This is a genomic window from Paenibacillus camerounensis (genome assembly GCF_000723885.1).
GTDB lineage: Bacteria > Bacillota > Bacilli > Paenibacillales > Paenibacillaceae > Paenibacillus_AQ > Paenibacillus_AQ camerounensis.
Map to the genome: position 1 here is coordinate 1 of NZ_CCDG010000001.1, position 45996 is coordinate 45996.

General features: G+C 44.9%; 35 protein-coding genes. 30 read left to right on the forward strand and 5 right to left on the reverse strand.

Annotation, left to right across the window (positions count from 1 at the left end):
* Positions 1-18: 18 nt before the first annotated feature.
* The gene (locus BN3772_RS00005; protein WP_042195341.1) at positions 19-1131 is read right to left on the reverse strand and encodes an acyltransferase family protein; all 1113 of its coding nucleotides are present in this window, start codon (positions 1129-1131) and stop codon (positions 19-21) included.
* 222 nt (positions 1132-1353) lie between these two features.
* Here BN3772_RS00005 and BN3772_RS00010 point away from each other — a divergent pair, with 222 nt between their 5' ends.
* From BN3772_RS00010 to galU, 9 genes are all read left to right on the forward strand, one after another.
* Entirely contained in the window at positions 1354-1800 is a 447-nt protein-coding gene (locus tag BN3772_RS00010; protein ID WP_042195342.1) for a GtrA family protein, read from the forward strand.
* Between the two features lie 15 nt (positions 1801-1815).
* Entirely contained in the window at positions 1816-2634 is an 819-nt protein-coding gene (locus tag BN3772_RS00015; protein WP_042195345.1) for a glycosyltransferase family 2 protein, read from the forward strand.
* Positions 2631-3623 carry a lysylphosphatidylglycerol synthase domain-containing protein gene (locus BN3772_RS00020; protein WP_042195348.1) on the forward strand — a complete coding sequence of 331 codons (993 nt, stop codon included), beginning with the start codon at positions 2631-2633 and terminating at the stop codon, positions 3621-3623. Before BN3772_RS00015 ends, BN3772_RS00020 begins: the two co-directional genes overlap by 4 nt.
* Positions 3624-3649: 26 nt before the next feature.
* Entirely contained in the window at positions 3650-5107 is a 1458-nt protein-coding gene (locus BN3772_RS00025) for a hypothetical protein (RefSeq protein WP_052380301.1), read from the forward strand.
* On the forward strand, positions 5100-5522 hold the full coding sequence (locus BN3772_RS00030; RefSeq protein ID WP_042195350.1) for an HAD family hydrolase: 423 nt from the start codon (positions 5100-5102) through the stop codon (positions 5520-5522). The genes BN3772_RS00025 and BN3772_RS00030 overlap by 8 nt, the downstream gene beginning before the upstream one ends.
* A complete protein-coding gene (locus BN3772_RS00035; protein ID WP_042195353.1) occupies positions 5519-6250 on the forward strand; it encodes a glycosyltransferase family 2 protein in 732 nt (243 codons plus the stop codon). Before BN3772_RS00030 ends, BN3772_RS00035 begins: the two co-directional genes overlap by 4 nt.
* Before the next feature lie 53 nt (positions 6251-6303).
* Complete coding sequence (locus BN3772_RS00040; RefSeq protein ID WP_042195356.1) at positions 6304-7983, forward strand: hypothetical protein; 1680 nt, start codon at positions 6304-6306, stop codon at positions 7981-7983.
* Between the two features lie 193 nt (positions 7984-8176).
* Entirely contained in the window at positions 8177-10696 is a 2520-nt protein-coding gene (locus BN3772_RS00045; RefSeq protein WP_042195359.1) for a U32 family peptidase, read from the forward strand.
* A gap of 213 nt (positions 10697-10909) precedes the next feature.
* Positions 10910-11800, forward strand: a complete 891-nt coding sequence (gene galU, locus BN3772_RS00050) for a UTP--glucose-1-phosphate uridylyltransferase GalU (RefSeq protein ID WP_042195360.1) — start codon at positions 10910-10912, stop codon at positions 11798-11800.
* Positions 11801-11907: 107 nt separating this feature from the next.
* Here the strand turns inward: galU and BN3772_RS00055 are convergent, their stop codons facing one another.
* The gene (locus tag BN3772_RS00055) at positions 11908-13176 is read right to left on the reverse strand and encodes an LTA synthase family protein (RefSeq protein ID WP_042195362.1); all 1269 of its coding nucleotides are present in this window, start codon (positions 13174-13176) and stop codon (positions 11908-11910) included.
* Between the two features lie 667 nt (positions 13177-13843).
* Positions 13844-16300, reverse strand: coding sequence for an O-antigen ligase family protein (locus BN3772_RS00060; RefSeq protein ID WP_042195364.1), 2457 nt, complete (start codon positions 16298-16300; stop codon positions 13844-13846).
* 135 nt (positions 16301-16435) lie between these two features.
* Here BN3772_RS00060 and BN3772_RS00065 point away from each other — a divergent pair, with 135 nt between their 5' ends.
* The 21 genes from BN3772_RS00065 (at position 16436) to BN3772_RS00165 (ending at position 42695) form a co-directional block, all read left to right on the forward strand.
* Positions 16436-17224 carry an ABC transporter permease gene (locus BN3772_RS00065; RefSeq protein ID WP_042195366.1) on the forward strand — a complete coding sequence of 263 codons (789 nt, stop codon included), beginning with the start codon at positions 16436-16438 and terminating at the stop codon, positions 17222-17224.
* An 8-nt stretch (positions 17225-17232) separates the two neighbouring features.
* A complete protein-coding gene (locus BN3772_RS30445; RefSeq protein ID WP_042195368.1) occupies positions 17233-18534 on the forward strand; it encodes an ABC transporter ATP-binding protein in 1302 nt (433 codons plus the stop codon).
* 1 nt (position 18535) lies between these two features.
* A complete protein-coding gene (locus tag BN3772_RS00075; protein WP_042195370.1) occupies positions 18536-19519 on the forward strand; it encodes a class I SAM-dependent methyltransferase in 984 nt (327 codons plus the stop codon).
* Positions 19520-19536: 17 nt separating this feature from the next.
* A complete protein-coding gene (locus tag BN3772_RS00080) occupies positions 19537-22263 on the forward strand; it encodes a glycosyltransferase (RefSeq protein ID WP_052380302.1) in 2727 nt (908 codons plus the stop codon).
* The gene (locus tag BN3772_RS00085) at positions 22260-23492 is read left to right on the forward strand and encodes a glycosyltransferase family protein (protein WP_042195372.1); all 1233 of its coding nucleotides are present in this window, start codon (positions 22260-22262) and stop codon (positions 23490-23492) included. The genes BN3772_RS00080 and BN3772_RS00085 overlap by 4 nt, the downstream gene beginning before the upstream one ends.
* Positions 23493-23496: 4 nt before the next feature.
* On the forward strand, positions 23497-24615 hold the full coding sequence (locus tag BN3772_RS00090; protein WP_157643514.1) for a glycosyltransferase: 1119 nt from the start codon (positions 23497-23499) through the stop codon (positions 24613-24615).
* Between the two features lie 9 nt (positions 24616-24624).
* Positions 24625-25368 (forward strand): sugar phosphate nucleotidyltransferase, encoded by a 744-nt coding sequence (locus BN3772_RS00095; RefSeq protein ID WP_042195376.1) that lies wholly within the window; start codon positions 24625-24627, stop codon positions 25366-25368.
* A gap of 18 nt (positions 25369-25386) precedes the next feature.
* Positions 25387-25935: a dTDP-4-dehydrorhamnose 3,5-epimerase gene (rfbC, locus tag BN3772_RS00100; RefSeq protein WP_042195378.1), complete on the forward strand. Its 549-nt coding sequence runs from the start codon at positions 25387-25389 to the stop codon at positions 25933-25935.
* 32 nt (positions 25936-25967) lie between these two features.
* A complete protein-coding gene (rfbB, locus tag BN3772_RS00105) occupies positions 25968-26990 on the forward strand; it encodes a dTDP-glucose 4,6-dehydratase (protein ID WP_042195380.1) in 1023 nt (340 codons plus the stop codon).
* 8 nt (positions 26991-26998) lie between these two features.
* The gene (gene rfbD / locus BN3772_RS00110) at positions 26999-27862 is read left to right on the forward strand and encodes a dTDP-4-dehydrorhamnose reductase (RefSeq protein WP_042195405.1); all 864 of its coding nucleotides are present in this window, start codon (positions 26999-27001) and stop codon (positions 27860-27862) included.
* Positions 27863-27985: 123 nt separating this feature from the next.
* On the forward strand, positions 27986-29002 hold the full coding sequence (locus tag BN3772_RS00115) for a glycosyltransferase family 2 protein (RefSeq protein ID WP_042195383.1): 1017 nt from the start codon (positions 27986-27988) through the stop codon (positions 29000-29002).
* 153 nt (positions 29003-29155) lie between these two features.
* Complete coding sequence (locus BN3772_RS00120) at positions 29156-30109, forward strand: glycosyltransferase family 2 protein (protein WP_086074316.1); 954 nt, start codon at positions 29156-29158, stop codon at positions 30107-30109.
* The gene (locus BN3772_RS00125) at positions 30106-31506 is read left to right on the forward strand and encodes an undecaprenyl-phosphate glucose phosphotransferase (protein WP_042195385.1); all 1401 of its coding nucleotides are present in this window, start codon (positions 30106-30108) and stop codon (positions 31504-31506) included. Before BN3772_RS00120 ends, BN3772_RS00125 begins: the two co-directional genes overlap by 4 nt.
* 99 nt (positions 31507-31605) lie before the next feature.
* Positions 31606-32472, forward strand: coding sequence for a phosphatidylinositol-specific phospholipase C/glycerophosphodiester phosphodiesterase family protein (locus BN3772_RS00130; protein ID WP_042195387.1), 867 nt, complete (start codon positions 31606-31608; stop codon positions 32470-32472).
* A 142-nt stretch (positions 32473-32614) separates the two neighbouring features.
* Positions 32615-33322: a heptaprenylglyceryl phosphate synthase gene (gene pcrB, locus BN3772_RS00135; protein ID WP_042195409.1), complete on the forward strand. Its 708-nt coding sequence runs from the start codon at positions 32615-32617 to the stop codon at positions 33320-33322.
* A 16-nt stretch (positions 33323-33338) separates the two neighbouring features.
* A complete protein-coding gene (gene pcrA, locus BN3772_RS00140) occupies positions 33339-35705 on the forward strand; it encodes a DNA helicase PcrA (protein ID WP_042195389.1) in 2367 nt (788 codons plus the stop codon).
* Between the two features lie 97 nt (positions 35706-35802).
* Positions 35803-37815, forward strand: a complete 2013-nt coding sequence (gene ligA / locus BN3772_RS00145; protein WP_042195392.1) for an NAD-dependent DNA ligase LigA — start codon at positions 35803-35805, stop codon at positions 37813-37815.
* A gap of 228 nt (positions 37816-38043) precedes the next feature.
* Positions 38044-39765: an alkaline phosphatase gene (locus tag BN3772_RS00150; protein ID WP_042195394.1), complete on the forward strand. Its 1722-nt coding sequence runs from the start codon at positions 38044-38046 to the stop codon at positions 39763-39765.
* A gap of 11 nt (positions 39766-39776) precedes the next feature.
* Positions 39777-40496: an ABC transporter ATP-binding protein gene (locus BN3772_RS00155; protein WP_042195396.1), complete on the forward strand. Its 720-nt coding sequence runs from the start codon at positions 39777-39779 to the stop codon at positions 40494-40496.
* Positions 40493-41734, forward strand: a complete 1242-nt coding sequence (locus BN3772_RS00160; protein WP_042195397.1) for an ABC transporter permease — start codon at positions 40493-40495, stop codon at positions 41732-41734. The genes BN3772_RS00155 and BN3772_RS00160 overlap by 4 nt, the downstream gene beginning before the upstream one ends.
* A gap of 13 nt (positions 41735-41747) precedes the next feature.
* Positions 41748-42695, forward strand: coding sequence for a hypothetical protein (locus BN3772_RS00165; protein WP_052380304.1), 948 nt, complete (start codon positions 41748-41750; stop codon positions 42693-42695).
* 83 nt (positions 42696-42778) lie between these two features.
* On the opposite strand, the gene BN3772_RS00170 is transcribed toward BN3772_RS00165, so the two are convergent.
* Both BN3772_RS00170 and BN3772_RS00175 read right to left on the reverse strand, forming a co-directional pair.
* Positions 42779-44053, reverse strand: coding sequence for a molybdopterin-dependent oxidoreductase (locus BN3772_RS00170; RefSeq protein WP_042195400.1), 1275 nt, complete (start codon positions 44051-44053; stop codon positions 42779-42781).
* A gap of 203 nt (positions 44054-44256) precedes the next feature.
* The gene (locus tag BN3772_RS00175) at positions 44257-45513 is read right to left on the reverse strand and encodes an MFS transporter (protein ID WP_086074317.1); all 1257 of its coding nucleotides are present in this window, start codon (positions 45511-45513) and stop codon (positions 44257-44259) included.
* Positions 45514-45996 lie beyond the last annotated feature (483 nt).

Here is a 45996-nt window from a genome sequence, read left to right on the forward strand (position 1 = left end):
AAGTGTCTCTTTAATGTTTTAAGATTCAATAACAGAATGTTTTGTACTCGGGTTTTCGGGTTCGTTCGAATCAATTCTTTGTTTTAAACGTATAGTCAACTTGCGGGCTAAATTAATAGAAGGTTTTTCTACAAGAAACCAGGATGCCGTTGCAAATATAGCAGCCAATATGCAGGAAAGAATAGCGTTTAACTCAGTGCCTGCTTTCGGAAATGCCTGATATGTTAGTTGTAAACTTGGCCAGCCATAGAGATATATCCCATATGAGATATCAGCAGGTAGGCGTAATTTTAAACTAAGGGAAGTAGTTCCTAAAAAATAAGCGGCTGCAATTGAAAAAATCATAATTATACTTTTAAAAAGTATTGTATCCTTGGCTAAAAAAAGGAAAATTCCTAGCAAAATAACCACTGAAATTCCAATCCTGAACTTATCACTATTATAATATACAAAGCCACCTAATAAAAAAGTGACTGTATATTGAGGAAAAACATCAAGACCCAGTAATTCACGGTTAGAACCTATTAAAGGGATTAGAGTAGGGAACACCATGACACTTATAAGCAATGTCATTATAATTACATTTGAACTTAATCGTTCACGCAATAAACCAAACATCCCTATTATACCAACTACAATATATAACCTAGCTTCCAATGTAATAGACCATAAAGAACCATTTATAGCCGAAGTAGGGTGGTCGTTATAAACACCAGGAAGGAAGTGCTCGTTCCATATTAATCCTAAATTCCCTTTTATGTATTTATATACTTGAGGGTCGATAAAATAATTACGTACACTTAAGTCAGTAAAGAACATTCCGATAAGAACAGTAAATAAAACACAGGCTACTAATGCTGGATATATACGAAAAAAACGCTTTGCCATAAAAGACAAGATCGTGTCAGACTGCTCCATACTTTTAAAGATTAATGCACCACTGAAGAAAAAGAATACAAACACAGCAATTTCTCCAGAATGTGTTATACCTGTAAGGCGGGTTACAATTTCTACTTTTCCAACTTGCGGTGCAACTGCGTAAGCATGAGCCCAAATTACCAATAAAGCAGCAACTAATCTTATTAAGTCAAAATTGTTGTTGTTTCTAGAAAATGCGTTATTGTTTTTCACAATTAAACCTCTTTCTAATAATCTAAAGATTTATTATGGAATACAGTATTACCTAAGTGATGTTTTTATCAACTTTTTTATTATAAAACATAATTTGTGAATAAAAAACCAAGAAATAACTACTATTATGGAGTACAACAATTTTTTGCTGTTTTATAGTATAATGGTTCAGGATATTACGTTACCGTTTGTTTCTAACGGTGTCAGGAGAATTATGATAATATGCAAAATGAATGGAGAAAAATATGGAGCTTTATTGCTGTATCCGGTATAGGATGGATAGTGGACTTTGGAATATATAGCTGTTTAATTGGATTAATGAAATTTTCGCCTATAGAGTCCAATCTAATAAGTGCTGCAGTAGCTGTAATTTTTGTTTTCTTTATATCTGTTTATAAAATATTTCTTAATGAACGCAAATTTATTGTTGGCGGCTTAATATTGTATTTAATATATCAGGCAGGATCCATTTACGGCTTTTCTTTTTTAATAAATTTAAGTTCTAATTACATTACTAGCCTGAAGATTTTACCAGATAATATTGTCCCTATCCTTATGAAATGTTTTTATACACCATTCACACTTGTAACAAACTATTTGTTTATGCGATTTTTAACTGTGAAGGTGCTTGGAACTAAAAAGGCAATAAATACTAATACAGTACTATAAATAAGGAGAATATGAATGTCTTCAAAAATAATAGTTTTTATCCCCATGTATAATTGCCAGGATCAGATTATACGTGTACTAACTCAGTTTGATTCTAATGTGAAACAATATATTGAAGAAATTTTAATTGTGAACAATAGAAGTACAGATAACGGTGAAGCGGTTGCTATTGAGAAAATGCAAAAAATAGAAGATGTCAAAGTTACTTTACTGCGTAATGTAGATAATTATGGACTAGGAGGATCACATAAAGTTGCTTTTGATTATGGCCTGAAAAATAACTATGATTACCTAATAGTTCTTCATGGCGATGATCAAGGGGATATTCGGGAGATTGTTCCTTATCTGCAAAAAGAAGAGTATAAAAATTATGATTGCTTATTAGGAGCGCGTTTTCATCGGGATTCAAAGCTTGAAGGGTATTCATGGTTTAGAACCTTTGGGAATCGTGTATACAATTTTTTATTCTCGTTGGTGGCCGGTCGTAAAATATTTGATCTGGGTTCAGGATTGAATATGTATAAACTTGAAATATTTAAAAACGGGTATCATACTAAATTCCCCGATGATCTAACCTTTAATTACTGTATGATTCTTGGAAGCATTTATCGGAAGCAAAAATTACGTTTTTTTCCGCTTACATGGCGTGAGGATGACCAGGTCTCAAATGTTAAGCTTACCCGTCAAGCTGTCAGAGTGTTAAATTTACTTAGAATGTATGGAAGTAATAGAAAAAAATTTATGTTGACAGATCATCGTGTTAAAGTAGTTGCCGGTTATCATAGTGAATTAATCTATAGTAATTTGGCAACAAAGGGGTTAAAAAACGAATGAAACCAGTGAAAGCCTCGAAATTTACGCAATTAGTGTATTTTATTTTCTTTGTATATATTTTTACAGGTATTTTTTACGCCTTGTTTACAAAGAATCCGGAACTAAATATATTTAGGAATTACAAAGGTGAATTTTCATTTAAATACATTACTTGGTTCTTGTGTGTATATCTTTTCTCTCATGTTTTGAGAATTATAAGGTTGTACACTCTTTTGTTGGAAGAAAAAGTGAGAGTGGGTTCTCTATTAAGAGTATATTTCACTACTTCATGGATTAACTTTTTGCTGCCTTATAAGTTAGGTGAAATATTTCGAATTACGGAAATAGGAAATCTATGTAAGAGTTTTAGAAGAGGAATTGTGACTATCTGGATTGAACGGTTTTTTGATGCTGTCATTTTGTCGAGTTTCATCTTCGGATATTTCATCTTTTATGATTCTACATTTGGGAAATTCATTCCTATTGCTATTGTACTTATCATTTTTGTAGCCTTTTCTTTGTTGTATTTTCTTGAGTTTACGTACACATTCAAGTATCTGACTTCCTTTTTGATAACTAAAAGTAATACACGCAGAGGGATACACTTGCTGAAGTTGGCTAACAGTCTTGATAAAATTCATGCAGATATTAAACAACTCATACGGGGACGGACGTCGCTGCTATTATTCTTGTCAATCGCTATTTGGACTATGGAGTTAACCTCAGTGTTTATATTATCTAAGTTATTTAATATTAATTCTCTGGCCCAAAGTTTTATTGTTCTTTTAAATGATTCTTTGGTTTCAACTATTAGCTCTAATATCCAACTTATTTCTTTATATCAAAGTATTGCTTTAAGCGCTCTAATAGTACTAGCTATTCCCTTTATTGCGGTGGCAGTTAAATTAAATATTTTATCATGGAAAGCAGAACGAGCAAATCTTAAACAAAAAAATTATCGTCATAAAGAGAGTTTAGTGGACTTAAATGAATGGGAGCATGTAATTTAGCGTTGTTTTGAAAGGGGCAGGGGTTGGTGAAACAACAGATTTATTTTATATATGATGATAGTGAGCGACCGCCATTTTCAATCGAAACTATTGTTGGTGATAGATCCTTTGGACATATAATCCATAAGAGGACTAAATTACGGGATAAGTTGCGGCTGCAATTAAAAAAAGAAGGAATAGAAGAAATTTTTGAAATTACCCATCCTCAACAAAGAACTGAAATGATTAACCAGTTTAAAGAGGAAAGTAATACTCCGATTTTTATACATTACTTTTCTAAAGCAGTCATCGTTGATCCAGAAAAGTTTTCTATTCTATTGAATAAAATAATATATTCTCATTCTACCAGCATTAATCAAGAGAATGATCCTTTTATGTTGGTTTTTACAAATATTTCAAAATATGAAGAGTATATTAAGCTACTAAACAAAAATCATATAATTACCAGAGCAGACTTGGGAAGTGAAACGTTAATGTTTGCTCCTAATAATTTTGCTATGGATATTTCTAATATCGCTGCTTTTTTGAACTTCTTCTCAGGAGGATTTGAAGCCCGTTATTTTAATGAACTTGTCGGAGATGAACTTATACTAGTAAAAAAATCTTCTGATAAGCAGAAGATGGAGAAGGAATATACCTATTATCACCTTCTTCCTGACGTTATGAAAAAATGGTATGTAATGCCGTATGATTTTAAAGCGGAAAAAGACTATGCGAGTTATACGATGGAACGTTTGAACGTTCCTGATATGGCACTGCAATGGATACACAATTCAGTGTCAATTCGTGACATGGAAACTTTCTTGAATAAGATTTTTTCGTTTATTGCATCACGTCCTGTACGAAAGATTGAAAGAACGGAATATATGCAGAGATTTAATGATTTGTATTACCAAAAGGTATTAGACCGCATGAATAATCTGAAAGAGTTGGCTCCATTTTCGGCTTTAAACTCATACGTTGTAAACGGTACAACGTATAGTTTGGAGCAAATTATCAGTGATTATCATGAAATTTTTCTACAATTTGAGGGTGAATTAAGTGTTTATACTGAAGTTATAGGACACGGTGATCTTTGTTTTTCAAACATTCTTTACGATAAAAATTCATATATGATGAAGTTTATTGATACAAAAGGTGCATTAAAAGAAAAGGATTTATGGACTGACCCCTATTACGATTTAGCTAAATTATCTCATTCTATTCTTGGGAATTATGATTTTATTAATAATGAACTATTCATCATTTCACTTAATAATTCACTTTCTTTACAGTTAAGCTTAAAATCTAGGTTACTTACTCCGTTTCAACAACTTTTCATTAAAAAGGTTGAAGAGGCGGGATATGACATTAAATTAATAAGATTATGTGAGGCCTCACTCTTTCTTTCAATGCTGCCGCTTCACATTGATAATCCACGTAAGGTATTAGCCTTTTTACTCAATGCTATTCAGATCAAAGAGGAGTTGGAGCAGAATGTCTAATGGAAAAGGAACTTTAGTTGTAGATCTTGATGGTACCCTATGTCCAATTAAAGCAAGTGGAGAAAAGTATGATGATTTGATTCCTTATTTTAACATGGTACAAAAAGTTAAGGAGTGGAAAGAAGAAGGTTTTACAATATTAATTCATACTGCTCGTAATATGAGAACACACAGCGGGAATTTAGGTTTAATAAACGCTCATACGGCAAGAAAAGTGATGGACTGGTTGGATAAATGGGAAATTCCTTATGATGAGATTTTATTTGGAAAGCCATGGCCGGGAGAACGAGGGTTTTATATAGATGATAGGGCTATCAGACCAGACGAGTTTTTAAAATATAATGAAGACGAATTAAATGCAATTGTAGAGAAAAGCAGAGAGCCTTTGAAAGCTAATTCGGAGGTTGAAAAATGAATATAGTAATTACTATGGCCGGCATGGGAAGCCGGTTTCAAAAGGCAGGTTACAATGTACCAAAGTATATGATACCAGCTAAAGGGAGATCATTATTCTACTGGTCATTAATAAGTCTGCAAAATTTCATTAGAGAAGATGCTACATTTATTTTTATTGTTAGGCATGAGGACGGCGCAGACGAATTCATAAAGACTGAGTGCGACAAGTTGAAAATTTCAAATTATGAAGTGGTTGGTTTGGATAGTCTCACAGATGGACAGGCTACCAGCGTACTTTTTGCTGAACCCTTTTGGAAGCCGGATGAACCGCTTTTAATTTACAACATTGATACTCACGTAAATCCAGCTGAACTTGAGTTTACGAATAACAATCAAATGGATGGATGGATTCCCTGCTTTGAAGCATTAGGAGACCACTGGAGTTTCGTGAAAGTCAATGGACATGGAATCGCTACAGAAGTTAGAGAAAAGAAGAGGATTTCGGAAAATGCGACAATAGGATTGTACTGGTTCTCATCTCCAGCGGTGTATAAAAAAGCATATGCTGATTATTATTCTATTAGCGGACATGAAGAAAAAGGAGAAAAATACATCGCACCTCTATATAACCAACTGATCAGTGATGGCAGAATTGTAACAATAAGTCTTATTCCTGCAGGAAGTGTTCACATTTTAGGAACGCCAGAAGAATTGAATATATTTCAAACGAATTCGTATAGTCTATAGAGAAAAGCTGAATTGTTTGATTTCTAAAATGACTGGATATGGAGTTCTTCTATATGAATAATGCTAATGCAGAACGTCTTCAAAAAACTACTAGGCTAGTAGGTAATCCATTATTTTCACTTGTATTATTTTTTGTTCTATCAATTAATAGAATATTATTGCCGGGCTTATATATGGATTCAGTGAATCCTGACTACTTTGCTGCCTATATATCCAACCCCGAAAATGTGCCAATGTGGGGTTATCCGGATAATTTTTTATTTCCCTTATATAAGTATCCGTTGCTTAATTCATTATATGGGGGAGCAACACCAGCATATTTAGGTTTGTTTTTATGGAAAATAATAGGGTTTAATGTTTTCTCTATTAGGTTAATGCATCTTTTATTTGGTTTGCTTATAATTTTTTTAAGCTATAAGGCGATTTATGGGCTTACAAAGAATAGGATGCTAGCAACAACTGTATCTACAGTTATCGGTTTTGACCCGACATTCTTGTTTGCTTGGAGAACGCAGTATTATCTGCAGTTATTTCCTTTATTAACGTTTATTCCATCTCTGGTTTTATTAGCTAAAGAAATAACTACGCTTAGACACACGGGGACTTTTAATAAGAAAAGAATTTTTCTGATTGCCATTTTATTGGGGTTTAGTGCATGGGGATACTTTATATTTGTGATTTACAGCTTTGCATTGTTTTGTGTTCTTGTTTATTATGCCTGGAAGAATAATAAGTTATGGAAAAGCGTTAGTATGGTAATTCCAGGGTTCCTGTTGGGGTACAGTCCATTTATTTATGCTCACTTCTCGATCATTGTTAATCAAGGATTTAAAGGTTACCTCGGCTCATTAAGCGCTATGAATAGTGCCTACGGAATCAGTGATCAGATTAGTGTCAGTATATTAGACCGGATCCAGCATGTGTGGAACTTGGTTGTGCATCTTTTTGATGGAGAATTTATTGGAGTGACGATGCTAGGCCAGACGCCGTATAAAACAGCTATAGGTGCTATAATTTTTGTAGTATGGGTTTCCCTTTCAGTACTGACGTTTATAATTAAAATCACTAAAAAAATAGATGCTAATTCTGTAATCCAACAAAAATTGTTTTTGTTTAATATGTTAACCACAATCGGAATCTATACACATTTACTTTTCGGTGTAATTATTGGGCAATCACTTAATTATCAACATTATATTATGGTTTTGCCATTAATTTATGTGAGTATTGCAGGAATGCTCTACGGAATCTTCCTTTCGCAGGCAGCATCAGAAAGTGCGGCTTATTTAAGAAAAGCGATAAGAGGGACTTCTCTCATTTTAAGTCTTGTTCTGATTCTCTTTTATGGATTCCATAATTTAAAAATGTTTAGCGATTTAGAAAAGACAGGCGGAGTAGGCTATTATAGTGACTCCATCAACCGCCTGGCCGATTATACCTATAATGTTCCGACTGATGCGGTGGTAGCCTTTCCACAATGGGGATACTGGATGGGAGTAGCAGCGGCCACTGGAGGTAACAGAGAGCTCTGGTCTGAGACTGATGTAGAACAGCTGATCTCTGATATAAATAACCGTCCGGTTAGAAAGGATTACTTTGTAGTGCTAGAAACAGATCAAGCAGTAGAGGGTATACAAAATATATCTAATAACACTAAGCTATCGGTAGTTAATACTGTAGAGTTTCAAACTCGGAATGGTATTCCAACCTTTATCGTAGCCCATTTTCAATAAAGACTGTTTAGAGCTTAATTATAATTATTAAGCTGCCATTTAGAGTTGCTTATCCATGTGATAATCTGCTTGAGTGGCAGCTTTTTCTTGCTTTAGCATACAGAGTATATGGCTATAAGGTGTGATATTTGATACAATTAATAAGTTAAAGGTTTGGAAATGACCCGCGAAACAGCGGTTTGGGAGGATATAAATGAACGAGCAAGGAATACGCAGAGAAGACGTGGAGCTGCTGGCTCCGGCCGGTGACTGGGAATGTATGCGTGCAGCAGTGGCGAACGGTGCGGATGCGGTCTTTTTTGGCGTAGAGAAGTTTAATGCACGGGCGAGAGCCAACAACTTCCGTATGGACGAGCTGCCGGAGATTATGGCGTTTCTTCATAGCTATGGAGTGAAGGGCTTTTTGACGTTTAATATACTGGTGTTTGAGAATGAGCTGGCCGATGCCAAGGAACTGATCGATGCTTGTATTGATGCAGGTGTGGACGCGGTGATTGTACAGGATTTAGGGCTGGTGCGGATGATCCGCGAAATCTCCCCCGACTTCCCTATTCACGGTTCAACGCAAATGACGATTACTTCACCGGAAGCGGTGGAATTCACCAAGCCGTGGGGTATGGAGCGCGTCGTACTCGGACGTGAAAATAACCTGAAGCAGATCAAGATAATCGGGGATCAGGCCCGGCTGCCTATGGAAGTATTCGTGCATGGTGCCTTATGTGTCTCCTATTCTGGCCAATGCTTGACCTCGGAAATGTGGGGCGGCCGGTCCGCGAACCGTGGTGAATGTGCGCAGGCCTGCCGTTTGCCGTATGATCTAATGGTGGATGGTAAAATTCAACCGATGGGTGATGTGACCTATCTGCTGTCTCCCAAGGATTTGGCGGCGATCGATCTGATGCCTGAGCTGATTGAGGCTGGCGTAACCTCCTTCAAAATCGAAGGCCGGCTCAAGACCCCGGAATACGTGGCGAACGTGGTCAGTAAATACCGCAAAGCGATTGACCGTTATTTTGACGGGAACTGGTCGCCGACTTCGAAGGAGGATATGCGTGAGCTGCAGCAGAGCTTTTCGCGCGGCTTTACGCACGGCTTCCTGGAGGGGACGAATAACAAACAGCTGGTGGACGGGACTTTTCCAAAAAGCCGTGGCGTGTACATGGGCACAGTCGAGCAGATTCTGCGCGATGGTGTAGTCTGCCGCATCCATGCTCCGCTTAAGCGCGGGGACGGGATTGTATTTGACGCCGGTGATCCGACCAAAAAGGAAGAAGGCGGGCGCGTCTACGATCTGCGCCGTAAAGGCGTAAAGCTTGAGGGCGAAGCCGGAGAAGGCTGGATCGTTGACATCGTGCCTGGCCGCAATGACGTGGATCTGCGCAGACTGCATGTTGGCGACCGCATCTGGAAGACCAATGACCCTGCGCTCGATAAGTCGCTGCGTCAGTCCTACGAAACCGAGAAGCCGTACCGGGTGTTCCCGGTGCATGTTAAGGTCCAAGGCCGCGTTGGCGAGCCGCTGGCCACGTGGTGGACCGACGTTCAGAAGAACGTCACGGTCCAAGTGAATTCGGAGCTGCTGCTGGAAGCCGCGCAGAAGCGCCCGATGGATGCCGCCCTGCTGGGAGAACAATTCGGCCGCCTTGGCGGGACCGTGTTCCAGCTTGAGGCGCTGGAGTCGCAGCTGGAAGGCGACGTGATCGTGCCTATGCGCGAGCTCAACAGCATCCGCCGCCAGGCGGTGGAGCTGCTTGCCGGCGAGCGCCCGAAGCCGCCCATCTACGTGAAACGGGCGGTAGAGGTCTACGGCGACGCTGACCGCAGGTGCGGCGCCGGGCTGCGCGGTGAAGCGGAGCTTACCGCGCTGTGCCGCAGCCTGCCGCAGGTGCAGGCTGCGCTCGAAGCCGGCGTAACGAACATCTACGCCGACTTCGAGTTCATCAAGCAGTTCCCGGCAGCGGTGGACGCTGTACGGGCTGCGGGAGCCAGCATTGCGCTGGCCACGCCGCGCATCCATATGCCGGGCGAGAACGGCTACCACGCCAACATTCTGCGCCTGCAGCCGGATGCCGTGCTGGTGCGCAATACAGGCGCGCTGTACTACTATCTCAAGCACCGGATGGAGCACCCGGATGCACAGCATCCGCGCCTGTTCGGTGACTTCTCGCTGAACATTGCCAACCACAAAGCGGTTGACCTGTTCCTGGAATCCGGTCTGGATGCAGTAACGCCGTCCTATGACCTGAACATTCAGCAGATGGTCGACCTTCTCGGACGCAGTGACACCTCACGTATGGAGGTTGTCATTCATCAGCATCTGCCGATGTTCCATACGGAACATTGTGTATACTGTACCTTCATGAGTGAAGGTACCAACTATACGAACTGCGGGCGCCCTTGCGAAGAGCAGCGTGCTTCTCTGCAGGACCGGATCGGCATGTCCCATCCTGTCCGTGTAGACGAAGGCTGCCGCAACACTGTATATAATGCAGTAGAGCAGTCCGGAGCGGAATACCTGAACAATTTCCGTGACTTAGGTGTCTCCTCTTTCCGGGTAGAGTTCCTGGAAGAAACGCCAGAGCAGGTGGCAGAGGTTATCAGCCTCTACACAAGCGCGCTGCGCGGTGAAATCTCCGGTACTCAGGTCTGGAAGAGCCTTAAGGCGACCAATCAGCTTGGTGTTACACGCGGACAGCTGGTTAACGCTAAGTAATTACAAATTTTTATATAGAGCCAGGACCACTCAAGTGCTATTAGACCAGACTCGAGCGCTTCCTGGCTCTTTTTTGTATAAATCATTTAAGTTCCTAACATATAACAATATAACTGCCAAAAAACTTCCTGAACTGCTATAATTGAATTTATTATGCCACGTTCGTTGAGAGCTATACCGGCGCAAAAGTACTGAAACAGAAGGAGCTATATCATGAAAATCCGTAAAGCGATTATTCCCGCGGCTGGTCTTGGTACCCGCTTTCTGCCTGCCACCAAAGCGATGCCCAAAGAAATGCTGCCGATTGTAGACAAGCCGACGATTCAATATATTGTCGAAGAAGCCGTTGCCTCCGGGATTGAAGATATCATTATCGTCACAGGTAAGGGCAAGCGGGCGATTGAAGACCATTTTGACAATTCATTTGAGCTAGAGTTTAACCTGGCAGAGAAGCAGAAATGGGAGCTGCTCGAATCTGTTCGCAAATCCTCCGAAATGGCTGACATCCATTACATCCGCCAAAAGGAGCCCCGCGGTCTCGGACACGCCATCTGGTGCGCCCGTAAGTTCATCGGCAATGAGCCTTTTGCTGTACTGCTCGGTGACGATATTGTCGAGGCGGACAAGCCGTGCCTGAAGCAGATGATTGAAATTTATGAAGAATACAAGTCCTCCATTGTCGGGGTGCAGCCTGTACCTTGGGAAGAAGTATCCCGCTACGGTCTCGTAGACGGCACTCAGCTGGCAGACCGTGTCTATAAAGCCAACAGACTGGTGGAGAAGCCGAAGCGTGAGGACGCACCATCCAACCTGGCTATATTGGGACGTTATATCCTGACTCCGCGTATTTTCGATATGCTGGGTGAACAGCAGGTAGGGGTAGGCGGTGAAATCCAGCTTACAGATGCAATTGCACGTTTAAGCGACGTAGAGCGGATTATTGCCTATGACTTCGAGGGCAGACGGCATGACGTCGGCGAGAAGATGGGGTTTATCCAGACGACCATTCATTATGCGCTGCAGCATGAGGAACTGAAGGAAGGTTTGCTGGATTATCTTAAAGAGATTATTGACATTGAAGCTGGGAAGGCTGCTAAGCTGTAAATAGAACATCTGAATAAAAATATACATCTTGTATAAAAAAGCAGGACAGAATTCTTCCGCGATGGAGAATTACTGCCCTGCTTTTTTAGTCCATAGAATAAAGATGATTAAAATAATAAATCCTGCGAATAATTTGCCCCTTCAAGAATATCATACTCCACTAGGAGGTAATCGTTCAGAAGTTCCTGTTGAGCAGCACTCAGACTGGTATCATTCCCGGTCGAATCTAACAATACCCCTTTGCTTAATCCTGGAAGGGTGGATTGTATTTCGTTAAGCATTTTATAGTATGGGGGAAGAGTCTGACCGGCTAGCTGAAAAACTGTTGGGCCAATAAAGGCAGGACTTAACGTGCCTAATGCCTCGTTACCAATATCATAGTTAGCCATTATTAATAATGTAGTTTCATGCTCAAGTCTAAAATTATATTCCCAGCCGGAATTTGAATATATCGCCGAAGCTAAGCCTGGGAGATGATCACCCCAAAAAACAACAATAGTTGGACGCTCAATGGCCATTATTTCATCATGGAGATAGGCCAGAGCTTCGTCACTCACTAGAATATCTTGTGTATATGCCTCCAATTGCTCGTCTTCTGTAGCATCAGGACCTGTGACGGTAATACTACTGATTCCGTTTCTTTCATTAATAACAGGAAGATGGTTCTGCATAGTGACTAGATGTAAGAACGTTGGGGCAGCAGAAGCATGGAGTTCGCTTATCGATTCTTTTATGGCAGAAAGATCCGAAATATATGCGCTCGGAGTGATCCTTTCAGTGTTTTTCATATCGTCATCACTGATGAACTGATCAAATCCCAGAATGGGATAGACTCTGCTGCGACTGTAGAAGGTTTCATCAAACGGATGAATCGCCAGGGTCTGGTAACCCCTCTCCCTTAGTATACTGGCGATAGAAGGCACCGAACTCATCTTAACCAGTTTTTGCTGATAGGGGACAGCTCCGTCTTTAAGGAAATACATTGACATTCCAGTAAGGGCTTCAAACTCGACATTAGCTGTATTTCCGCCAAACTCAGGAGTCAGTACGTAACCGGAAGGCGTGGAATCGATTTCTTCATGTATAAATTTTAGAGGATCAGAACTGAAGGAGTAGTTAGATAACCGGGTAGGGTCAAAAAAAGATTCACTCATAATATACATAATGTTAGGCTGTTCAATCGGGATATACAAAGCGGTATCCTCTGGAGAGGTGCTGTATTTTGCAGCGATTTTCTCAATAGCCTCCAGACTATAACCGGCGGGTTTATCCAGCATGTCTTGTTTCAGGTTAGCTGTAAATGCAAAAACAAAGCCATTTTGAGTGTAATTATATTTTTGATTCCAGTATATGTTCTGATATTTAATCGATGCCAATAATGGTTCACCCCCGACAACAACAATGATAAATCCGGTAATATTGATCCTGGAATAAAGATGAATATGAGTCGGACAGTCAGTGAAGTTTTAATTTTGGGAAGCTTGAGGGCCCCCCATATTAACCCCGAAACTATAACTGCAGCAATTACTAGTTCAATCGGAGAAATAAACCCTTTACTGATTTGCAGCATTTCATTTGCATTCTTAACTAACATTAAATCCCATGGGTATAAGGGTTCTCCGACTATACCTAACTTTTTATAATTTATAAAACCGCAAGCTATGCAAATTATTGAAATTATTGCTGGACCGAAGTATGTATTTGGCATGAGCGCTGATGAGATCAGTAATAATAAAAAGAAAAAAACACTTCCGATTAAAAAAATAAAAGGAAAATGAATAACCCAGCTAATACTCTGTATTAGATTTAAATTAACTGTGGTTAGCTGCATGGAAAAATTCAATATAAATCCACCAGTCAATAAGATGAGAACTGTTAATAACAACTGTTTTGAAGAGAAGAAAAGCCGCAAGTAAACCCACCCCTATCGTAAATTGAAAACTCAGCATACGACAGGTATCTGAAAATAGCCTTAAAGCTCTTATAAATAAAAAATCCCCTTCGACTCTTTGCAGAGGCGAAGGGGCGGTTATATCGTAAATATTAGAACTGCTGTGCAACAATCGCATCAATTTGCGCTGCTTCAGCAGCATCAGCTGCAATCAGCAGATCATACACAGCCTGATCCTGTCCGCCGCTGCGTTTAAGTGCAGCCAGATACCAGCGGGCAATCTCGCGGTTAGTGGTATCCGCATAGTCCTCACTAAGGCCGGCTTTCAGGGTCGCCGCTGCAGTCTCATTATCTCCTGACATCAGCTGCAGCTTGCCTGTACTCAGTGCAATGCTAGGTGTAACGGAGAAAGGACGTCCCTGCAGCTGTTCAGGCGGCAACGTTTTGAGATGCTCGACTCCATCAACCACGTGCTTATATGCTTCAATTCCGTCAGTAATGTATTCTTGCTTCTTAGTATCATCCTTTTGCTCATAAGCGGCGTAGCCTAGAGTGAAGGAACGGCTAATAATAGCATCGTACCAGTCAATATCCCAGTAGAACTTATCAGCATTGTCATGATATACGGTAAAGGCAAGGTCCCCTTGTCCTCTCAAATCGTAAATTCCGACAAGCTGCTTTAAAAGATCCTTATTATAAGGTTCATCTCCCAGAGATCGCGTTACGATATTATAGGCCTCATCAAGATACTGGGTGTCCTGTGTTTGAGTGAAGACCTGTTGATCCATGGAAGAGAGGTATATTGCCGATTCCGGGTGGAACGGCCGTTTATCCAGAGCTTCAATAAGCGGTGCTTTGATCTCTTCATAAGACTGGCTGACACCGATCAGATTCTTGGCTTTCATTGCTGAAGTGCTGGAGCTCAAATAATTAATGGACAGGAACAGCAGAAAGACTGTACCGACTGTAAGTGCAGCCATGTAACCAATCCGCAGACCGGCTTTGTTCCAATTACGGCGTAGTGGTTTGCTGTCCATTGAGGCACCCATACCGGCAAGGCTGAGGAAGACGAGAATGCCCATGAACGCATAGCTCAGGTTGAAGTCAAGCAAGCTGTGGACGAGAATAGACAGAGCAATGATATAAAAGAAGTACCCATTGGCAAAGTCGTCTTTGTCACGCTTCAGATAGCTGCGGATAAATTTGTAGAACACGTATCCGATAAAACCAATAAACACGATGAAACCAACAATCCCAACCTCAATCAAATACTGCAAAAAGAAATTGTGCGCCTGACGGCTGGTATAAGGGTTATTTTGATATTGCTCATAAAGTGACGCCCAACCGCCTCCGCCTGCGCCGAGAATCGGATAATCTTTAACAACCTTCAAAGCGTCTTTATAAAAGGTGAACCGTTCCAGAACACTGTGCTGCTTAAAGTTTATGTTCTCAAGGCGTGTCTCCATGTTGGCCGGCAGAATGCTGCGTACGCTTGTCCCGATCAACAAAAAGGCTACAATCCCAACGAGAATAAGTGAGCCCAGCGGAAGCCAAAGTCCAGTTCCTTTGCGTGATCCCCAGCGACTGAGTTTTTGCTCCAACCAGGGTGCTACATAACGTTGTACAACCCATCCAAGTCCTGCTACTACAAGTGATGCGATTATTAGGTACGCCCAGCCTTTAAGTGCTGCTCCGGAAGTGAAGGCTGTATTCAGTTCTGTTCCCAGAGTAGTCAGCGGGTTAGTTACCGCCAGAGCAGCAACACCGGCAAGAGCCAGATGAATGATCCAGAGGAGCTGCTGAGCAGGTTTGAGAAGAATCAGCAGAAGAATAAACACGACCGGCAGCATAACAAGTCCGCCGCGGGACAAGGTCAGCAGCAGCGATACGATAATCGGTACCAGCATAAAACCGTGGGTCAGTGTCCCGTACCACTTCTTGGAGCGGATGAGAGCAAAGACGGCAACAAACAGAAACGCCATCAGAAAGGCTGCATACGTATTCGCATATTGGAAGATAGAGGTTAGACGCAGACCGTTGGAGTCAGTCATTACAGCATCTAAGTACTTACCTCCGCGCACAGTATTGGAGAACCAGCCGACAAGACTTCCGGCAAATTTCGATCCTCCAAGCCAATTCAACAAGCCGAATGCCACAATAAAATAAGAAATCGCAAGAATAGCGTTTTGAATGACAACATTTAGTTGCTTTTGCTTGAGCAGATATAGGGCTATAATAAATATTGCAAGGTACATGCTCTGAATGAGCAGCAGATTCATCGCCATATAATGCGAAGCCGCTCCGGAAAGCGACAAGGCATATGTGACAGGCAGCAGTAATGAGACCACTAATAGCAAGTCGCGCTGCTCCTCCAGCTTAAACTTTGTGAAGTACAATCCCATCCATACCAGCAACATCAGACTGCTTAGAAGTGAGGATATGTAGATCGGTTTTTCAAAATCTAACTGCTGCCCATTGAACAAACCAACTTGGAACGGAGTCCAGATTAAAAACAAGATAAAAGCAACAGCCAATGCCCAGATGGGACTGGATATCTTTTCAACATTTCTCGACTGAGCTGCATTTTTACCGTATACTGGTTTCGACACGTTTTAATCTCCTTTTATTATAGTTACGTCAATATTTTAGCATACAGAATTTTTAATACCAACATAAAGAGATGTTAAGCGAAAATACAATTTTTTCAAGATAATATTTTAAAGTAAAGGAGTAAATCAAGTTAAATGTTACAGCAAAAAAAACTACGCGCAGAAATCGCCCTATTATTTCAATTATCTAAAAATGATTTTCAAAAAAAATATTTAGGTTCGTATTTAGGGGTTGTATGGGCTTTTGTTCAACCGGCTATTACTATTTTGATTTTTTGGTTTGTTTTTCAGGTGGGCTTCAAAAATACACCAGTAGATGACGTTCCTTATATATTGTGGTTAACGACAGGCCTTGTTCCATGGTTCTTCTTTGCTGAAAGCCTTAATTCGACAACAGGTTCTATTCTTGAAAATGACTTTTTAGTGAAAAAAGTTGTGTTTAAAGTGGAGCTTTTGCCTTTAGTGAAAATTGCATCTTCGCTTTACGTTCATCTCTTCTTTGTACTGATAACTTTTTCATTATTCTTCCTATATGGCTACCAATTTTCGGTATTTAATCTTCAGGTGGTTTATTACTTGTTCGCTATGGGAGTGATTATTGCCGGTATTGGCTGGCTTTTTTCTGCTCTGGCGGTTTTTTTCAAGGATATGGCTCCGCTGATATCTATGATAGTTCAATTTGGATTTTGGCTGACTCCTATTTTTTGGGGGATGCAGCAAATTCCTAATCAATATAAGACCTTATTGAGTCTTAATCCTATGTATTACATTGTTGAAGGATATAGAGATGCATTTATCAATCACATTTGGTTTTGGGAAAAACCATGGCTGACAATTTGGTTTTGGTTTGTAGCTGTTGCATTGATACTAGTTGGGCGTAAAGTCTTCAAAAAGCTTAAGCCACATTTTGCCGACGTATTATAGGAGGAGTCATGTCAGAAAAAATTATATCACTAAATAATCTTTCCAAAACGTACAAACTATATAATGCCCCCATAGACAGATTAAAGGAATCCTTAAATCCATTTGGTAAGAAATATTCACATCAATTTTATGCTTTGAAAAATGTGACCATTGATATTTATAAAGGTGAGACAATTGGTATCGTAGGGAAAAATGGATCAGGGAAATCGACATTGTTAAAAATAATTACTGGTGTATTACTTCAGTCGTCTGGAGATATGGAAATAAAAAGTGATAAAATATCTTCTATATTAGAGCTGGGAGCAGGTTTTAATATGGAGTACACAGGTATTGAGAACATCTATTTAAATGGTACTTTACTTGGGTATAAAAAAAGCGAGATAGATGCCAGAATGGATGCTATCTTGCGGTTTGCTGATATTGGAGATTTTGTCCATCAACCTGTAAAAATGTACTCTAGCGGTATGTTTGCGAGACTGGCGTTTGCAGTTGCTGTTAATGTTGAGCCTGAAATACTCATTGTTGATGAAGCGTTAGCAGTAGGGGATATTAAGTTTCAAACCAAATGTTTTAATAAATTTAGGGAATTGAGGGATAAAGGGGTCACTATTCTTTTCGTGAGTCATGATGTTTATTCTATTCGTCAATTTTGTGATCGAGCAGTATGGATTAATGAAGGGGATCTAAAAATGATTGGCGATACCGTGGAGGTTACTTCGCGGTATGTGGAGTTTATGAACACCATGGAGAATCATGCAGATGATGAGAGTGATAATTTTAATATTGACCAAGAATCAGGGATGGTTACTTCTCCAGAATTTGAAATTAGTTCATTCTCGAATGTAGTTAGTCGATGGGGCTCTGATCAAGGAGCTATTGTTTATGCTGCTATTCTTAGCAGAATGGGACATCCATCAGATCTAATTACTCTTGGCGAAGAAATGAGCGTAAAAGTTATATTTAAAATCCCATACAACGCTGATATTAATCACTTCAGTTGCGCATTCTCAATTAAATCTATTCAAGGAATGGATCTTGTTGTTTCAACTACCCGTGATGGAGAAAGCGTATTTTTTAATGAGGCCATGAAAGGTAAATATGTTGAGGTAACCTTTGTATTTCAAAATTGGCTCAATAGTGCAGATTATATTTTGAATGTTGCCCTTGAAAATCGTGAAGAACAAGTACCGGCTTATATTGACTATATTGAAGGAGCTGCATATTTCAAAAGTATAAATGATCGTAAACAGTTTGGAATTTTGAACCTGCCAGTCCAACAAAAATTACAACTTTTGAAAGTAGGAGAGTAGCTTGGAGATAAATAGTGAAAAATACTGGGATAAGAGATTCGAGGAAGATTGGGAAGCAAAGGGCGGGCGAAGCCAAACGGATTATTTTACTAATATGGCGATTGAATTTCTGCCTGAAGGTATTAAAGAGATTTTGCGAAATAACAATGTCTCCTTTCTAGACTGGGGTTGTGCTGAGGGAGATGGTGTGAATATTTTTGGGCAACGTTTTCCTAACTTAAAGGTTGCAGGTCTTGATTTTGCTAAGTCTGCAATACGTAAAGCACAAAAAAATTATCCTGAATATACATTTTACGAAGGAACTTTGCAAGAGTATAACAAAAAATTCGATATTATTTTTACGTCAAACTGTCTCGAACATTATAACAATCCTCTAGATTGGGCAAAAGAGCTAAGTAAGTATACTAATGATATGCTAATAATAATGGTGCCTTTTCAAGAACGTGAGCGGATTAAAGAGCACTTTTTTACATTTGATTACGACACATTTCCATTAAAATTAGAGTTTTTCTTTTTAACGTTCTTTAAAGTTTTCAATACTGACCCCTATTTCTGGCCAGGTAAACAACTGTTGTTAGTGTACAGCCGGCAGGATTCCGCTAATTTAAACAGGCTTAATTTAGGAATGTATGATCCTATTACCGATGGACATCATAAGCAGTTGGATTATGTGGAGAAATTAAAAGAAGACATTAAAGACCGGGACGAAGCTGCTAAAGCAATTAATGAGGAAAATAAAAACCTTTCAGAATGGATCAATATTTTGAAAGCAGAAGTAAGCAAAAGAGACGAAAGTGTAGCAGTCATTAAAGAAGAATTAAAAGAGAAGGATAAATGGATTACTACTATGGAAGCAGAGGTCTCAAAAAGAGAAGAAAGTATATCGATTATAAAAAATGAGTTAGCAGAGAAGGATAAATGGATCAAAATATTGCAAGATGAAGTTAGGAAAAGAGATGAAGCGAACGCTGAGCGTTCTGAATAAAGGGGGACTATACTTTTATGAATACTGTTTCGCAGGATTTTGAACTTATAGAGCATGAGTTGCAAAAAAATAAAGTTTCCAATGAAATAAATATAAATACAATTAAAACCTTTAAAAATAAGTTGTTTCTCCTGGAAAACACTAAAGCTTGGAAAATGATGTGCCTCTTAAGGAGAGTCAATGAGCAGTTTATAAAAGGAGATGCTACAGAAAGGAAGAAATTTGTATCATGGGTACAAAAAAAAATTTTGAAAAAACCAATTCCTTCAGAAAATGCTTTGATACGTTACTCCCCAATACAATCTGAAAAAATCGAACCATATGAATTAAAGGAAACAAAGAGTGTATCTGAAAGACCACTATATACTCCCCGAATGGAAAAACAAGGTGATTATATAACTTTTAATAAACCTAAATCCTACGATATATTCCGATTTCCCGTTATAAACTGGAACTTTCGTTGGCAACGTCCGCAACAAATATCTAAACAGTTTGCTGAATCAGGACACAGGGTCTTCTATTTTTCTGTAGATGTAACTCCTTTAGGTAAAGATAATCTCTCTTACGCAGAGGTTGCTGATAATGTTTCAATAATTGAAGTGGAAAATAACGTTTGGGTTATTAGGCTATGTACTAAAAATAATATGAGTGTATATAAAGACCGTATTGAAGATCAGCAGGATCATCTTTATTTGAAATGGTCATTAAAATATGTTCAGGAAAAATTTAATGTTGGTTTTTCTATTTCTATAATTGATTTACCTTTTTGGCAGCCGCTTATGAAAGATATTAGTTTTAACCTTGTTGTTTATGATTGCATGGATGATCACGAAGGGTTTTCCACAAATTCAAAGACAATGCTTATTGATGAGAAAAACTTAATGAGCTCTGCCGATCTGGTTATTGCCTCCTCCCAAAGACTTTTTGAAAAAATTAATACATCCAATGAGAATACGGTCTTAATTAGAAACGCCGGTGAATACAATCACTTTTCCAGTGTTACTGAAGAACTTTTAGAACCGCTTGCAAGCGGTCCGGTTATAGGGTACTATGGCGCAATATCTGAGTGGTTCGATATTGAGCTTATATGTAAGTTAGCTAAAAAGCATAGTGAATGGACCTTTATTTTAATCGGGGATACCTTTGGGTGTGACATTACAAATGCTGAAAAAATCAGCAACATTATCTTCTATGGTGAAATGCCTTATCAAAACCTGCCAAAGTATCTTGCGAAATTTGATGTTGCTCTCATACCGTTTATCAAGAATAATCTCACACTGGCTACTAATCCAGTCAAGGTTTATGAATATCTTGCTGCAGGTAAGCCCGTAGTATCCACAGGGTTGCCTGAATTGCAGTTAATAAAAGAATACTTGTATTTGGCAGATACTTTTGAAGAATTTGATCAAGCCATTATGTCTGCTTTGAAGGAAAATAGAAACGAATCAATGGATAAAAGGAAAAAATTTGCATTACAGAACACTTGGCATTCTAGATACTTAACGTTGAACGAAGAAATCAACTCAAGATTTTTCCCGAAGGTCAGCATTGTAATTGTTACCTATAATAATTGGTCATTTACGAAGCAATGTCTGAATAGTTTGCTTTACACTAATGACTATCCTAATCTAGAGGTTATTGTTGTAGACAACATGTCTACTGATGAAACCAGAATTGAATTAGCCAGACTAATGCATCCGCAGCTTAAAATAATTTTATCGCCTTATAATACTGGTTTTGCAGGCGGGAATTCGATCGGTTGTAAAGAATCAACAGGTGATTTTATTGTACTTCTTAATAATGATACTATACTTTCACCTGGATGGATTCATCGTTTAATTAAACCATTGGCAGACAGAGAGGATGTAGGAATGGCTGGCCCTGTCTCTAATTCGGTTGGAAACGATCAAATTTTGGACTTTTTCCAGGGTGATCCTATTACAGGAGCGGATAAGTTATGGCTAAGAGAGTTTCATGAGTTATATGAAGGCAAATATTATGAGACAGATTTGCTGGGTTTCTACTGTGTGGCAATAAAAAGAGAAGTCTATAACCAACTCGGTGATTTAGATAAAAGTTACGGAGTTGGTATGTTTGAAGACGATGATTACTGTGAACAAGTTAAGGCACTGGGTTACAAGCTTATAGTTGTTCAGGATGCTTTTGTGTATCATCATGGTAGTGCCAGTTTTAAAAAGATGGACTCAACCGTATACAATGAGATTTGGGAAAAAAATAAACAATATTTCGAACAGAAATGGAATAGGAAATGGGTAAATCCTAAAGGACCTCATTCATATTTTTCTAATTGTTATGACGCCGAAAGTGTTAGTAAAGCGCTAAAATTAGCGGGGAAACCTGTAGCTCTTATACTTGGAGCAAAAAAATGGTCGAGTCATAATTATTTAAGCGGTTCTGAGGTTTTATCGAAAACTCTATCTGATATGGGGTATTTAGCTATTGTATATATACATCATTACAATGATAATGCTATCACAGGAGTTAGAAAGCTGAGTGAAAGCATATATGTAACCAATCGCTTGGATTTATTTTTCAATGCTGAGTTTGACTCAGTAATTTATTGTGGGGAAACGGAGTATTATCCTCTTAAAAGTAAAACTATCTATATTGACAGTGCGTCATATCATGATAAAGATTTTTTTGGGAAATTCACAAAAGAAAATTCCTTCAGCGTTTATGATTCAGGCGAAAAAATGGTACCTGAATTACGAGGGCATCTATGAATAAACTAAAAAAAATACTTAAGTATTCAAAAGAGCCTAAAGTACTACTTAGAAAAGTTATTCACCGTTTGCCAAAGGGGGGGTTAAGAAAAAATATTCTATCATTTCCAAGTGAGGATGAACTATCTTATCGTTTAGAAAGTCTTATGCGTAAATACGAAGGGAAGACTGTGTATGTCTTTCCTTCACCTAACTGCCCTTGGGGATATATGTTTCAACGACCGCAACAATTAGCACGAGCTTTAGCTAGAGAAGGTAATCTTATCTTTTATATGACCGATACATCATATCCCTATAGTCCGGATTGGAATGTTAGAGGTTTTTTGGAAGTCGAGCCGAATATTTATCTGTTTAATGATGATAAAGACAATGTTATTAATCAGTTAGCCTCCCGGAAAGTTATTGTCTGGCAGTATTGGCCACATCAAAATGATTATGTTAAGAAATTAAAGGTATTAAACAAACAACTGATTCATGTTTATGATTGTATTGATGATATTACAACATTTGATTCATACGGCAATATTCAAAATGATTATTATGAGTCTGTTGTCAATTCAAATTTAACTTTAGCTACCTCAAATCAAATATATAATCAGGTAAAGACTATTCGTAATGATGTAATTTACGTACCTAATGGTGTTGAGGTTGGGGATTTTGATAGGAGTTTAGAAGAAATCCCTTCAGTTCAGCTTATACGTAAAAAGTTTTCTTATATTATCGGTTATTATGGGGCCATAGCAGATTGGTTTGATTTTGAATTGTTGAAGTATTTGGCGGATAATAATCCTAAGAATGGATTTGTCATTGTAGGTGAGGTCTACAAAGAAATTCAATTTAAAGTGGAGGATTTTAAGGGATATAACAATGTCTTTTTTATGAAACGAATCTCCTACGAAATGATTCCCTCCCTGTTAGATTACTTCGATGTAGCTATAATTCCCTTTTTAATTAATGATATAACATTGAGCACATCTCCAGTAAAGGCGTTTGAGTATTTAGCCGGAGGTAAAGAGATTGTCTCTACGGAACTTCCGGAGGTAAAAGGTATTCGTCAGGAGTTTGTTGCAGAGAATTACATTGAGTTTCAGAACAAGTTGGAGTTAGCTCTGAATAGAATAAATGATTCTAATCGAATTGCTTTTCTAAAATCTCTTGCGATACAAAACACTTGGAAAGAAAGAGTTTCGCGAGTAACTAAAGCGATATCCAATGACCGGAGTGAATGATATATTGAAAATAGCTGTCTTTGATCGGAATAACTCTAAACAGTTTAATGGTGGCGATACAGTTCAAATTAAGGCAATAGTAAACTTTTTAAAAGAGCAGGGACACATTGTAGATTTATTCATTAATCCAGTAGATTTAAGCAGCTATGATATGGTATTTATATTTAATCTTCAAAGACCGCATGAAGCCTTGCTGTACGCAAGTGTAGCAAAGTTTTATTCTAAGCCGTATATTTTATTTCCAATATATTGGGATATGACATCTTTGGAAATGAAAGATTTTATCTCAGGCAGATCAATTGTTAAGAAAAGTATTCCTACTCCAATACTTTCGCTAATTAAAGGGATTCGTTATTATCTTGGCTCAAAAAAGATACTAAGGAAGTATAAAGTTTCTTTCAACAATATGCTCAATGAAAAAAAAATAATAAGATATATACTGGATAATGCATTGTATATTATTCCTAACTCTGAAGCGGAGTCACTGCATTTGGAACAAATCTTTGGACGGAAATATGCTGAGAAAATACAAGTAATCTATAATGGTTCGGATATTGATACAGACTTCGGATCTCAAACAGATGATGTAAAAGTAAAATATAATTTACCAGATTCTTATATTTGTTGTATAGGCGGAATAGGACCAAGAAAAAACCAAATGAACCTGGTGAAAGCTGCAAGAAATACTGATATAAATCTAATCATTGTTGGTAAAGCTTCTGCTAATGATAAATACTATGAGAAAAACATTAAAAAACTTGCTACAGATAACATAATTTTTTTAGGCGAATTAAAAACTGAAGACATTTATTGGTTATTAAAAAATGCTAAAGGTCACATACAACCGAGTTATATTGAGACACCTGGGATTTCTTCAGTTGAAGCCATGTTACTAGATTGTCCGATTTGTGTCTCTGATGTAAGCCCGGTAAAAGAATATTTCGGAGATAACGCTGTATATTGTTCTCCTTATAGTATTGATTCAATTAAAGAGGGGCTTCGGTATTTAAACAATCAGCGGGCTGAGTATAAAAGGAAAGTCCCGAAACATGCGTATCATTGGAATAAGGTGTTGTTACCACTTCTTGATTTACTAGAATCTAAACATTATGTAAAAGAATAGGAGTGCAGTATGAAAGGTATTATATTAGCTGGTGGCACAGGGTCACGTCTATATCCTTTAACAAAGGTTACGAACAAGCATCTTCTACCCGTAGGTAAGTATCCAATGATTTTTCATTCCGTTCATAAACTTAAACAAGCTGGAATTAAAGATATTCTTATAGTCACTGGTAAGGAGCACATGGGTGACGTTGTAAACTTACTCGGAAGTGGACGAGAGATGGGAGTTACCTTTACCTACAAAGTGCAAGATGAAGCGGGCGGGATTGCTCAAGCGCTGGATCTGGCGGAACAATTTGTAGGTAAGGATCAAATGATTGTTATCCTTGGTGATAATGTATTTGAGGATGATATCTCGGCCTTTGTTGATAATTTCCGCGAGCAAAAAAATGGCGCGAAAATTTTGATTCAACAAGTCAATGATCCATCCCGCTTCGGTGTTCCAGAATTGTACGATGGACGTATTATATCTATTGAAGAGAAGCCAGCCAATCCTAAATCAAGTTATGCAGTTACAGGAATTTATATGTTTGATAACGAAGTGTTTAAGATCATTAAAACAATAACACCTTCTGCCCGTGGTGAACTGGAAATTACAGATGTTAATAATGCATATATTAATCGAGGAGAGTTAACATTTGATATTCTTCAGGGCTGGTGGACCGATGCAGGGACGCATGCTTCTCTTGCGAAAGCTAATGGGTTGGCTCAGGAAATTACGTTTGGTGAAGAATTTGGTAAATTGAAATTATAGGTATGGGGGACTTATCTTATGAAGGTTACATCCTTACAGTTGCAGGGTGCTGCTATTCTCGAACCGGTGGTCCATGGCGACAACCGGGGTTTTTTTATGGAGAGTTATAATGAAGAAGTAATGCAAAAGGCCGGGGTAAAGTTTAATTTTATTCAGGATAATCAATCGCTGTCAGCAGAGGTTGGGGTACTTAGAGGCTTGCATTACCAGTTGAACCCGAAGGCTCAGACGAAGCTGATTCGTGTCCTGTCAGGTGTTATTTATGATGTTATCGTCGACGTTCGCCGCAGCTCACCAACCTTTGGGCAATGGGTCGGTGTAATTCTCAGTGAATATAATAAGCGGCAGCTGCTGGTGCCCAAGGGCTTTGCCCATGGGTTCTGTACTCTTGTTCCGAGCACCCAAGTGCTCTATAAAGTGGACGAATACTATTCCCCCGAGAATGACCGCGGCATATTATGGAATGATCCGTCGCTAGGCATAGACTGGCCCGTTGCAAGTCCTGTGCTGTCTGACAAGGATACAAGACATCCTTTGCTTAAGGATGCTGAACTGAACTTCGGTTAACTCTATTTTTATAATTTAAAGGTGGTCTAACAATGAAACTCCTCGTAACCGGCGGAGCCGGCTTTATCGGCAGCAACTTTGTAATATATATGCTGCAGCAGCACCCGGATTATCAGATTGTTAACGTGGATGCGTTGACGTATGCAGGAAATCTGGAGAATCTGAAATCAGTTGAAGGCAACCCGAACTATACATTTGTCAAAGCCGACATTACGGATGTTGCGGCGATGGATGCACTGGTTAGCCAGGGGGTTGACGTTGTTGTCAATTTTGCGGCGGAATCGCATGTGGACCGGAGTATTCTGGAGCCGGATGTGTTTGTGAAGACGAATGTGCTGGGCACACAGGTGCTTTTGGATGCAGCTAAAAAATACAGTGTAACGAAATTCGTACAGGTATCGACGGATGAAGTATACGGAACGTTGGGCGCTACGGGGCTGTTTACAGAAGAAACCCCGCTGACTCCGAATAGCCCGTATTCAGCCAGTAAAGCCGGCGGGGATCTGCTGGTGCGTGCGTATCATGAGACCTTCGGACTGCCGGTGAATATTACCCGCTGCTCGAATAACTATGGCCCTTACCAGTTCCCGGAGAAGCTGATTCCGCTGATGATCTCCCGTGCGCTGAACGATGGAGCTCTGCCGATCTACGGTGACGGGCTTAACATCCGTGACTGGCTGTATGTGGAGGATCACTGCAGTGCAATTGACCTGGTTATCCATAATGGCGTTATCGGTGAGGTTTATAACATTGGCGGCAACAATGAGCGGACGAACATGCATATTGTGAAGACAATTCTTGAGGAGCTGGGTAAGCCGGAATCCCTGATTACTTATGTACAGGACCGTCCGGGCCACGACCGCCGTTATGGCATAGACCCGGCCAAGATTACGAATGAACTGGGCTGGAAGCCAAAGCATACGTTCGAGACCGGCATCAAGGAGACGATCCAATGGTATCTCAACAATAAGGAATGGTGGACCCGTATCCAGTCCGGGGAATACCAGAAATATACCGCGCTTCAATACGGCAGCCGTCTGGGGGATTCCCTGTAATGGCTACAATGAAAGTGCTTGTTACGGGTTCAGCGGGACAGCTGGGACAGGATCTCGTACTGCTGCTGCAAAAGCAGGGGCATGAGGTGCTGGGCTGCGACCGTCAGGAGATGGATATCACGAATCTGGAGCAGTGTGTGGAGGTCATCGGCGGCTTCGGTCCGGATGCGGTTATTCATTGTGCCGCCCACACAGCAGTGGATGCAGCTGAGACCGATATTGATGCAGCTTATCTGATCAATGCCACCGGCAGCCGGAATGTGGCGATTGCCGCAGAACGGGCTGGGGCGAAGCTGGTGTACATCAGTACGGATTATGTTTTTGACGGAATGGGCAGCAAGCCGTATCACGAGTACGACAATACCGATCCCCAGAGCATCTACGGTAAATCCAAGCGGGCAGGGGAGATATTGGTTCAATCCCTGTCCTCGAAGTTCTTTATTGTCCGCACCTCATGGGTGTATGGCAAATATGGCAATAACTTTGTCAAAACCATGCTGAAGCTCGGCCAGGAGAAACCTCTGCTGCAGGTTGTAGATGACCAAAAAGGTTCCCCAACCTACACAGTGGATTTAGCCCGGTTTCTGCTGGAGCTGATCCAGACGGAGAAGTATGGCGTATATCATGCCTCTAACTCCGAGGCCTGTACGTGGTATGAATTCACACAGGCCATCTTTGCTGAAGCGGAAGAGATCCTCGGTCTCAAGTTCACTGCTAAGCTTGAGCCGTGCGGAACTGAGCAGTTCCCCCGTCCGGCACCGCGTCCGCGTTACTCTGTGATGGAGCACCTGTCCATCCGGACGAACGGGTTCGAGGATATCCGGACATGGCGTGAAGGACTGCGCGATTTCTTGCGGGAATTAAAAGAATAGCCTGCTGGGCTAACTATAGCCTTGAAGCTCCCGGGTCCGCTGCTGCGGTCTGGGAGTTTTTTTGTTTTTTCGCTATAATAGGGGAATCTAATAAATGATTTTAAGATTCGGGGTAATTATGACATGAGTAATCATAAAACAGTCAGTGTACATATTGTTACCTATAATAGCGCGGATGATATCGGTGAATGCCTTACGGCTGTGCTGGGTCAGGATTATCCGATTCATAGTGTGGTGGTGGTGGATAATGCCTCAGCGGATGGATCGGCTGCAAGGGTGAGTGGATTTTATCGCGGAGTAGAAGAGCAGTCTACTCTGGATTACAGTGATACGGACAGCATTGTACAGACAACATTATCACGCACATCTCTCCCCAAGCTTGTCCTCATCAACAATAAAGCCAACACCGGCTTCGCCCCCGCTCATAACCAGGCTATAGCAGCCACGGACACCGATTATGTACTGGTGCTGAATCCGGATCTGACGCTTGCACCCGATTATGTGTCCAGGCTCGTAAGCCTGATGGAGGGTAACACTAAGATCGGCAGTGCCACAGGCAAGCTGCTGCTGAAGGCAGATTCTTCTCTCGTGGACAGTACAGGACTGCGGATGAACAAGGCGCGGCGGGCGTTTGACCGTGGAGCAGGAGAGCCTGCGGCAGACTGGATGGAATCTGGTGCCGTCTTCGGCGTCTCCGGAGCAGCCGCTATGTATTCCCGGAGGATGATTGAGGATATCAGCGTTGACGGCGAGTTCTTTGATGGGGATTTCTTCGCATATAAAGAAGATGTGGATGTAGCGTGGCGGGCCCAGCTGTTCGGCTGGCAGGCGTATTATGATGCAGAGGCAGCCGGTTATCATGAGCGCGGCTGGAAGACCTCCGGCAGAGGCGGTAAATCGATGTTTATCCGCAGGATTTCCTATATTAACCGTTATAAAATGATCTATAAAAACGAGCCCGCCCGCACTCTGCCGCTGACCCTGATCTATGCTCTGCCGTATGAGCTAGCTGCTCATGCATACATGCTGCTCAAAGAACCTGGTCTGATTAAAGCCTGGTCTTCATTCCGGGCACAACGGGCCAGCCTGAAGCGCAAACGCCGATATATACAGGAGAAGGCAGCCAACAAGAACAACTAGAAGTATAACGTCTAACGCTCAGCTTATGCGTATAACCTGGAATAACCGCAGTATTTCTGTAAAAACCTCCCTAACCGGCGACTGCCTATCAGGGAGGTTTTTGTGTTATAATAATTGTCGATAGATTACTATATTTGTCAGGAGCGTAGCGGAGTGAATGTAGATGTCAGTATTTTAATTCTCAATTACAACACCTGCCGCCTGACGATGGACTGTATCAGGTCGGTGTATGAGTCGGATACGAACTTTTCCTATGAGATTATTTTGATAGATAACAATTCCCATGATGATTCCGTTGTGAAGATCAGCGCAGAATTTCCGGATGTAACGCTGATTGCGAATAAAGAGAATGTGGGCTTTGCCCGCGGCAACAACCAGGGGATGGAGGTTGCTTCCGGGCGGTATGTGCTGCTGCTGAACTCGGATACGGTGATCCGCCGCGATACGCTGGAGACAATGGTTACTTTTATGGACAGCCGTCCTGAGCTCGGGGCCTCGGGCTGCAAGGTGATTCTGCCGGACGGTTCGCTGGATAAAGCCTGTAAGCGGGGATTCCCTACGCCTGAGGCATCCTTTTATTATGCGTTTGGCTTCAGTAAGCTGTTTCCGGACAAGCCCAGATTTAACGGCTACCAGTTAGGATACTTGAACCCGGATGAGGCGTATCCTGTTGATTGCCTAGTCGGGGCTTTTATGCTGGTCCGCCGCAAGACGATTGAACAGGTGGGCGGGCTGGATGAGGAATTCTTTATGTACGGCGAGGACCTGGACTGGTGCTACCGGATTAAGGAAGCAGGCTGGGGGATTCATTATTATCCGCAGACCTATATCATCCATCTGAAGGGCGGCAGCGCGCGGCGCAGGCCGTTCAAGATAGTCTATGAGTTTCATAGAGCGATGATCTTATTCCACCGTAAGCATTATAGCCGGCAGTACAACAGTATAATTAACGGAACGGTATATGCCGGTGTGGCAGTCAAGTTTATGCTGTCCCTTGCCGTCAATGCCCTGAGGGCGCCGCGACCGGCACCGACTCCGGCACAGAGCCTTACGGCTTCTGCTGAAGCGGGAACCCAGATTGAATCGAAGGCCGAGGTGAGATTATGATCCGCCGTAATCAGAAGTTTTTGACCCAGCTGTATATGGTTGCCGACTTTATAGTGATTCAGCTGTCCTTTCTGGCCGCCTGGTGGCTGAAGTTCCGCAGCGGCTGGCTGGAGTCCTATAACACGCTTCCGGTAGAGTCCTACGCTTATTGGAGCATTATGTACGGGGCAATAGCAGTGCTGATCGGGATTGTGCTCTCACTTTATCTGCCGAAGCGTAAGAAGCGATTTGTTGATGAATTCCTGAAGATTTTCCAGGTGCATATTATGGCCGTCTTTATTCTGCTGGGCGTGATGTTCTTCCTGAAGCAAATAGACGTTTCCCGCCAGTACCTGGCCATTTACATGGGCTTTAATATTCTGTCCATTATGCTGTACCGCTATGTGCTGAAGACGATGCTGAAATCTCTGCGTGAAAAAGGCTATAACCGCCAGTTCGTGCTGATTATCGGGGCGGGCTCCCTGGGTAAAAGATTCTACAACAACCTGATCCAGTACCCTGAGCTGGGCTATGAAACGATCGGGTTCCTGGATGATTTTCATAAGTGGGACGGGATTGAGGAGCAGCGTTACAAGCCGATTCTCGGTACGGTCGATGAGCTGGCCGGAATCCTTGAGATGCTGCCGGTGGATGAGGTTATTCTGGCACTGCCGCTGGATGCCCATTCTAAGTATCCTGCTATCATTGCCGCCTGCGAAAAGGCCGGTATGCGCACGCTGATCATCCCTGATTTCTTTGATTACCTGCCGGCGCGGCCGTATTTCGATAATTTTGCCGGAATGCCGATGATTAACGTGCGCGATATTCCGCTGGATATGGCCGGCAATAAGCTGGCGAAGCGGGTGTTTGATATTGTGTTCTCCCTGTTTGCGATTATCGTAATGTTCCCTGTGATGCTGATTGTGGCGCTGGGCGTGAGGCTTACGTCACCCGGTCCGATTATCTTCAAGCAAGAGCGTGTCGGACTGAACCGCCGCAATTTCATGATGTATAAGTTCCGGTCTATGAAAATGCAGACGGACGCCGAGCTGGATACAGGCTGGAGTACAAAGGAAGATCCGCGCCGAACCCGGTTCGGCACCTTTATACGTAGAACGAGCCTGGATGAGCTGCCGCAGTTTTTCAATGTGCTGTTCGGCCAGATGAGTGTCGTAGGTCCGCGTCCGGAGCGTCCTTTTTATGTGGAGCAGTTCCGCGGCGAAGTGCCGAAATATATGGTCAAGCACCATGTTCGTCCGGGGATCACCGGATGGGCACAGAGCAACGGCCTGCGCGGGGATACCTCGATTGAGGACCGGATCAAACACGATATCTTTTATATCGAGAACTGGTCGCTGCTGTTCGATATCCGCATTATTGCCAGAACAATCCGTAACGGCTTCAAAAATGCCTATTAATTGTATAATCATCCCATAGAAACGGTTGACTTCCTTGTTATAAGGCTCCAGCCGTTTTTGCTTTTTCTACTCTGACTTGTGCAAAGGAACTCCTCTACTATGGATAAAAGAAAGCTAACTGCATCTATCATCATGGCCGGCGCTCTCATCCTGCTGCTGGTAATTACGCTTTGGCCCCAGGAAGAAGAGCCGGCCACCGGCTTTACTGCACATAAGGTTATAGCCCATGCGATGGGCGGGATTAACAATCATACGTATACGAATACCCTGGATGCTTTTGTGGCCAACTACGAGCAGGGTACACGTGTGTTCGAGACAGACCTGCTGCTCACTACAGACGATAAGCTGGTTGCCCGCCATGAATGGACCGGGAATATGAGCCGGCTGCTCGGTCAGCTTGACGTACTGCCTACTGCAAGACAGGGGGCGGTGCTTAGCCATAAGGAAGTAATGGACAGCCCGATTCTGACACTGTATTCCCCGCTTGATATCGATAAAATTATGGAGCTGATGGCGGCATACCCCGATACTTATATTGTCACAGATACTAAGGAGCTTGATCCGCAGCTGGTAACCAGACAATTTGAACATATCGTGGAGGCAGCCAAGCGGAAGGACCCTGCACTGCTCTTGCGGATTGTACCGCAGATCTACAGCCGTGACATGCTTGATGTTGTCAACAAGGTGTACGAATTCCCGGAAACTATATTTACGTTATATCAGTCTCATGATACCGACGAGCAGGTCATAGCGTTTGCCCGGGAGACCGGTGTGGACATCACAATGCCAGTGACCAGAGCAACCAAGAGCTTTGTTCATAAGCTACAACAGGCCGGAGCACGCGTCTATGTGCATACGGTTAACGGGGAGGACGAAATAACGAAGCTGTCCCGGATGGGTGTGGACGGCTTTTACACGGATTTTGCCTCCGAGGAGGACCTTGGCCGGATGCGGGGCGTACGTTAATCAACGTCTGCCGTAAGAACACAACGGTTTTAGCCCTTATTTTATCAAATCGGCTTGGTGATCAGGCGGTTATATACTATAATGAAAAAGCGAAAAAACGTTCGTATTTTTGAAGGGTAAGGATGGACGACGGATGAATGAAATGCGGCAATTAATACAGCCGTGGCGGCATGTGTTTAAGCTGGACCCGGACCGTGAACTCGGAGATGGCGAGCTTGATGAAATTTGCCGTTCCGGAACAGATGCTATTCTCGTAGGCGGCTCTAGCGGAATCACTTATGATAACACCACCAGACTGCTTTCCAGGCTGCGCCGCTATGAGCTGCCCTGTGCACTGGAGGTTTCCGAGCTTGAGGCGGCTGTTCCGGGCTTTGACCTGTACATGATTCCTATGGTGCTGAACACGCCGCATACAGACTGGATTCTCGGCCATCACCGCAAGGCGATTGAGCGCTTTGGCAGTCTGATACCTTGGGAGCTGCTGCTGACAGAAGGATATATCGTCTTAAATGAAAACTCCTCAGTAGCCCGTCTTACCGGTGCCGACACCGGATTAAGCCGCCGGTCCGCCGCTGCGTATGCGGAGATTGCGGACAAGCTGATGCATCTGCCTGTCGTCTATCTTGAATACAGCGGGATGTTTGGCAGCATGGAGGTTGTCCGGGAAGTGAGAGAGTCGGTAGAGCACAGCCAGCTGTTTTACGGCGGGGGAATAACCGGCGAGGCTGAGGCTGAACTGGCTGCGGCACTATGCGATACCGTCGTAGTCGGCAATATTATATACCGTGATGTGCAGCAGGCGCTGTTAACGGTGCAGGCGGTTAAGAAGACACAGAAGACCTATATTTGAAAGGAGCATGTCACCCATGCAACTTATTAACATACAGGATGCCGTTAGCCGGTTGAATCCTCCGCAGCGCAAGGCTGTAGAAACGACTGAAGGGCCTCTTTTGATTATGGCCGGAGCGGGCAGCGGTAAGACCCGCGTGCTTACCCACCGGATTGCCTGGCTGATTGCGAACCGTATGGCACCGCCATGGGCGATTCTGGCGATTACCTTTACGAATAAGGCAGCACGTGAGATGCAGGAGCGTGTCTCCAAGCTGGTCGGGGATGAAGGACGGGATATTTGGGTATCCACCTTCCACTCGATGTGTGTACGGATTCTGCGTAAGGATATTGAACGGATCGGCTTCACCTCGAATTTTTCCATTCTCGATTCTTCCGACCAGCTCTCTGTTATCCGCAACTGCATGAAGGATTTGAATATTGATACGAAGAAGTTTGAGCCAAAGGCAGTGCAGGCGGTAATCAGCACGGCGAAGAATGAACTGATAACGCCGGCGCAGTATGAGCAGAAGATCGGTGATTACTTTGAAGGCCTTGTGGCAAAAGTATATGCCAAGTACCAGCAGCGGCTCAGAAGCAACAACTCGCTGGATTTCGATGACCTTATTATGAAGACAATTCAGCTGTTTCAGGATGTTCCCGAGGTGCTGGACTTTTATCAGAAGAAATTCAAATACATTCATGTCGATGAGTATCAGGATACGAACCGTGCGCAGTACATGCTTTGCAAGATGCTGGCCGAGGGCCATCACCGCATCTGCGTAGTCGGCGACAGTGACCAGTCCATTTACCGCTGGCGCGGAGCGGATATTTCGAACATTTTGAATTTTGAAGAGGACTATCCGGAAGCCACAACCATTCTGCTGGAGCAGAACTACCGCTCAACCTCGAATATTCTGAATGCAGCCAACGGTGTTATCGCCCTGAATACAGGCCGTAAGCCGAAGAAGCTGTGGACGGACTCGGATGAGGGTGCCAAGATTAAGGTGTTCCGCGGCGATTCCGAGCATGATGAGGGGTACTTCGTCACCGGAGAGATCAGCAAGAATGTTAAGCAGGGACAGGCCTACCAGAATCATGCCATTCTGTACCGTACCAATGCCCAGTCCCGTGTAATAGAAGAAATTCTGATCAAATCGGATATCCCGTACCAGATTGTCGGCGGGATCAAGTTCTATGACCGTAAAGAAATTAAAGATATTCTCGCTTACCTGCGTCTCTTATCCAACCCGGATGATGACATCAGTCTGGCGCGCATTATTAACGTACCTAAGCGCGGACTCGGGGATACTACAATCGGCAAGCTGGCTGTAGCGGCGGCTGAACGGGGAATCTCGATTTTCCGGATGCTGCAGACGGTGGATGATCTCGGCTTTGCCGGCCGGACGCGTAATGCGCTGGTTGAATTCTATGACATGATCGAAGCGCTGCACCGGATGGTGGAATTCCTGTCGGTAACCGAGCTTACCGAGAAGATATTGGAGCTGTCCCAGTACCGGCTGGAGCTGCAAAATGAGAATACGCTGGAGTCCCGTGCCCGGCTGGAGAACATTGACGAGTTCCTGTCAGTGACGATGGAGTTTGAGAAGAATAATGAAGACAAGTCGCTGGTCTCCTTCCTGACCGATCTGGCGCTGATTGCCGATATCGACAGCATGAACAACGATGAAGAGGACCGCAGCGATGCGGTTGTGCTGATGACAATGCACAGTGCCAAGGGTCTGGAATTCCCGACGGTGTTCATCATCGGCATGGAGGAGGGCGTATTCCCGCACAGCCGTGCTTTCCAGGACAATGATGAGCTGGAGGAGGAGCGCCGGCTGGCGTATGTGGGCATTACGCGCGCAGAGAAGCAGCTGTTCCTCAGCTGTGCAAGGATGCGCACGCTGTTCGGGCGGACGACGGCTAACCCGCCGTCCCGCTTCCTGGAGGAGATTCCGGAGGAGCTGAAGGAAGACACCGTCCGTGAATCGGACCGCTTCCGGCGCGGAGGCGCGGAGGCAGGCGGTGCTTATGGCGGCCGCGGCTTTGGCGGAGGCGGCCGGGGGAACTTCGGCAGCCGTGCCACAGGCGGTGCCGGTACTTCGCCGGCGGCTGGCGGGCCAAGCAGCAGCCTGGGCGGCAGTACCGCGTCCGCTGTCCCGGGGGCAGGACGCGTGAGCGTAACGACCGGCAGCGGCGCGCAGCGCGCTACGGGAGGGGCTGCGGCGCCGGCCGGTGAGTTCAAGGCCGGCGACAAGGTGGCCCACGGCAAATGGGGCACCGGCACCATTGTGTCCGTGAAGGGCACCGGCAACGATACGGAGCTGCAGATTGCTTTTCCGGCGCCGGTTGGCGTGAAGCGCCTGCTGGCCGGATTTGCTCCGATTACCAAAGTCGAGTAACCGGCAGGGTTAGCACAAGCGATTATAGAAAATAAAGAGATATAGAAGTGTCATTCTCTTGCTATATACAACCCATATAACGGAGGGATTAGCCCGGATGGACGTTATGCATACCATGGAAGAGCTCATTGCTGAGCTGAACCAGCACAATTATCACTATTACACCCTGGATGCCCCGTTAGTCAGTGACAAGGAATACGATGTGCTCTATGACAGGCTGATTCAGCTTGAAGCAGAAAGCGGTATGGTGCTCCCGGATTCCCCAACCCAGCGTGTGGGGGGAGAGCTGCTCAAGGGATTCACCCCGCACCGGCACCTAGCGCCGCTGTGGAGTCTGGATAAGGCGCAGAATATCGAGCAGCTGCGGAGCTGGAACGCACGTGTCCTGAAGCTGGTGAATGACTATAACACGAAGAATCCGGATACCCCGCTGCCAGAGCCTTGTTATGCGGTGGAGCTGAAGTTTGACGGTCTGACCCTTAACCTGACTTATCAGGACGGCAAGCTTGTACAGGCTGCGACCCGGGGGAACGGGGTAACCGGGGAAGGTATCCTTGCCCAGGTTAAGACGATCAGATCTGTTCCGCTGACCATTCCGTTTAAGGAAGGCCGGATTGAAGTGCAGGGCGAGGGCATTATGAATCTGTCCGTGCTGGCCGATTACAATACACGCGCTGCCGACCCGCTCAAGAACGCGCGCAACGGAGCTGCCGGAGCCCTGCGTAACCTGAATCCGAAGACAACTGCAGAACGCAGATTGAACGCATTTTTTTATAATGTGGGCTTTGCTGAAGGCGTGCAGTTTGCCGATCATCAGCAGATGATGGATTTCCTGCGGAGCAACCGGTTTAAAGTGAATCCGTACCTTACCTATTTCGATGCTTTTGATGATGTTACAGAGCAGCTGGCAGAAATAGAGGAGAAGCGGGCCGGATTGGATTATCTGATTGACGGTGCAGTTATCAAGGTAACGGATTTCCGGATCCGTGAAGCGCTCGGCTATACCGATAAGTTCCCGCGCTGGGCGGTGGCTTACAAGTTCGAAGCGGAAGAGACAACGACCATTCTGGAATCGGTCAGCTGGAACGTAGGGCGTACAGGCAAGGTAACCCCTCTGGCCCGGGTCGAAGCCGTAGAGCTTGCCGGCGTTACCGTCCAGAACTGTACACTCAATAACGTCGGTGACATTGAACGCAAGAATCTGAAGCATGCGCTGGGGACCCGGGTCTTCATCCGCCGCTCCAATGATGTCATACCCGAGATTCTCGGCAAGGTAACGGAAGAGAGCGACGGCGAAGAGATTGTTTTCCCGGAAAATTGCCCTGCCTGCGGCTTCCCGCTGGAAATGCGCGGTGCGCATCTGTTCTGCAACAACAAGCTGGACTGCAAGCCGCAGATTGTCAGCCGGATCACTCATTTTGCCTCCCGGGATGCAATGGATATCGAGACCTTCAGTGAAAAAACCGCCGGCCAGCTGCATGAAGAGCTGAACGTGCGCGAGCCTGCAGACTTATATGAGCTTACCTTTGAGCAGCTGGTTAAGCTGGAGCGCTTTGGTGAGAAGAAGGCGGACAATCTGCTTAAGGCGCTGGAGGATAGCAAGGGACGGGACCTCGCTTCTTTCCTGTATGCGCTTGGTATTCCGAACACAGGAAAGGCAACCACCCGGATGCTGGCCGATCATTACCGCAGCCTGGAGGCTGTTATGAACGCAACTGCAGAAGAGCTGTCCGGTCTGCCGGATATCGGGGGAATCGTGGCGGAGAGCATCGTGAGCTTCTTCGCGGATCCTTTTGTGGTGGTCAGCATCAACCGTATGCTGGAGCTTGGTGTGCAGGCCAAAGCGCCGGAAGCGCCGCGCCAGGTCAGTACCGATTCCTTCTTCAGCGGCAAAACGGTTGTCCTGACCGGCTCTCTGCAAAAGCTCACCCGCGAGGAGGCGGCAGAGCGGCTTGAGGCACTGGGGGCTAAGGTGTCGGGCAGCGTCTCCAAGAAGACGGATCTGGTCATAGCCGGCGAAAAAGCAGGCAGCAAGCTGGCCAAAGCCCAGCAGCTCGGCATTCAGGTCATCGAGGATGAAGATGAGCTCATCCGGCTGCTGGAGCTGTAGGCGGCTCTACCCAATTGCATAATAGCGGACTTGTGGAGTCCTGTAATCTCACTGCGCAGCAGCGGGGATGCAGGGCTCTTTTTCATACCCATCCAGCGGCCTGCTTATGCATTAAGAAATATATGAACAACTGATAATTTAATACAACCAGTTACTTATTTTGACATATGGTTAACTTTTCCAAGCTAAGCTAGGGTAAGAATCACCATAAGGAGGCAGAGGTATACAATGAACAAGCTGATGAAGGGCATTATCTTTGGGGGACTGGCAGCAGCTGTGGTTTCAGGGGCAACACTCGCCGGAGCGGCACAAAGTACAACGAATGCAGGGGGAACGGCAAAAGCCCAGTCTAAAAATCTAATTGTATTGATTGGCGACGGTATGGGTCCGGCCCAGATTTCGGCGGCAAGATACTTTCAGCAGTACACCAAGGGTGTCAATCATCTGAATATCGATCCTTATTATGTAGGACAGGCTACTACATATGCTGACCGCGGTGAAGACGGCGGGAAGATTGTATCCGGTATCGTTACGGATTCTGCTTCAGCAGGTACTGCCTTTGCCACAGGACACAAAACCTACAATGCCGGGATCAGCGTATCTAACGAGGACGTATCCAAGCCTTTTGCTTCTATTATTGAGGCTGCTGAAAGTACCGGTAAAGCAACAGGACTTGTGACGACGGCCCGTATCACCCATGCCACACCAGCCGTTTACGCATCCCATGTACGCAGCCGTGATAATGAAGCAGCCATTGCCTCGCAGTATCTGGAGAGCGGTGTGGATGTGCTGATGGGCGGCGGGAAGCAGTTTTTTGTGACCAAGGAAGAGAAGGGCAAACGGACGGACAAGAGCCTCATCCCTGATTTTAAAGCAAAGGGTTACACCGTGGTTGAGAATACGTCTGCTCTAAATGCGCTTACCTCCAAAAATACCAAGGTACTTGGCCTGTTCGGCAACTCTCATGTTGCCTATGTTCCGGATCGAACGGCAGAAACACCTAGTCTTGCTGCGATGACCTCCAAGGCGCTGAATATCCTATCCGCTGATAAAGACGGGTTTGTGATGATGATTGAAGGCGGGCGTATTGACCATGCCGGTCATGCTAACGATCTGCCGACGCTTGTTCAGGAGGCGCTTGATTTCGACGCTGCCTTTAAGACCGCGATTGAATTCGCGAAGAAAAACGGCAACACCTCCGTTGTAGTTACAGCGGACCATGAGACCGGTGGCCTGTCCCTCTCACGCGATAACATTTACGAAATCAATATCGATCTGTGGAATAAGCAGAAGCATTCCTCCGAAAGCCTGGCGGCAGATCTTGAAGCGGCCCAGACACCGGAGGAGATCCGCAGCATTGTAACAGCAAATACCTGGATTACGGATCTAACCGATGAAGAGGTTACCCAGATTATGAACGGTGACGGTTCCTCCTACAAGCGCGAAGGTGCCTATAATGCGGTCATTTCCAAACGCCTGCTCGTCGGCTGGTCCGGTCACGGGCACTCGGCAGTGGATGTCGGAGTCTGGGCCTACGGGCCGATTGCAGACAAGGTAAAAGGCCAGGTGGATAACACACAGATTGCGACTGCTGGTGCAGATATTCTGGGTCTGAATTTGAAGAAGCGTTCAGCTGAGCTGCAGTCCAAATATCTGTATCCTAAGTTTAAAATCAGCCGTGATAACGAGGTGCTCTACCCGGCTGAAGCTTTGAGCAAGGCGCTTGGCGGCACGTATAAAGGCGATGCGGCGAACGCGAAGCTGACATTCAAAAACAATGCGGTTGAGATAAGCCTTACCGGCAAAACAGCCAAGCTGAACGGCAAGACGGCAGCCTATACAGTGGATATCGATAACGGCGTACTGTATCTTCCGCTCACTGCATTTAATCAGCTGACGGGTACGACCCTGAAGTGGGATTCCCTGTCCGAACGGCTAATTCTGAGATAGGGGTGACCCGGTTGCTCCAGATACGGGATCTGAAAAAACAGTTCAGGGTAGACGGCAGAGCAGTACCGATTCTGGATATCCCTGAATGGAATGTTCATAAAGGAGAGCGTATAGCCATTACCGGACCCAGCGGGTCCGGTAAAAGCACGCTTTTGCATCTGATCAGCGGAATCCTGCGGGCGGACAGCGGCAGTCTGACAGTGGGCGGCCAGCCGCTTCATGAACTGGCAGAAGCGAAACGGGATGCCTTCAGGGCTGCTAATATCGGTTATATCCTGCAGGATTTTCACCTAATCCCCTCGTTGACTGCCCGGCAGAATATTGAGATCGCGATGACCGCAAGGCTTACGGCCAAGGAGCGCAGACGGACCGTTGACGGCTGGCTGGAGCAGGTAGGCTTGGCTGACCGCAGCCGTCACCTGCCTTCCCAACTGTCGCGCGGCCAGCAGCAGCGGGTAGCCATCGTAAGGGCTCTGGTGAATTACCCTCGGCTTCTGTTGGCCGATGAGCCTACAGGCAGCCTGGACTGGGAGACGGCTGACGAGATTTCAGCTCTTCTGCTTGAGCTGAGCAAGGCTCACGGCCACACCTTAATAGTAGTTACTCATGACCTTAATATGGCAGGGCGCTTTCCGCGATGTTTAAATATCCGGGAGGTGAATGCAGTCAGCCGCGATGCAGTACCGCTGCAGCAGACCGTCCTTCTGCAGCGGGGGGAGATAACTGTATGAGCCTGTTTCGGCTGACCCTGCGCAATGTGCTGCACCGGCGTTTTTTATCTCTGCTTACCGTCTGTGCGGTAGCTGTTACCGTTGCCTTTATCGTACTGCTTACATTGTCACGGGACAGTGTGGAGCAGGGGGCCAAGCAGGGCTACGGCCCTTTTGACCTTGTTATCGGCGCTGCGGGCAGTGAGACCCAGCTTGTGCTTAACACTTTTTACCATATCGGTGCACCTAACGGGAACATTCCGCTTGCCGCTTTAGACCAGGCCAGGCAGGATACATCCGTTGCTGAAGCGTATGCGATGACCGCCGGAGATAACTATAGGGGGTATCCGATAATCGGGCTGGAGTCAGGCTACTTTTTTACAAGGTATGGCGACACCAGACTGCAGGAAGGCTCCATGTATGCCCATACCGGTGAGACCATTGTCGGAGCTTATGTTGCCGAGTCATTGGGCCTGAAAGTTGGAGACACCTTTTCTGGAGCGCACGGGCTAGTGCAGGTGGAAGGATCTGAGGCTGAGTCAGCTGCTGGTCATGTTGATGACAATGCGCATGCTGGGGAGCATGGAGAAGAACATGCTCATGACAGCTTTCGTTATACTGTTGCAGGCATTCTTCCTAAGCTCCATACTCCGGATGACCGTGCTATCTTTACTACTGTGGATTATGCCTGGGCTGTGCATGAACTTGCACCTGAGGACAGGGAGATCACTGCGGTATTGGTCAAGCCGGCCAGTCTGCTTGGGGCACATGATCTTAAAGAGGCGCTTGATGGCAGTAATGGGATTCAGGCAGCTTATTCGAGTCAGGCTGTTTCGGATGTGCTGAACGCAGTGGATCAGGGCTCAAGGCTGCTGGGTATGCTCACGGCAATCTGCGTGCTGCTGGCCGGTATTTCGATTCTGCTATCGCTTATTGCCGCAGCGGGTGAACGTACTAAGGATGTCGGCCTGCTGCGTCTGCTCGGAAAATCAAGAGCTTATGTATGGCTTACCTTAACGAGTGAAGGCTTGCTGGTTACGGTGGCCGGGCTGATCGCCGGCTTGCTGCTCGGTCATCTCGGAGCTTACCTGCTGAAGGATGCGCTATTCGCACAGGCCGGGATTCAGATTCAGCCGTACCAGTGGACAGCCGGGCATTGGCTGATTGCCGCCGGGGCAGTTGCTATAGGTTTGTTATCCTCGCTCGGGCCTGCTTTCCGGATGTACCGGATGCATCCGCTCGCTTTGTTCAAATCCTAGGAGGTACACCGACTTGATACGATTACAGAAAAAGCTGCTTCCAGCACTGACAGCAGCGATGGTTATGCTGCTGCTGCAGGCCTGCGGCCAGAATACCCCGGCTGAAGGCCGGGGGGAATCCTTTGCTGCAGTGATGGAGGCGCCCGATCAGTCAGATCGGCCGGCAGGTATTAGCGGCAATCCGGTTGTGCAGGAGCCAACCGGATTGCCGCAAGCCCCGGTTTCACCTCCGGCAGAGCGGGCTGCTGCTACAGCGATCCCGGCTGTAAGCAGTTCTCCGGCTGGCGGTGCACCCGGCGCAGCGGAAGTCCGGCAGCAGGAAACGGGTGCTGCTGCGGAAGGGCAGAGCAGCAGGCCCGCCAAGGCTACAGCTGAGAGCATCACTCCCGGGACACCGGGGCCAGCAGCTGCCCCGGCTTCGGCTGAAGCTGCTGCACAGGTTCCTGCCGGGAAGTCTGGAGGTAACGTCTCAGGTACGGCAGCTGCTTTGCCGTCATCCGTTCCTGTATCGCAACCCGCTGCTTCAGCTTCTCCGGGGGTGAGCCCTGTTCAATCTGCAGCAGCGGCAGCGGAGATTCCGGCAGCAAGTGCTATGGAGGGGCTTACCTCCATTGACTGGAACGGTTTCTTTGATGGCGGCGACCAGACGCGCCCCTCAGAGTATTTCTGGGATCTTAGCGGCAGCAAGGTCAAAATTAAGGGCTTTATGGGTGAAGTCCTTTCCTTTGAGAAGAACTGGTTTCTGCTGATTCCCGAACCGGGTGCAGAGTGTCCCTTTGATAACGGGGATGAAACCTACTGGAACAAGATTATGATTGTCTTTGTACCGGCAGGCGACAAGCTCCGCTATACTTCCGGACCGCTGGAGATAACAGGGCGCCTGGATGTGGGCATCAAGATTGATGAATCAGGCTACAAAACAATGTTCCGGCTGTATGATGCTTCTTATAAAAGCCTGTAAAATGATCGCCATGATAAACAGCCCCCGTTGCCTGTTAAGGTACGGGGGCTGTTTGGTATTCAAGTTGGGGGAGTTGCCTTCTGCTATACCCGTGTGGCGCCCGGCAGCCAGGCATCCTTATCATAACCCCGCTCTTCCCAGTATCCGGTGTGATCCTGATCAATCAGCTCGATCCGGTTAAGCCATTTAACCGATTTGTAGGCATACATTTGCGGAGTCACCAGACGTACCGGCCCTCCAAGCTGGTTAGGGATAGGCTTACCGTCATGCATTACCGCGACCATCACATCCTCCATGCGGGCCTGAGGGAGTGTCAGGGAGTCGGTGTATACACCGTCGCCGGAATATAGCTTGACCATGACGGCCTCCTGCTTCACTCCGGCCATATCCAGCAGCTTGGAGAGAGGCAGGCCTTCCCACGTGTTTTTATATACAGACCAGCCGGTTACACAGTGAAAATCACTGACCTGTACCTCACGCTGCAGCTTAACGAACTCTTCCCAGGTCCAGGTGAATTTGTTATCCACCAGACCGTCGATCGTGAAGGACCAGTTCGAGTTGTCGAACGCCGGAATCCTGGTTACCGTATATACCCGGAAGCTTCCCTCTGCACCGCCGCCGATGGGCGGTGATGAAGCTGTCAGCGGAATCGGATCGGGAATAAGGGCGTTAGCATTACTGGCTGCATAATCCGCAGTACCCGGTATCTGGAGAGATTTGCCGATCCAGCGGACAAAGGTCGGGCCTACTGTTACCGTAAGTCCTGCTCCTACCGCCAGCTTGATGAAGCCGCGCCGTGTGTATACAGGTTGAGGGACAGGAACAGCTGCAGGCTGCTGTGAATCCGCGGGCGTACCAGTATGTTCAGCGGCGCCTGCTTCAATAATGACAGATCGTTTTCGGGGTTCCTTGAGCCATTTCACCCGCGTGATGGAATGGTAAATGATGATTGGCAGTCCGATCCAGGTCAGCAGGTCATGAATTAGGAGCGCTGCATTGGCCGCTCTTGGTCCGGCAAGCCTGAACTGCCAAAGTACAATTCCTGATAAAAGCCAGCCGATAAGCAGCACCAGCACGAAGATGACATTTACCTTCTGGGCGGTTTTCCCGTTTAACCTCTTCCAGTGCTTGGCAGCAAGCACAAGATAATAGATAACCGGGATAAGTAGGACCAGTCCAAAGGCGATATGCGCCCACTTGAGCCATACTCTCCCCTCGCCCAGCACTTCCCGCCAGAAGCCGCCTACCAGCAGCAGCCCGCTCACAGCCAGAATAAGTACAAGCCAGGCGTTCCAGCGGTGAATCGAGACGAGTTTTTTCCCGTACCCTTTCCGGATGTCAGCCAGTATCTTTTTCAAAAGCGATCCCTCCTTCAGCTTCCGGCCACAACGGTTATTTCAAGTTTGAATTAATTAATTGTACCGCAAAAAAGTACCGTTGAATAATGTGCCCTTTAAGCTGCCGGAAAATAGGTTTGTACTGCGCTGAAAAAGCCCGTCCTGCTCCTGAATGGAGCTGAACGGGCTTTATAAAGGTAACGCGGATATAGAAGGGAAAAGTCCTATTCAGCCGCCCATTGCTCCAGTTGCTTGTCACCCGGAAGCAAAAGGGCAAGCAGTCCGAGCAGCGGGAGAAAGCCGCAAGCTACAAACACTGTTGCAATATCGGAGTGGTCAATCAGTTTGCCGATGACTAGAGACCCGATACCGCCTAGTCCAAAAGCAAGGCCGGTAATCAGGCCGGACACGGTGCCGATACTACCCGGAAACAGCATCTGTGCGTACACAACAGTTACCGAGAAGCTGGAAAGCAACACAAATCCGGAGATAATAAGCAGCACAGCTGCCCAGAACTGGCTCACAAACGGCAGTGCCAAAGCGAGCGGTACTGTACCCAGCATTGAAACCAGAATAAGATTGCGCCGTCCGAAGCGGTCAGCAAGCGGTCCGCCAAAAAAAGTGCCTACAGCTCCGGCAGCCAGATACATAAAAATATAGATCTGGGCTTGCTCAAGCTTCATCCCGTAATGATCCATTAAATAGAAGGAGTAATATCCTCCGATAGAAGCACCGTACCAGGAGCGCACAAATACGATAAAGATCAGAATAACCGCAGCAGTAACAACCGCTTTGCGCCGTGCAGGATCTATAACACCTCCCCGGGACCTTTTGCGGAACGTATAACCGGCGCTCAGCATACCGCTGTACCACTTGGCCACATACGTCTGGACAGCAATACCGGCTGCGGCGAAAACAGTGAACCCGAGTGCCCCAATCTGCCCGAAGGGAATGAATACCCAGTTAATCAGCAGAGGTCCCAAGGATTGGCCGGCATTACCGCCGACTTGGAAAATAGACTGTGACAAGCCCTTGCGCTGTCCTGCCGCCATATGAGCGACACGCATCCCTTCGGGATGGAAGGCCGCTGATCCGAATCCGACGAGTATGACCGAGAAGATGACCAGTGCATAACTGTCAGCAAAGGCCAGCAGGAACACTCCGGCAAAGGTACAGCACATTCCAAGCGGCAGAAGAATAGGCCGGGGCTTGCGGTCAGCGGCGAATCCGATTACCGGCTGAATCAGTGATGAGGTCATATTCAGGGCAAATGCAAGCCAGCCGATCTGGGTGAAGGACAGCAGCAGGTTATCCCTCAGTGTAGGAAACATTGCCGGAATCAAAGCCTGAATTGAATCATTGAACAGATGGACAAAGCTGACAGCAAGCAAAATCCTGTAGATAGTAGCCTGTTGCTGACTGCGCTGCTCGCGGACATCAAGAGCAGGTGCAGGAATATCCTGCGTAGCGTTAGTATTCATTGATACTCCTTTCAATACTCGTAGCTGAAGTTTAATGATGCGGAATACTTCAATAGCTTCTATTGTAGCTACCGCTGGGCATACAGGGAATACAATTATTGCTCTGAAGCCGCCCGAAAGAGATGTAATAATCATTTTATAAAAAAAACTTGCAATGATACGGTCAGCATGATATATTATCTCTTGTGCTTATGAGACATCGACGCCGAGTAAACGGGCTGAGAAAAAAAATAAGTTGACAATAATCATCGAAAAATGATATAATCTAATTCCGGTCGTGAAACGAATTTTTGAAACGACGGGAGCAAGTTCTTTGAAAACTGAACAAATGGAACGCGTTAGTTTTTACAAGATTCATTTAATGAATCGTCAGTTTCAAAATGAGCAATCGCTCTTTTCGATAGTTTTCGGAAGGTTATTTCCCCGGAGTCATTCGGGTGAAGTAGCCGACCGGAAAAACCTTATTGGAGAGTTTGATCCTGG

Bases quoted from the DNA above. Each gene is read 5' to 3' on its own strand.
- BN3772_RS00010 (WP_042195342.1), top strand. From the start codon at position 1,354: ATGCAAAATGAATGGAGAAAAATATGGAGCTTTATTGCTGTATCCGGT.
- BN3772_RS00015 (WP_042195345.1), top strand. From the start codon at position 1,816: ATGTCTTCAAAAATAATAGTTTTTATCCCCATGTATAATTGCCAGGAT.
- BN3772_RS00020 (WP_042195348.1), top strand. From the start codon at position 2,631: ATGAAACCAGTGAAAGCCTCGAAATTTACGCAATTAGTGTATTTTATT.
- BN3772_RS00030 (WP_042195350.1), top strand. From the start codon at position 5,100: ATGTCTAATGGAAAAGGAACTTTAGTTGTAGATCTTGATGGTACCCTA.
- BN3772_RS00035 (WP_042195353.1), top strand. From the start codon at position 5,519: ATGAATATAGTAATTACTATGGCCGGCATGGGAAGCCGGTTTCAAAAG.
- BN3772_RS00040 (WP_042195356.1), top strand. From the start codon at position 6,304: ATGAATAATGCTAATGCAGAACGTCTTCAAAAAACTACTAGGCTAGTA.
- BN3772_RS00045 (WP_042195359.1), top strand. From the start codon at position 8,177: ATGAACGAGCAAGGAATACGCAGAGAAGACGTGGAGCTGCTGGCTCCG.
- galU (WP_042195360.1), top strand. From the start codon at position 10,910: ATGAAAATCCGTAAAGCGATTATTCCCGCGGCTGGTCTTGGTACCCGC.
- BN3772_RS00065 (WP_042195366.1), top strand. From the start codon at position 16,436: ATGTTACAGCAAAAAAAACTACGCGCAGAAATCGCCCTATTATTTCAA.
- BN3772_RS30445 (WP_042195368.1), top strand. From the start codon at position 17,233: ATGTCAGAAAAAATTATATCACTAAATAATCTTTCCAAAACGTACAAA.
- BN3772_RS00080 (WP_052380302.1), top strand. From the start codon at position 19,537: ATGAATACTGTTTCGCAGGATTTTGAACTTATAGAGCATGAGTTGCAA.
- BN3772_RS00085 (WP_042195372.1), top strand. From the start codon at position 22,260: ATGAATAAACTAAAAAAAATACTTAAGTATTCAAAAGAGCCTAAAGTA.
- BN3772_RS00095 (WP_042195376.1), top strand. From the start codon at position 24,625: ATGAAAGGTATTATATTAGCTGGTGGCACAGGGTCACGTCTATATCCT.
- rfbC (WP_042195378.1), top strand. From the start codon at position 25,387: ATGAAGGTTACATCCTTACAGTTGCAGGGTGCTGCTATTCTCGAACCG.
- rfbB (WP_042195380.1), top strand. From the start codon at position 25,968: ATGAAACTCCTCGTAACCGGCGGAGCCGGCTTTATCGGCAGCAACTTT.
- rfbD (WP_042195405.1), top strand. From the start codon at position 26,999: ATGAAAGTGCTTGTTACGGGTTCAGCGGGACAGCTGGGACAGGATCTC.
- BN3772_RS00115 (WP_042195383.1), top strand. From the start codon at position 27,986: ATGAGTAATCATAAAACAGTCAGTGTACATATTGTTACCTATAATAGC.
- BN3772_RS00125 (WP_042195385.1), top strand. From the start codon at position 30,106: ATGATCCGCCGTAATCAGAAGTTTTTGACCCAGCTGTATATGGTTGCC.
- BN3772_RS00130 (WP_042195387.1), top strand. From the start codon at position 31,606: ATGGATAAAAGAAAGCTAACTGCATCTATCATCATGGCCGGCGCTCTC.
- pcrB (WP_042195409.1), top strand. From the start codon at position 32,615: ATGCGGCAATTAATACAGCCGTGGCGGCATGTGTTTAAGCTGGACCCG.
- pcrA (WP_042195389.1), top strand. From the start codon at position 33,339: ATGCAACTTATTAACATACAGGATGCCGTTAGCCGGTTGAATCCTCCG.
- ligA (WP_042195392.1), top strand. From the start codon at position 35,803: ATGGACGTTATGCATACCATGGAAGAGCTCATTGCTGAGCTGAACCAG.
- BN3772_RS00150 (WP_042195394.1), top strand. From the start codon at position 38,044: ATGAACAAGCTGATGAAGGGCATTATCTTTGGGGGACTGGCAGCAGCT.
- BN3772_RS00160 (WP_042195397.1), top strand. From the start codon at position 40,493: ATGAGCCTGTTTCGGCTGACCCTGCGCAATGTGCTGCACCGGCGTTTT.
- BN3772_RS00175 (WP_086074317.1), bottom strand. From the start codon at position 45,513: ATGAATACTAACGCTACGCAGGATATTCCTGCACCTGCTCTTGATGTC.